Annotated in this window: 53 protein-coding genes, 4 tRNA genes and 2 pseudogenes (2 of these 59 cut by a window edge); 39 read left to right on the top strand and 20 right to left on the bottom strand. The window is 71.1% G+C overall.

The window, feature by feature from the left end:
- Positions 1 to 129, bottom strand: partial view of a flavodoxin family protein gene (locus AC3ET4_RS00610; protein WP_431944594.1) — the 5' end (the start) only. Its footprint begins 453 nt before the window's first position; 129 of the gene's 582 nt are visible here — the first part of the coding sequence; it begins with the start codon at positions 127 to 129; the stop codon falls past the left edge of the window.
- Between the two features lie 70 nt (positions 130 to 199).
- On the bottom strand, positions 200 to 649 hold the full coding sequence (locus tag AC3ET4_RS00605; RefSeq protein ID WP_431944592.1) for a VOC family protein: 450 nt from the start codon (positions 647 to 649) through the stop codon (positions 200 to 202).
- Positions 650 to 789: 140 nt separating this feature from the next.
- On the opposite strand from AC3ET4_RS00605, the gene AC3ET4_RS00600 reads away from it, so the two are divergent.
- A complete protein-coding gene (locus tag AC3ET4_RS00600; RefSeq protein ID WP_431944590.1) occupies positions 790 to 1,395 on the top strand; it encodes a CGNR zinc finger domain-containing protein in 606 nt (201 codons plus the stop codon).
- Positions 1,396 to 1,466: 71 nt separating this feature from the next.
- Here the strand turns inward: AC3ET4_RS00600 and rarD are convergent, their stop codons facing one another.
- A complete protein-coding gene (gene rarD / locus AC3ET4_RS00595) occupies positions 1,467 to 2,411 on the bottom strand; it encodes an EamA family transporter RarD (RefSeq protein ID WP_431944588.1) in 945 nt (314 codons plus the stop codon).
- Positions 2,412 to 2,717: 306 nt separating this feature from the next.
- Positions 2,718 to 3,575 (bottom strand): SDR family oxidoreductase, encoded by an 858-nt coding sequence (locus AC3ET4_RS00590; RefSeq protein WP_431944586.1) that lies wholly within the window; start codon positions 3,573 to 3,575, stop codon positions 2,718 to 2,720.
- Between the two features lie 104 nt (positions 3,576 to 3,679).
- On the opposite strand from AC3ET4_RS00590, the gene AC3ET4_RS00585 reads away from it, so the two are divergent.
- Positions 3,680 to 4,075 carry a winged helix-turn-helix transcriptional regulator gene (locus AC3ET4_RS00585; protein WP_431944584.1) on the top strand — a complete coding sequence of 132 codons (396 nt, stop codon included), beginning with the start codon at positions 3,680 to 3,682 and terminating at the stop codon, positions 4,073 to 4,075.
- Positions 4,076 to 4,119: 44 nt separating this feature from the next.
- Here AC3ET4_RS00585 and AC3ET4_RS00580 read toward each other — a convergent pair whose 3' ends face one another.
- The 5 genes from AC3ET4_RS00580 to AC3ET4_RS00560 all read right to left on the bottom strand — a co-directional run bounded on the left by AC3ET4_RS00580 (position 4,120) and on the right by AC3ET4_RS00560 (position 11,048).
- On the bottom strand, positions 4,120 to 5,205 hold the full coding sequence (locus tag AC3ET4_RS00580) for a 2-oxoacid:ferredoxin oxidoreductase subunit beta (RefSeq protein ID WP_431944582.1): 1,086 nt from the start codon (positions 5,203 to 5,205) through the stop codon (positions 4,120 to 4,122).
- Positions 5,198 to 7,123 (bottom strand): 2-oxoacid:acceptor oxidoreductase subunit alpha, encoded by a 1,926-nt coding sequence (locus tag AC3ET4_RS00575; RefSeq protein ID WP_431944580.1) that lies wholly within the window; start codon positions 7,121 to 7,123, stop codon positions 5,198 to 5,200. The genes AC3ET4_RS00580 and AC3ET4_RS00575 overlap by 8 nt, the downstream gene beginning before the upstream one ends.
- A gap of 240 nt (positions 7,124 to 7,363) precedes the next feature.
- Positions 7,364 to 8,023 carry a LuxR C-terminal-related transcriptional regulator gene (locus tag AC3ET4_RS00570; RefSeq protein WP_431944784.1) on the bottom strand — a complete coding sequence of 220 codons (660 nt, stop codon included), beginning with the start codon at positions 8,021 to 8,023 and terminating at the stop codon, positions 7,364 to 7,366.
- Positions 8,024 to 8,307: 284 nt separating this feature from the next.
- The gene (locus AC3ET4_RS00565) at positions 8,308 to 9,621 is read right to left on the bottom strand and encodes a sensor histidine kinase (RefSeq protein ID WP_431944782.1); all 1,314 of its coding nucleotides are present in this window, start codon (positions 9,619 to 9,621) and stop codon (positions 8,308 to 8,310) included.
- Between the two features lie 263 nt (positions 9,622 to 9,884).
- Positions 9,885 to 11,048 carry a sensor histidine kinase gene (locus tag AC3ET4_RS00560; RefSeq protein WP_431944578.1) on the bottom strand — a complete coding sequence of 388 codons (1,164 nt, stop codon included), beginning with the start codon at positions 11,046 to 11,048 and terminating at the stop codon, positions 9,885 to 9,887.
- A 202-nt stretch (positions 11,049 to 11,250) separates the two neighbouring features.
- Here AC3ET4_RS00560 and AC3ET4_RS00555 point away from each other — a divergent pair, with 202 nt between their 5' ends.
- The 12 genes from AC3ET4_RS00555 to AC3ET4_RS00500 all read left to right on the top strand — a co-directional run bounded on the left by AC3ET4_RS00555 (position 11,251) and on the right by AC3ET4_RS00500 (position 22,628).
- Positions 11,251 to 11,619 carry an NADH-quinone oxidoreductase subunit A gene (locus AC3ET4_RS00555; RefSeq protein WP_319158149.1) on the top strand — a complete coding sequence of 123 codons (369 nt, stop codon included), beginning with the start codon at positions 11,251 to 11,253 and terminating at the stop codon, positions 11,617 to 11,619.
- Positions 11,610 to 12,242, top strand: a complete 633-nt coding sequence (locus AC3ET4_RS00550; RefSeq protein WP_488175896.1) for an NADH-quinone oxidoreductase subunit B — start codon at positions 11,610 to 11,612, stop codon at positions 12,240 to 12,242. The genes AC3ET4_RS00555 and AC3ET4_RS00550 overlap by 10 nt, the downstream gene beginning before the upstream one ends.
- Entirely contained in the window at positions 12,239 to 13,435 is a 1,197-nt protein-coding gene (locus tag AC3ET4_RS00545; RefSeq protein WP_431944576.1) for an NADH-quinone oxidoreductase subunit C, read from the top strand. The genes AC3ET4_RS00550 and AC3ET4_RS00545 overlap by 4 nt, the downstream gene beginning before the upstream one ends.
- Positions 13,432 to 14,394 (top strand): NADH-quinone oxidoreductase subunit NuoH, encoded by a 963-nt coding sequence (gene nuoH / locus AC3ET4_RS00540; RefSeq protein WP_431944574.1) that lies wholly within the window; start codon positions 13,432 to 13,434, stop codon positions 14,392 to 14,394. Before AC3ET4_RS00545 ends, nuoH begins: the two co-directional genes overlap by 4 nt.
- Positions 14,394 to 15,020: a NuoI/complex I 23 kDa subunit family protein gene (locus AC3ET4_RS00535; RefSeq protein WP_431944572.1), complete on the top strand. Its 627-nt coding sequence runs from the start codon at positions 14,394 to 14,396 to the stop codon at positions 15,018 to 15,020. Before nuoH ends, AC3ET4_RS00535 begins: the two co-directional genes overlap by 1 nt.
- A complete protein-coding gene (locus AC3ET4_RS00530; protein WP_431944570.1) occupies positions 15,017 to 15,571 on the top strand; it encodes an NADH-quinone oxidoreductase subunit J family protein in 555 nt (184 codons plus the stop codon). The genes AC3ET4_RS00535 and AC3ET4_RS00530 overlap by 4 nt, the downstream gene beginning before the upstream one ends.
- On the top strand, positions 15,571 to 15,957 hold the full coding sequence (nuoK, locus tag AC3ET4_RS00525; protein WP_431944568.1) for an NADH-quinone oxidoreductase subunit NuoK: 387 nt from the start codon (positions 15,571 to 15,573) through the stop codon (positions 15,955 to 15,957). The genes AC3ET4_RS00530 and nuoK overlap by 1 nt, the downstream gene beginning before the upstream one ends.
- On the top strand, positions 15,954 to 17,957 hold the full coding sequence (locus AC3ET4_RS00520; RefSeq protein WP_431944566.1) for an NADH-quinone oxidoreductase subunit 5 family protein: 2,004 nt from the start codon (positions 15,954 to 15,956) through the stop codon (positions 17,955 to 17,957). Before nuoK ends, AC3ET4_RS00520 begins: the two co-directional genes overlap by 4 nt.
- Before the next feature lie 3 nt (positions 17,958 to 17,960).
- The gene (locus AC3ET4_RS00515; protein ID WP_431944564.1) at positions 17,961 to 19,526 is read left to right on the top strand and encodes a complex I subunit 4 family protein; all 1,566 of its coding nucleotides are present in this window, start codon (positions 17,961 to 17,963) and stop codon (positions 19,524 to 19,526) included.
- A complete protein-coding gene (locus AC3ET4_RS00510; protein WP_431944562.1) occupies positions 19,526 to 21,034 on the top strand; it encodes an NADH-quinone oxidoreductase subunit N in 1,509 nt (502 codons plus the stop codon). Before AC3ET4_RS00515 ends, AC3ET4_RS00510 begins: the two co-directional genes overlap by 1 nt.
- A 168-nt stretch (positions 21,035 to 21,202) precedes the next feature.
- Positions 21,203 to 22,063: a zinc metalloprotease HtpX gene (gene htpX, locus AC3ET4_RS00505; protein ID WP_431944560.1), complete on the top strand. Its 861-nt coding sequence runs from the start codon at positions 21,203 to 21,205 to the stop codon at positions 22,061 to 22,063.
- A gap of 163 nt (positions 22,064 to 22,226) precedes the next feature.
- Positions 22,227 to 22,628 (top strand): YccF domain-containing protein, encoded by a 402-nt coding sequence (locus AC3ET4_RS00500; protein WP_431944558.1) that lies wholly within the window; start codon positions 22,227 to 22,229, stop codon positions 22,626 to 22,628.
- A gap of 42 nt (positions 22,629 to 22,670) precedes the next feature.
- Here AC3ET4_RS00500 and AC3ET4_RS00495 read toward each other — a convergent pair whose 3' ends face one another.
- The 4 genes from AC3ET4_RS00495 to AC3ET4_RS00480 all read right to left on the bottom strand — a co-directional run bounded on the left by AC3ET4_RS00495 (position 22,671) and on the right by AC3ET4_RS00480 (position 26,625).
- Positions 22,671 to 24,053: an FAD-binding oxidoreductase gene (locus AC3ET4_RS00495; RefSeq protein WP_431944556.1), complete on the bottom strand. Its 1,383-nt coding sequence runs from the start codon at positions 24,051 to 24,053 to the stop codon at positions 22,671 to 22,673.
- A gap of 74 nt (positions 24,054 to 24,127) precedes the next feature.
- The gene (locus AC3ET4_RS00490) at positions 24,128 to 24,580 is read right to left on the bottom strand and encodes a flavodoxin family protein (RefSeq protein WP_431944554.1); all 453 of its coding nucleotides are present in this window, start codon (positions 24,578 to 24,580) and stop codon (positions 24,128 to 24,130) included.
- Positions 24,581 to 25,903, bottom strand: coding sequence for a radical SAM protein (locus tag AC3ET4_RS00485; RefSeq protein WP_431944552.1), 1,323 nt, complete (start codon positions 25,901 to 25,903; stop codon positions 24,581 to 24,583).
- Between the two features lie 233 nt (positions 25,904 to 26,136).
- Positions 26,137 to 26,625 carry a YajQ family cyclic di-GMP-binding protein gene (locus AC3ET4_RS00480; protein ID WP_431944550.1) on the bottom strand — a complete coding sequence of 163 codons (489 nt, stop codon included), beginning with the start codon at positions 26,623 to 26,625 and terminating at the stop codon, positions 26,137 to 26,139.
- 187 nt (positions 26,626 to 26,812) lie between these two features.
- On the opposite strand from AC3ET4_RS00480, the gene AC3ET4_RS00475 reads away from it, so the two are divergent.
- The 4 genes and pseudogenes from AC3ET4_RS00475 to AC3ET4_RS00460 form a co-directional block, all read left to right on the top strand.
- Positions 26,813 to 26,894: transfer RNA gene (locus tag AC3ET4_RS00475), tRNA-Tyr, on the top strand.
- A 258-nt stretch (positions 26,895 to 27,152) separates the two neighbouring features.
- Complete coding sequence (locus AC3ET4_RS00470; protein ID WP_431944548.1) at positions 27,153 to 27,584, top strand: DUF4259 domain-containing protein; 432 nt, start codon at positions 27,153 to 27,155, stop codon at positions 27,582 to 27,584.
- A 325-nt stretch (positions 27,585 to 27,909) separates the two neighbouring features.
- Positions 27,910 to 28,557: a hypothetical protein gene (locus AC3ET4_RS00465; RefSeq protein ID WP_431944547.1), complete on the top strand. Its 648-nt coding sequence runs from the start codon at positions 27,910 to 27,912 to the stop codon at positions 28,555 to 28,557.
- A gap of 99 nt (positions 28,558 to 28,656) precedes the next feature.
- Positions 28,657 to 28,776, top strand: a pseudogene (locus AC3ET4_RS00460) (RNA-guided endonuclease TnpB family protein); the annotation flags it as partial.
- A 345-nt stretch (positions 28,777 to 29,121) separates the two neighbouring features.
- Here the strand turns inward: AC3ET4_RS00460 and AC3ET4_RS00455 are convergent.
- Positions 29,122 to 29,805 carry a hypothetical protein gene (locus AC3ET4_RS00455; protein WP_431944545.1) on the bottom strand — a complete coding sequence of 228 codons (684 nt, stop codon included), beginning with the start codon at positions 29,803 to 29,805 and terminating at the stop codon, positions 29,122 to 29,124.
- Positions 29,806 to 30,594: 789 nt separating this feature from the next.
- Between AC3ET4_RS00455 and AC3ET4_RS00450 the strand changes: the two genes are divergently transcribed.
- Both AC3ET4_RS00450 and AC3ET4_RS00445 read left to right on the top strand, forming a co-directional pair.
- Positions 30,595 to 31,146, top strand: coding sequence for a DoxX family protein (locus AC3ET4_RS00450; protein ID WP_431944543.1), 552 nt, complete (start codon positions 30,595 to 30,597; stop codon positions 31,144 to 31,146).
- 134 nt (positions 31,147 to 31,280) lie between these two features.
- Positions 31,281 to 31,478: pseudogene (locus tag AC3ET4_RS00445) on the top strand (hypothetical protein); the annotation flags it as partial.
- 26 nt (positions 31,479 to 31,504) lie between these two features.
- Here AC3ET4_RS00445 and AC3ET4_RS00440 read toward each other — a convergent pair.
- From AC3ET4_RS00440 to AC3ET4_RS00430, 3 genes are all read right to left on the bottom strand, one after another.
- Positions 31,505 to 31,972 (bottom strand): nuclear transport factor 2 family protein, encoded by a 468-nt coding sequence (locus tag AC3ET4_RS00440; protein ID WP_431944541.1) that lies wholly within the window; start codon positions 31,970 to 31,972, stop codon positions 31,505 to 31,507.
- A gap of 145 nt (positions 31,973 to 32,117) precedes the next feature.
- The gene (locus AC3ET4_RS00435) at positions 32,118 to 32,780 is read right to left on the bottom strand and encodes an NAD(P)H-binding protein (protein WP_431944539.1); all 663 of its coding nucleotides are present in this window, start codon (positions 32,778 to 32,780) and stop codon (positions 32,118 to 32,120) included.
- A gap of 28 nt (positions 32,781 to 32,808) precedes the next feature.
- A complete protein-coding gene (locus tag AC3ET4_RS00430; RefSeq protein WP_431944537.1) occupies positions 32,809 to 34,053 on the bottom strand; it encodes an amidohydrolase family protein in 1,245 nt (414 codons plus the stop codon).
- Between the two features lie 212 nt (positions 34,054 to 34,265).
- On the opposite strand from AC3ET4_RS00430, the gene AC3ET4_RS00425 reads away from it, so the two are divergent.
- The 7 genes from AC3ET4_RS00425 to AC3ET4_RS00395 all read left to right on the top strand — a co-directional run bounded on the left by AC3ET4_RS00425 (position 34,266) and on the right by AC3ET4_RS00395 (position 37,900).
- Positions 34,266 to 34,338: transfer RNA gene (locus AC3ET4_RS00425), tRNA-Thr, on the top strand.
- Positions 34,339 to 34,384: 46 nt separating this feature from the next.
- A tRNA-Met gene (locus AC3ET4_RS00420) sits at positions 34,385 to 34,457 on the top strand.
- A 95-nt stretch (positions 34,458 to 34,552) separates the two neighbouring features.
- On the top strand, positions 34,553 to 34,717 hold the full coding sequence (gene rpmG / locus AC3ET4_RS00415; RefSeq protein WP_004571794.1) for a 50S ribosomal protein L33: 165 nt from the start codon (positions 34,553 to 34,555) through the stop codon (positions 34,715 to 34,717).
- A gap of 102 nt (positions 34,718 to 34,819) precedes the next feature.
- Complete coding sequence (locus tag AC3ET4_RS00410) at positions 34,820 to 35,272, top strand: FAS1-like dehydratase domain-containing protein (protein WP_431944532.1); 453 nt, start codon at positions 34,820 to 34,822, stop codon at positions 35,270 to 35,272.
- A gap of 4 nt (positions 35,273 to 35,276) precedes the next feature.
- The gene (locus tag AC3ET4_RS00405) at positions 35,277 to 35,711 is read left to right on the top strand and encodes a MaoC family dehydratase (protein ID WP_431944530.1); all 435 of its coding nucleotides are present in this window, start codon (positions 35,277 to 35,279) and stop codon (positions 35,709 to 35,711) included.
- 98 nt (positions 35,712 to 35,809) lie between these two features.
- Entirely contained in the window at positions 35,810 to 36,373 is a 564-nt protein-coding gene (locus tag AC3ET4_RS00400) for a TetR/AcrR family transcriptional regulator (RefSeq protein WP_431944528.1), read from the top strand.
- Between the two features lie 81 nt (positions 36,374 to 36,454).
- Entirely contained in the window at positions 36,455 to 37,900 is a 1,446-nt protein-coding gene (locus tag AC3ET4_RS00395) for a DHA2 family efflux MFS transporter permease subunit (RefSeq protein ID WP_431944526.1), read from the top strand.
- Between the two features lie 122 nt (positions 37,901 to 38,022).
- Here the strand turns inward: AC3ET4_RS00395 and AC3ET4_RS00390 are convergent, their stop codons facing one another.
- Positions 38,023 to 38,505 (bottom strand): winged helix-turn-helix transcriptional regulator, encoded by a 483-nt coding sequence (locus AC3ET4_RS00390; RefSeq protein WP_431944524.1) that lies wholly within the window; start codon positions 38,503 to 38,505, stop codon positions 38,023 to 38,025.
- 134 nt (positions 38,506 to 38,639) lie between these two features.
- Between AC3ET4_RS00390 and AC3ET4_RS00385 the strand changes: the two genes are divergently transcribed.
- Both AC3ET4_RS00385 and AC3ET4_RS00380 read left to right on the top strand, forming a co-directional pair.
- Complete coding sequence (locus AC3ET4_RS00385) at positions 38,640 to 39,809, top strand: thiolase family protein (RefSeq protein ID WP_431944522.1); 1,170 nt, start codon at positions 38,640 to 38,642, stop codon at positions 39,807 to 39,809.
- Between the two features lie 100 nt (positions 39,810 to 39,909).
- On the top strand, positions 39,910 to 40,965 hold the full coding sequence (locus tag AC3ET4_RS00380) for a UDP-N-acetylmuramate dehydrogenase (protein WP_431944520.1): 1,056 nt from the start codon (positions 39,910 to 39,912) through the stop codon (positions 40,963 to 40,965).
- Between the two features lie 246 nt (positions 40,966 to 41,211).
- Here AC3ET4_RS00380 and AC3ET4_RS00375 read toward each other — a convergent pair whose 3' ends face one another.
- Both AC3ET4_RS00375 and AC3ET4_RS00370 read right to left on the bottom strand, forming a co-directional pair.
- On the bottom strand, positions 41,212 to 42,225 hold the full coding sequence (locus tag AC3ET4_RS00375) for an adenosine deaminase (protein ID WP_431944518.1): 1,014 nt from the start codon (positions 42,223 to 42,225) through the stop codon (positions 41,212 to 41,214).
- A 135-nt stretch (positions 42,226 to 42,360) separates the two neighbouring features.
- Entirely contained in the window at positions 42,361 to 43,578 is a 1,218-nt protein-coding gene (locus AC3ET4_RS00370; RefSeq protein ID WP_431944516.1) for a pyridoxal phosphate-dependent aminotransferase, read from the bottom strand.
- A 213-nt stretch (positions 43,579 to 43,791) separates the two neighbouring features.
- Here AC3ET4_RS00370 and AC3ET4_RS00365 point away from each other — a divergent pair.
- The 10 genes from AC3ET4_RS00365 to AC3ET4_RS00320 all read left to right on the top strand — a co-directional run.
- A tRNA-Trp gene (locus AC3ET4_RS00365) sits at positions 43,792 to 43,864 on the top strand.
- A gap of 63 nt (positions 43,865 to 43,927) precedes the next feature.
- Complete coding sequence (secE, locus tag AC3ET4_RS00360; protein WP_431944514.1) at positions 43,928 to 44,227, top strand: preprotein translocase subunit SecE; 300 nt, start codon at positions 43,928 to 43,930, stop codon at positions 44,225 to 44,227.
- 69 nt (positions 44,228 to 44,296) lie between these two features.
- Positions 44,297 to 45,133 (top strand): transcription termination/antitermination protein NusG, encoded by an 837-nt coding sequence (nusG, locus tag AC3ET4_RS00355; protein WP_431944512.1) that lies wholly within the window; start codon positions 44,297 to 44,299, stop codon positions 45,131 to 45,133.
- Positions 45,134 to 45,899: 766 nt separating this feature from the next.
- On the top strand, positions 45,900 to 46,334 hold the full coding sequence (rplK, locus tag AC3ET4_RS00350; RefSeq protein WP_319135229.1) for a 50S ribosomal protein L11: 435 nt from the start codon (positions 45,900 to 45,902) through the stop codon (positions 46,332 to 46,334).
- A gap of 75 nt (positions 46,335 to 46,409) precedes the next feature.
- The gene (rplA, locus tag AC3ET4_RS00345; protein WP_431944510.1) at positions 46,410 to 47,135 is read left to right on the top strand and encodes a 50S ribosomal protein L1; all 726 of its coding nucleotides are present in this window, start codon (positions 46,410 to 46,412) and stop codon (positions 47,133 to 47,135) included.
- Positions 47,136 to 47,295: 160 nt separating this feature from the next.
- Entirely contained in the window at positions 47,296 to 48,237 is a 942-nt protein-coding gene (locus AC3ET4_RS00340; protein WP_431944508.1) for an SCO4651 family lipoprotein, read from the top strand.
- 306 nt (positions 48,238 to 48,543) lie between these two features.
- A complete protein-coding gene (gene rplJ / locus AC3ET4_RS00335; RefSeq protein ID WP_431944506.1) occupies positions 48,544 to 49,098 on the top strand; it encodes a 50S ribosomal protein L10 in 555 nt (184 codons plus the stop codon).
- Between the two features lie 105 nt (positions 49,099 to 49,203).
- Positions 49,204 to 49,593, top strand: coding sequence for a 50S ribosomal protein L7/L12 (gene rplL, locus AC3ET4_RS00330; protein WP_431944504.1), 390 nt, complete (start codon positions 49,204 to 49,206; stop codon positions 49,591 to 49,593).
- 565 nt (positions 49,594 to 50,158) lie between these two features.
- Positions 50,159 to 53,647: a DNA-directed RNA polymerase subunit beta gene (gene rpoB / locus AC3ET4_RS00325; protein WP_431944502.1), complete on the top strand. Its 3,489-nt coding sequence runs from the start codon at positions 50,159 to 50,161 to the stop codon at positions 53,645 to 53,647.
- Between the two features lie 97 nt (positions 53,648 to 53,744).
- Positions 53,745 to 55,685, top strand: partial view of a DNA-directed RNA polymerase subunit beta' gene (locus AC3ET4_RS00320; RefSeq protein WP_431944500.1) — the start only. 1,959 nt of this gene lie beyond the right edge of the window; 1,941 of the gene's 3,900 nt are visible here — the first part of the coding sequence; it begins with the start codon at positions 53,745 to 53,747; its stop codon lies off the right edge, out of view.

Raw genomic sequence — 55,685 nt, 5'->3', positions numbered from 1 at the left:
CGCGGGCGGAAGCTGCTCGGCCGCGCGCCGCGCCAGCGTCTCGGTGTTGCCATCGGCGCGGTTGCTTCCCACGAGGAACAGGAACGACCGCTCAGAGTCCGACACCCCGTCATCTCCTTGCGTATGCATTATTTGCGCATGCATGGAGATGTTTTCATCGGTCGCCTTTCGCCGTCAAGGCGAGTGCCGGAGCCGAGGATCATGCGACGTCGAACTCGTTTCCCTCCGGGTCGGCCATGGTGACCCATGTGCCGGAGGGCTCCGCTATCCGCCGCAGCACCTTCGCGCCCAGCCCCTCCAGCCGGGCCACTTCCGCCTCCAGCCGTCCGGTGCCCGGGTGGAGGTCGATGTGCAGCCGGTTCTTCGCCGTCTTGGCCTCGGGCACTCGCTGGAACAGGATGCGCCGCCCGAGGCCCGAGCCCTTCTCCTCGTCATACGGGTCATCGGGGTGGCGCACGCCGGCCAGGTCCCGCCAGGCCCTCCGGCCGGCGGCCTCGGTCAGGAGATCCTCCGTGACGGCGCCGAACCCCAGCAGCTTCTCGATCAGCACGCTGTGGTCCTCGAGCGTGTACTCCAGGGCTTCCGCCCAGAAGGCGGCTTGCCGGTGCGGATCCTCCGCGTCGATCACGAGTTTCCAGTGAACTGCCATGTCGTGCCCCCTCGTTCGCGTCCCCTGAGTGCGCCTTGGCGAGCGCGTTTGCGTTTCCTGCTCGCGATGGGCGTTCCGCGTTCCGCCGTTCGCGTCGCCTCCGGCGTCCGGCCCGGTCTGTAACTGGTTATATTGGTTACATGGCGGAACCCGCAATCGGTCTGGTCGTCCATTCATCCGAAGGAGTCACCTACCGCTTCGATCCCGGCGCGCTCGGCCTGGAGCTGCTGCCCACCGGCGGCCCGGGCGGCAACGCCCGCCGCGAGGCCCTCCGCGAGCCCGCCGACCTGGCCCGCTGGGCGGCGGCGTGCCGACTGCGCCCCGACCGCGACGGTCTCGCGGTCTCCCCTGAGGACGTGGCCACGGCCCGCTATCTGCGCGACGCGCTCTGGCGCATCGCCGTCGCCCGCGTCCACGGGGAACCGTTCCCCGCGCCGGACCTCGTCGTCCTCAACGAGGCGGCCGCCTGGCGCCCTCCCGCGCTGCGTCTGACCGTCGACGGGGGCCGCTCCTGGCGCACCCCGGTCACCGGCACCCAGGTCCTGGCGGCTGTCGCCCGGGACGCGGTGGAGCTCTTCTCCGGCCCGTACGGCGGCCGCGTCCGTGAGTGCTCCGCCCACGACTGCCGGCTGGTCTTCGTGGACACCTCGCGCCCCGGCCGGCGCCGCTGGTGCGCGATGGAGCACTGCGGCAACCGCCACAAGGTCCGCGCCCATCGCTCCCGCAGGGAGGCGCACGAGGCGTAGGCGCACGGGCGTGTAGGCGCACGAGGCGCCGAGCGGCCCGTAGGCCGGCGCCGGTGCGCCTACGCCACGGCTCAGCCGGTGACGGCCCCGCGCGGCGCCGCACCGTCGGGAACCACGGCGGCGTCGCGTACTGCGACCCGCCCGCGCCGGGCGGTGCGCAGCGCGTCCCAGGTCAGGAGTGCCAGGGCGAGCCAGACGAGGGCGAAGCCGGCCCAGCGCTCGGCCGGCATCTCCTCGTGGAACCAGAGCAGTCCGAGGCCGAACTGGAACACCGGCGCGAGGTACTGCAGCAACCCCAGCAGGCTCAGCGGGATGCGGATGGCCGCCGCGCCGAAGCAGATCAGCGGCACCGCGGTGACGACGCCGCAGGCGGCGAGCAGGGCGGCGTGACCGGCTCCGTGCGAGGTGAAGGTGGTCTGCCCGCGGGCGCCGAGGAAGAGCAGGTAGCCGAGCGCCGGCAGGAACTGGATCGCCGGCTCCGCCGCCAGCGACTCCAGGCCGCCCATGCCGACCTTCTTCTTGATGAAGCCGTACGTGGCGAAGGAGCAGGCCAGGGTCAGCGCGATCCAGGGCAGCCGCCCGTATCCCAGAGTCAGCACCAGGACGGCGGCGGCGCCGACGCCCACGGCCGCCCACTGGGCGGGCCGCAGCCGCTCGTGCAGGACGAGGACGCCGAGGGCGATCGTGACGAGCGGGTTGATGAAGTAGCCCAGCGAGGTCTCGACGACGTGGCCGCTGTTGACGCCCCAGATGTACAGGCCCCAGTTCACGGATATGACGGCCGCGGCCACGGCCAGCATCGCGAGCCGCCGGGGCTGCCGGAGCAGTCGGGGGACCCACGCCCAGCGGCGCATCGCCAGCAGCACGAGAGAGACGACGGCCAGCGACCAGACCATGCGGTGGGCGAGGATCTCGCCCGCGCCGGACGGTTCGAGCAGCGGCCAGTAGAGGGGGAAGAGCCCCCAGAGCCCGTAGGCGGCGAATCCGTACAGCAGGCCGGCACGCTGCTCGCTCACTCGTTCCTCCCGGGGCGCTGGCGACCGCTCGAAGGTAGCGCGCCGGGCCTGCTGCCGTCATCTGCGTATCGCATGACGGTCATGACACCTTTGCCGTGGGCACGCAGCGCACCTGGACGGCGCCGCGAGACGGTCCGAAGACGGTCCGGACGCGGGCCGGACGGGACGCGCGGGACGCAGGTGGGAACGGGCCCCGCGGGCGGAGGGCGTCCGCCCGCGGGGCCCCGCCGGGGGCGTCCGGGGATGTCCGAGGTCGCCTGAGGCCGCCTGAGGTGAGGTCTCCGAGGCCGTCCGGAGCGGCCTGGCTCAGCCCTTGAGCGCTGCCGCGATCGAGTCCGCGAGCGGGGTGGTGGGACGGCCGATCAGCCGGGCCAGGTCGCCGCTGCCGCCCTCGAGGAGGCCGCGGGACACGCCGGCCACGTCCACGTCGACGTAGATCGCGGCCACCGGCTCCGGCAGGCCGGCGCCGGTCAGGACTTCCAGGAAAGCGTCGGCGGACAGATCGGCGTAGGCCACCGGCCGACCGGACTGGCGGGCCAGTTCGGCGGCGTACTCGGCCATCGTCCAGGCATGGTCCCCGCTGAGCTCGTAGACGGCGTTCTCGTGGCCCTCGCCGGTCAGCACCGCCGCGGCGGCGTCCGCGTAGTCCCTGCGGGTGGCGGAGCCGATGCGGCCGCTGCCCGCGCTGCCCGCGACGCCGTGCTCCAGCTGGACGGGGATCTGCGCGGTGTAGTTCTCGGTGTACCAGCCGTTGCGCAGCAGCGTGTAGGTCAACCCGGAGTCCAGCAGGACCTGCTCGGTGGCCTGGTGCTCGGCGGCGAGCCGGAAGTCGGCGGCCGGCCCGCCGAGGACGCTGGTGTACGCGAGCCGTGCGACCCCCGCCTCCTTGGCGGCCTCGATCACGGCGCTGTGCTGCGCGACGCGCCGGCCGACCTCGCTGCCGGAGATCAGCAGGACGACGTCGCCCTCGCGGAAGGCATCCTTGAGCGTCTCGGGGGCGTTGTAGTCGGCCACCCGCAGCTCCACGCCCCGGGCGGCGAGGTCCGCGGCCTTGTCCGCGTCGCGCACGACGGCCACGACCTGCTCGGCCGGAGCGTCGGCCAGCAGCCGGTCCACGACGAGGCGGCCCAGCTGTCCGGTTGCTCCGGTGACGACGAAGCTCATGAGGGGTTCTCCCGTTCCTGTTGTCCCCGTTCGGTGGTGGCTGGACTAACTCTAGGACCAGTACTAACTTCCGGAAAGTACCCACTTGCAAGTAAGCTACTGGTATGGATGTAAGGGAAGAGCCGGTCGGCCTGATCCAGGCGCCCCCCGACGTGAACGCGCGCGACTGCCCCTCGCGGGTGATCCTCGAGCACGTCACCAGCCGCTGGGGCGTGCTGGTGCTGGCCGCCCTGATCGACGGCACCCTGCGCTTCAGCGAGCTGCGGCGCACGATCGGCGGGGTCAGCGAGAAGATGCTCGCCCAGACCCTGCAGACCCTGGAACGCGACGGGTTCGTGCACCGCGAGGCGCATCCGGTCATCCCGCCGCGTGTGGAGTACTCCCTGACCCCGCTCGGCAAGGAGGCCGCCGACCAGGTCTGGGCACTGGCCCGCTGGACCGAGGAGCGCACGGCGCAGGTGATGGCGGCCCGCCTGGCGTACGACGGGGCCCGGGCCTGATCGTCAGGCCCGGGCCCGAGGGGCGTGGGGTCAGCGCCGACGGCTCAGCCCACGACCGTCCATGTGTCGTTGCCCGCCAGCATGGCGGCGAGGTCGCCCTTGCCGTGCTGCTCGACGGCCTGCTCCAGTTGTGCGGACATCAGGTCGTCGTAGACCGGCCGCTCGACGCTGCGGAACACCCCGATGGGCGTGTGGTGCAGTGTGTCGGGGTCGGCGAGTCTGGACAGGGCGAAGGCCGTCGTGGGCGTCGCGGCGTGCGCGTCGTGCACCAGGACCTCGTCCTCGTTGGACGCGTCGACGTCGACGACCCTCAGGTCGCCGGTGGCCCGGTCGCGTACGACGCCCTTGGAGGCGTCCGCGCCGAAGCGGATCGGCTGCCCGTGCTCCAGCCGGATCACCGCGTTCTCGGCGGAGGCACGGTCCTTCAGCACCTCGAAGGCGCCGTCGTTGAAGATGTTGCAGTTCTGGTAGATCTCCACGAAGGCCGTGCCCGGATGCGCGGCTGCGGCCCGCAGCACGCTGGTGAGGTGCTTGCGGTCGGAGTCGACGGTGCGCGCCACGAAGGAGGCCTCCGCGCCCAGCGCCAGCGACACCGGGTTGAAGGGGGCGTCCAGCGAGCCCATCGGCGTCGACTTGGTGATCTTGCCCAGCTCGGAGGTCGGGCTGTACTGCCCCTTCGTCAGACCGTAGATCCGGTTGTTGAAGAGCAGGATCTTGAGGTTCACGTTGCGCCGCAGCGCGTGGATCAGGTGGTTGCCGCCGATGGACAGGGCGTCACCGTCGCCCGTGACGACCCACACCGACAGGTCGCGCCGCGAGGCGGCGAGCCCGGTCGCGATGGCCGGGGCCCGGCCGTGGATGGAGTGCATCCCGTAGGTGTTCATGTAGTACGGGAAGCGGGAGGAGCAGCCGATCCCCGAGACGAAGACGATGTTCTCGCGGGCCAGGCCGAGTTCGGGCATGAAGCCCTGCACCGCGGCGAGGATCGCGTAGTCGCCGCAGCCGGGGCACCAGCGCACTTCCTGGTCTGACTTGAAGTCCTTCATGGACTGTCCGGCTTCGGCCTTGGGGACCAGGGACAGCGCCGGCAGCCCGGGTGTGCGGTGTTCGACGGCAGGAGCCTCAGACATCTGCGCTCTCCTCCTGGATGGCGGCAGCGAGTTGCTCGGCCTTGAAGGGCAGGCCGGTGACCTGGGTGTGCGAGCGTGCGTCGACCAGGTACTTCGCCCGCAGCAGGTGAGCGAGCTGGCCGAGGTTCATCTCCGGGACCACTACCCTCTGGTAACGCCCCAGGACCTCCCCGAGATTCCCGGGGAAGGGGTTCAGATGGCGCAGATGGGCCTGGGCGACCGCGCCCCCCGCGCTCCTGATGCGCCGTACGGCCGCCGTGATGGGCCCGTACGTCGAGCCCCAGCCGATGACCAGCGTCCGTGCCCGGCCGTCGGGGTCGTCGACGACGACGTCGGGCACCTCGATGCCGTCGATCTTGGCCTGCCGGGTGCGCACCATCAGGTCGTGGTTGGCCGGGTCGTACGAGATGTGCCCGGTGCCGTCCTGCTTCTCGATGCCGCCGATCCGGTGCTCCAGCCCGGGGGTGCCCGGCACCGCCCAGGGACGCGCCAGGGTCTGCGGGTCACGCAGATAGGGCCAGAACTCCTCGGTGCCGTCCTCCGCCACATGGTTGGGCGTCGTGGCGAACTGCACCCGCAGGTCGGGCAGCTCCTCCAGCTCCGGGATCCGCCACGGCTCGGAGCCGTTCGCCAGGTAGCCGTCGGAGAGCAGCAGGACCGGGGTGCGGTAGGTCAGCGCGATGCGGGCCGCCTCCAGCGCCGCGTCGAAGCAGTCGCCGGGGGTGCGCGGCGCCACGATCGGCACCGGCGCCTCGCCGTTGCGTCCGTACATCGCCTGCAGCAGGTCGGCCTGCTCGGTCTTGGTCGGCAGACCCGTCGAGGGCCCGCCGCGCTGGATGTCGACGACCAGCAGCGGCAGCTCCAGGGACACGGCGAGGCCGATGGTCTCCGACTTCAGCGCGACACCCGGACCGGAGGTGGTGGTCACGGCCAGCGAGCCGCCGAAGGCCGCGCCGAGTGCTGCGCCGATGCCGGCGATCTCGTCCTCGGCCTGGAAGGTGCGCACACCGAAGTTCTTGTGCCGGCTCAGCTCGTGCAGGATGTCCGAGGCCGGGGTGATCGGGTACGAGCCCAGGAAGAGCGGCAGATCCGCCTGCCGGCTCGCGGTAACCAGGCCGTAGGACAGCGCCAGGTTCCCCGAGATGTTGCGGTAGGTGCCGGCCGGGAAGGCCGCCTCGGCCGGCGCCACCTCGTAACTGACCGCGAAGTCCTCGGTCGTCTCGCCGAAGTTCCAGCCCGCGCGGAAGGCCGCGACGTTCGCCTCGGCGAGCTCGGGCTTCTTCGCGAACTTCTTGCGGAGGAAGTCCTCGGTGCCCTCGGTGGGGCGGTGGTACATCCACGACAGCAGCCCGAGCGCGAACATGTTCTTGCTGCGCTCTGCCTCCTTGCGGGTCAGCGGGAAGTCCTTGAGCGCCTCGACCGTCAGGGTGGTCAGCGGCACCGGATGCACCGCGTAGGCGGACAGCGAGCCGTCCTCCAGCGGCGAGGCCGCATAGCCGACCTTGGCCATCGCGCGGGAGGTGAACTCGTCGGTGTTGACGATGACCTCCGCGCCGCGCGGCATGTCGCCGATGTTCGCCTTCAGCGCCGCCGGGTTCATCGCGACCAGGACGTTCGGGGCGTCACCCGGGGTGAGGATGTCGTGGTCGGCGAAGTGCAACTGGAAGCTGGAGACGCCCGGCAGGGTACCTGCCGGGGCCCGGATCTCGGCCGGGAAGTTCGGCAGGGTGGACAGATCGTTGCCGAACGACGCCGTTTCCGAGGTGAACCGGTCTCCCGTGAGCTGCATTCCGTCGCCGGAGTCCCCGGCGAAACGGATCACCACCCGATCGAGCTTCCTGGTCTCCTTGGCCGGTTTCCGCTGCTCTCCCAGAACAGGATGATCGGGGGTTGTCGGGCTGCTGACCTGGCTGGTCACTGAATCGGACCTCCTTCGAGGCGGCGGCTCACGACCGGGGCCGTGGCCTTGTGTCCCACGCGCCATCGTACGTGGGTAAGGGTGGCCTTCCCGGGTCTTCCCCCACCGTGAGCGGCGTGCTGGGTTCTTTTGTGCCCTGATGGGTCACGGCCACCGCCCCCGGAGCCCGAACCGTCCGCCTCCTGCCGTCCGCCTCCTGTGTCCTGGACGCCGGCGGCTGTATGACGGTACGTCAGACGCTCATGAGTTGAGGTACGTGAGCACGGCGAGGACGCGCCGGTGGTCGCCCTCGCTGGGGGCCAGGCCCAGCTTGAGGAAGATGTTGCTGACGTGCTTCTCCACCGCCCCGTCGCTCACCACCAGCTGCTTGGCGATCGCGGAGTTCGTCCGCCCCTCGGCCATGAGTCCCAGCACCTCCCGCTCCCGCGGGGTCAGGCCGGCCAGTACGTCCTGCTTGCGGCTGCGCCCCAGCAGCTGTGCCACCACCTCCGGGTCCAGGGCGGTGCCGCCGCCGGCCACCCGTACGACCGCGTCGACGAACTCACGGACATCGGCTACCCGGTCCTTGAGCAGATACCCGACCCCGCTGGAGCTGCCGGCCAGCAGTTCGGTGGCGTACCGCTCCTCCACGTACTGCGACAGCACCAGCACCCCCAGCCGCGGGTGGTCGCGGCGCAGCCGCACCGCGGCGCGCACGCCCTCGTCGGTGTGGGTCGGCGGCATCCGCACGTCGGCCACGACCACGTCGGGCACCGCTTCCTGGTCGGCGAGCTCGCCGATCACCTTCAGCAGGGCCTCGGCGTCGCCGACCCCGGCGACGACCTCGTGCCCGCGGTCGGTCAGCAGGCGGGTCAGTCCCTCCCTCAGCAGCACCGAGTCCTCGGCGATGACCACCCGCACCTTGTCCTCCACCGCTACCGGCTCCCCCGTCCGTCTCGACGCCGTCGTGTCCCTCCCCAGCATTCCAGCTTCCGGCGGCCGGCACACGGCCGCGCCGCCGGGGCTTGGTGCGGGGAGGGGCGGAGGGGGGCGCGGTCAGCGTCCTCTCGGTTCTCGATCTTCTTCTGCCACTTCCGGCTCTCCGGATTTTCCCAGGTCCGGCGCGTCCGGCGGGTTGGGCTCCGCAGGCCCGCGGCTGGCGGGTTCCTCCGGGCGTCGCGGTCCTCAGGCCCCTCCGCCCGGGGTCAGCTCCGCCAGGGCAGCTCGGCCGCGACGGCGGTCGGGCCGCCCGCGGGGGAGTCCACCGCGAGGACGCCGTCCACCGCTTCCAGCCGCTCGACGAGACCGGCCAGGCCCGAGCCCTGAGCCGGGGAGGCGCCGCCGCGCCCGTTGTCGACGACGTGGATCATCAGCCGGTCCCCGGAGCGCCACAGGTCCACCGTGGCGCGCGAGGCCCCGCTGTGCTTGCTGATGTTCTGCAGCAGCTCGGAGACGGTGAAGTAGGCGATGCCCTCGATCGCCGGCACGGGTCGGCCCGGCAGGTCCACGCTCACCCGCACCGGCACGGCGCAGCGCGCCGCGAGGGAGGAGAGCGCGGCGTCCAGGCCGCGGTCGGTGAGGACGGCGGGGTGGATGCCGCGGGCGAGGTCGCGCAGCTCCTGGAGGGCGAGCTTCACCTCGCCGTGCGCCTCCTCGACCATGGTGGCCGCCGTCTCGGGGTCCTCCTGGAGCTTCTCCTTGGCCAGGCCCAGGTCCATGGCGAGCGCGACGAGCCGGGCCTGGGCGCCGTCGTGCAGGTCGCGCTCGATGCGGCGCAGGTCGGCGGCGGCGGTGTCGACCACGGTGCCCCGGTCGGACTCCAGCTCCCAGACCCGGCTCGCCAGCCGGGACGGCCCCAGCAGCCCGGCGACCAGGCCGCGGTCCACGTACGCCATGCCCCGGATCACCCACGGTGCGGCCAGGCCCAGCAGCAGGCCCAGCGCGGAGGCCATGGCCATCTCGAACGGCGAGTCCAGCCACCAGCCGTCGCCGTCGGCGTTCCCGTACAGCTGGAGTCCGGGCTGGTCGGTGAAGGCCGGGAAGACCCACTGCCACAGCGGGTACGTCAGGAGCCCCCAGCCGTAGCTGACGAACGTCACGGTCACGGAGAAGGTGAACACCCCCCACGGGAAGTGCACGAAGAAGTACAGGACGTGCCGCCAGGAGGCGCCGCTGGTCAGCTGTCCGCCCAGCCACGACATCAGGCCCTGGCCGGGCCTGCGGCGCAGCGGCTCGGGCGAGGCCACGTCGATGCCCAGGCACCGGCGGGCCCGCTCGCGCTCCACCACGCCGAGCCCGCGGCACCCGGCCAGCATCGCGGCCAGGACGGGCAACCCGAGGAAGGTGACCAGCAGGCCCGCGCCGAGCGACAGCATCGTCACGGTGAAGACAAAGCCGATGACGCCCATCGGCAGGTTCAGCAGCAGGTAGAGCGACTCGCGCCAGGTGCGGGCCTCGATCGGCGCGCGCAGCGCCGTGGGCAACCGGTGCTCGCGCCGCTCCGGGAAACCGTGTGCCATGGTCACGTCCGTCCTCTTCGTCATCCCTCTGCCGTCTGTGATGCCCTCAGCCTCCTCCTGCGGAGCCCTCGCGCCCATGGTGCGGATCGGCGTCTGGGACCTGGGGAAAACCCCACCTGCCGGCCCGGCCCGGCGCGGCCCGCGGACGGCCGGCATCCCGCGGACGGCCGGCATCCCGCCAAGGGGAAGCGCGAGCGAGGCCGGGCGCACGGCGGAAGGCCGCCGCCCTCCGGGGGAGGGCGCACGGCCTTCGCGCGCACGGCTCAGGCGCGGTCCCGCCAGGGCAGTTCGGCCGTCACCGTCGTCGGCCCGCCGGCCGGGGAGTCGACCACCAGCAGGCCGTCCACCGAGTCCAGCCGCTCGGCCAGTCCGCCCAGACCGCTGCCGCGTTCGGCCGTCGCCCCACCGCGACCGTCGTCACGGACCTGGATCATCAGCCGGCCGTCCGAGCGCCACAGCTCGACGACGGCCCGGCGCGCCCCGCTGTGCTTGCTGATGTTCTGCAGCAGTTCGGAGACGGTGAAGTACGCGATGCCCTCGATAGCCGCCGCCGGCCGGCTCGCCAGGTCCACCTGGACCTGCACCGGCACCGTGCACCGGGCGGCCACCGAGGACAGCGCGGCGTCCAGGCCGCGGTCGGTGAGGACGGCGGGGTGGATGCCGCGGGCGAGGTCGCGCAGCTCCTGGAGGGCGAGTTTCACCTCGCCGTGGGCGTCGTGGACCATCCGCGCCGCCGCCTCGGGGTCCTCCTGGAGCTTCTCCTTGGCCAGGCCCAGGTCCATGGCGAGCGCCACGAGTCGGGCCTGGGCGCCGTCGTGCAGGTCGCGCTCGATGCGGCGCAGGTCGGCGGCGGCGGTGTCGACCACGGTGCCCCGGTCGGACTCCAGCTCGGCGATCCGCCGCTCCAGTTCGTCGGAGGGGGACAGCAGGCCCCGGACCATGGCGCGGTCGGCGCCTGCCAGCCCCCGGGCGATGAAGGGCAGCACCGGCCATGCCACGAAGAGCGAGGTGAGGATGACGGTGAAGGTCGCGATCCCCCACGGCAGCCGGATGAAGAAGTACAACGCGTGCCGCCATCCCACCGGGTCCTTCAGCGAGGTCCACAGCCACGGGAAGAAGCCCATCCGCCCGGGTCGCAGGGAGCGGGGCTCCTCGACGGCCACCTGGAGCAGGCCGCGCGCCCGCGTCCGCTCGACGCGGCCCAGCAGCCGGCACCCGGCCAGCCCCAGCGCCAGCAGCGGCAGGCCGACCACCGTCACCGACAGGCTGACGCCGAGGTAGAGCACCACGGTGACGTAGACGAAGCCCACAAGGTCCACGGGCAGGTTGGCCAGGAGGTACGCGATCTCCTTCCACGTCACGGCGTCGAAGGCGAAGCGCGCCGGCGGCAGCGGGGCGGCTTCCCCGCGCTGGGAGTCGATGGTCATGGCGCCAAGCCTGCCGGGGAGGGGGCGGCCGCCGCCATGGGGTGCGCCTGCCGGGGCAAGGTGGGGTTATCCGTACCACGGGGCAGGACGGGTGGCTCCGCCTCGGGGGGCAGGGCCTAGACTCCGTTCGTACAGATCGTCTAAAGATCCACCGGGATCGCTGGACAACGCGCTTACGACGAGAAACGAGGGGCGGACAGACGTGGACTACTTCCACGGCTACTCGGTCGTCGGGCTGGTCGCGGTGCTCGGGGTGCTCTTCGTGGCCGTGGCCTTCGGGGCCGGCCGGCTGCTGCGGCCCGTCGTGCCGACGCAGGAGAAGATGCTCACATACGAGTGCGGCGTCGACCCCGTCGGCGAGGGCTGGGCGCACACCCAGATCCGCTACTACGTCTACTCCTTCCTCTACGTCATCTTCGCGGTCGACGCGATCTTCCTCTTCCCCTGGGCGACGGTGTTCGCCGCCGAGGGGTACGGCGGCACGACGCTGGTCGAGATGTTCGTCTTCCTCGGCTTCCTCGCCGTCGGTCTGCTCTACGCCTGGAAGAAGGGCGTCCTGGAATGGACGTGACCGATGTGTCCCAAGTGACCGATATGACGGATGTGGGCACCCCCGAGTACCTGCCGGAGCCGCGCCGCCTCGGCACGCTGGCGCGCCTGGCGCCCGAGCCGATGAAGGTGGTCCTGAACTGGGGCCGCCGCTACAGCCTGTGGGTCTTCAACTTCGGGCTCGCCTGCTGCGCCATCGAGTTCATCGCCGCGTCCATGGCCCGGCACGACTTCATCCGGCTCGGCGTGATCCCCTTCGCCCCCGGCCCGCGCCAGGCCGACCTCATGGTCGTGTCGGGGACCGTCACCGACAAGATGGCCCCGGCGGTGAAGCGCCTGTACGAGCAGATGCCGGAGCCGAAGTACGTCATCTCCTTCGGAGCCTGCTCCAACTGCGGCGGCCCCTACTGGGACTCCTACTCCGTGACCAAGGGCGTCGACCAGATCATCCCCGTCGACGTCTATGTGCCCGGCTGCCCGCCGCGGCCCGAGGCGCTGCTGCAGGGCATCCTCAAGCTCCAGGAGAAGATCGCCCGCGAGTCGCTCGGTGAGCGCTACGGCGACGGGGGCGCGCGCCCGTCCACCGCGGCGTTGCGCAGCGGCCTCGTCCAGGCCCCGCCGGCGCCCGGGGAGGCCGCGCAGTGACCGCGCCCTTCGACCGGCTCACCGAGCCGGACGCGGTCGCCGAGGTCTTCGGGGCGGGGGCCACGGCGGAGGAGGCGTACGGCCTGCTCACCGTCGACGTCCCCGCCGCCTCCTGGACGGACGCCCTGCGGGCGGCCCGGGACACCCTGGGCTGCACCTTCTTCGACTGGCTCAGCGCTGTCGACGAAGGCGGCGCCGGCTTCCGCGTCTGCGCCCACGTCGTCGCCCCCGCGGTCGGTTCCGTGCGGCGCCTGCTGATCCGTACGACCGTCCCGCACGAGGCGCCGGAGCTGCCGACCGCCGTCGGCGTCTACGCGGGCGCCGCCTGGCACGAGCGCGAGACGCACGAGATGTTCGGCGTGGACTTCACCGGGCACCCGCATCTGGTGCCGTTGCTGCTGCCCGACGGCTTCGAAGGGCACCCGCTGCGCAAGGACTTCGTGCTGGCGGCGCGCGTGGCGAAGGCGTGGCCGGGCGCGAAGGAACCGGGGGAGCCCGAGCACGGCGGACCCAAGCGCCGCCAGATGCTGCCGCCGGGCGTGCCGGACCCGAACGAGTGGGGCCCGCTCAAGGGGCAGTTGCCGCCCGCGCCGGCCCGGCCCGCGCGCGGCCCGCGCGCCGCGGGTGCGGCGGGCGCTGCCGGTGCGGCGGGCGCCGGGAGCACCGGGGAGCGTCCCGCCCGGCGTAGCCGCAGTGTCACCGAGGGCTCCGCCAGCCAGGGCGCCGCCGCGGCCCCCGCCACCCCGCGCCGCACCCGCTCGGCGGGCGAGGGCGCCGGGGGCCCGACCGGACCCGCCGCCCAGGTGACGCCGCCCCGCAGGCGCAGCCCCGACGCCCCGTGGGACGTCCCCCGCGACACCGCCCCACCCGCGACCACGCCCGCCGCCACGGCCGCCGCGGAGACGACGCCTGCGGTGGAGTCCGCGAAGCCGGACGCAGGGCCGGACGCAAAGCGGGACGCGACAACGGATGCGGCGAAAACGGACGCACAACCGGACGCGGCGCCTGTCGCCGAGCCCGCGGCGCCCGCCCCGGCCCCGGGCGGTCGGCCCGGCGCCGCCGACGGCGACCGGCGTCCCGCAGGGGAGGCGGCAGCGGCCGGCGGCGCGCAGGACGAACCCGTGCGGCCCGCACCGACCGACGACGACGGCACCCCTGACCACGACGACGCAGAAGGAGGCAGCACACCGTGAGCGACGCCCTCGAAGTGATCCTCCGGCTGCTCGCCGTGCTCGTCGCCTTCCTCGTCCTGCCCCTGGTCGTCGGCCAGACCGAGCACAAGGTCATGGCCCACATGCAGGGCCGCCTCGGACCCATGTACGCCGGCGGCTTCCACGGCTGGGCCCAGCTCGTCGCCGACGGGGTGAAGTTCGCGCAGAAGGAGGACGTGGTCCCGGCAGACGCGGACCGGAAGATTTTCCAACTCGCTCCCGCCGTCGCGCTGCTGCCCTACCTGCTGGTCCTCGTCGCGATCCCGGTCGGCCCCGACGGGCTGGTCGGCCAGGACATCGACGCGGGCCTGTTCTTCGTGCTCGCCGTGATGGGCGTCGGCGTGCTCGGCTCGCTCATGGCCGGCTGGGCCTCCGCCAACAAGTTCTCCCTCCTCGGCGGTCTGCGCACCGCCGCGCAGCTGATGTCGTACGAGCTGCCGATGCTGCTCGCCGCCGCGTCCGTCGCCATGGCGGCCGGCACGCTCTCGCTGCCCGGCATCGTCGACGCGTACGCCTGGTGGTGGACGCCGTGGCAGCTCATCGGCGCCGTGGTGTTCTTCACCGCCGGCCTCGCCGAACTGCAGCGCCCGCCGTTCGACATGCCGGTGGCCGACTCGGAGATCATCTTCGGCGCCTACACCGAGTACACGGGCCTGCGGTTCGCCCTCTTCCTGCTGGCCGAGTACGCCGGCATCGTCGTGCTGTGCGGCCTGACCACCGTCCTGTTCCTCGGCGGCTGGCACGGCCCGTGGTCCGGCAGCCTCGGCTGGCTGTGGACCCTGCTCAAGACCGCGGCCCTGGCTTTCGTCGTCATCTGGCTCAGAGTCACGTACCCCCGGCTGCGCGAAGACCAGCTGCAGAGGTTCGCCTGGACCGTCCTCATCCCGCTCGCCCTCGCCCAGATCGCGCTCACCGGCGTGGTGAAGGTGGTGATCTCCTGATGGGCATCCCCGGTTCCGGCCTGGCCAAGGGGCTCGCCGTCACCCTGCGCACGATGACCCGGCGCTCGCACACCGCGCAGTATCCCGAGGTACAGCCCGAACTGCCGCCCCGGTCCCGCGGCGTGATCGCGCTGTTCGAGGAGAACTGCACGGTCTGCATGCTGTGCGCCCGAGAGTGCCCCGACTGGTGCATCTACATCGACTCCCACAAGGAGACGGTGCCCGCCGCCTCGCCCGGCGGCCGCGAGCGCAGCCGCAACGTGCTGGACCGCTTCGCGATCGACTTCTCGCTCTGCATGTACTGCGGCATCTGCATCGAGGTGTGCCCCTTCGACGCGCTGTTCTGGTCGCCGGAGTTCGAGTACGCGGAGACCGACATCCTCGACCTCACCCACGAGCGCGACAAGCTGCGCGAGTGGATGTGGACGGTGCCGGCCCCGCCGCCGCTCGACCTGGCGGCCGAGGAGCCCAAGGAGATCGGTGCCGCCCGCAAGGCCGCCGAGAAGGCCGCCGCCCAGGCCGCTGCCGCGGCCGCCGCCGCCCAGGCTGAGGACGCGGCCGGGGACAGGGACGATGCCCAGGATGCGGCCGGCGCCGAACGCGACCAGCCCGGGGGTGACGCGTGAACGCCGCCGCGCACCCCGGCTTCCTGTCCCCGACCGGCGTCGAGATCGCCTTCGTCCTCGTCGGCGTCGCGACGCTGGCCGCCGCCGTCGTCAGCGTCACCACACGGCAACTGGTGCACGCCGCCCTCTGGCTGGTCGTCGCGCTCGGCGGGGTCGCCGTCGAGTACCTCCTGCTCACCGCCGAGTTCATCGCCTGGGTGCAGGTGCTGATCTACGTCGGTTCCGTCGTCGTGCTCGTGCTGTTCGGGTTGATGCTCACCAAGGCGCCCATCGGCCGTTCGCCGGACGCCGATTCGGGCAACCGGATCGCGGCCCTGACCGTGGCGGCCGCCGCCGCGGGCACGCTGGTGTGGGTCGTGGTGGACGCCTTCCGGGCCACCTGGATCGATGTGGACGGCGCCGCCCAGGGCTCCACCAAGGTCACCGGCCAGATCCTCTTCCGGCACTGGGTGCTGCCGTTCGAGGCGCTGTCCGTGCTCCTGCTCGCCGCGCTCGTCGGTGCGATCGTCCTGTCCCGCAAGCAGTCCCGTCAGCAGCCGGGAGAGCGCTGATGCACCTCGCCTATCCCGCCGTCCTCGCCGCCCTCCTGTTCTCCGTCGGCCTGTACGGCGTCCTCGCCCGGCGCAACGCGATCCTCGTCCTGATGTCGGTCGAGCTGATGCTGAACGCGGTCAACCTCAATCTGGTCGCCTTCGACGTCTGGCTCCGCGACGCCCTCCACGCCGGGCAGGCGCTGACCCTCTTCGTGATCGTCATCGCCGCCGCCGAGATCGGTATCGGCCTGGCCATCGTCCTCCTGGTGTACCGGAACCGGGGCAGCTCGGACGTCGACCGCCTCACCGATCTCGCCGAACCGGACTCGCGCGACCCGCACGACCCGCACGGCGGAGGGGACGGGCCCTCCGCACCCGAAGAGAAGGCCGAGGCCGCAGCGTGACCCTGACGACCCTCGCCGTCCTCGTGCCCGTCCTGCCCTTCCTCGGATCCCTCGGCGGTCTCCTGCTGGGCCGCACCGCCCCCGGTTTCGTGCGGCCGCTGGCCGTGCTGCCCACCGCGACCGCGTTCGTGCTGGCCGTGGTCGTCGCCGTACGGCAGGGCAGCGGCCCGGCGACCGACGCCGCGACCCGGCTCACGCCGACCGGCTCGGTGCCTGTCGACCTCGCCCTGCACCTCGACGGCTTCGCGGTGCTCATCGCCGTCCTCGTCGGCCTGGTCGCCACCTGCGTGCAGCTGTACTCCACGGCCTACCTGCGGCACGACCTGCGCTACGCCTCCTACTCCGCCCTCGTCTCCCTCTTCACCGCCGCCATGTTCCTGGTCGTCTACACCGGCGACCTGATGGTGCTGCTGGTGGGCTGGGAGATCATGGGCATCTGCTCGTACTTCCTGGTCGGCCACTACTGGGAGACCGAGGTCGCCCGGGCCGCGTCCCTCAAGGCCTTCCTCGTCACCAAGCTCGGTGACGTCCCCTTCCTGATCGGCGTCTTCGCGCTCGCCGCGGACGCCGGGACCTTCCGCATCAACGGCATCCTCACGACCGCCACCCACGGCCAGCTCACGCACCCGACCGTCGTCGGCCTGCTGCTGCTCGCCGGGGTCGCCGGCAAGTCGGCGCAGTTCCCGCTGCACACCTGGCTGCCCGACGCGATGGCCGGCCCCACCCCGGTGTCCGCGCTGATCCACGCCGCCACGATGGTCGCGGCCGGCATCTACCTCGTCGCCCGACTGCTGCCGGTCTTCGAGGCGTCCACCGCGACGCTCGCGGTGCTCGGCGTGCTCGCCGTCGTCACCATGATCGGCTCCGCCCTGGCCGCGTTCGCCCAGGACGACATCAAACGCGTGCTCGCCTACTCGACCATCGGCCAGCTCGGCTACATGGCCGCCGCCCTCGCCGTCGGCGACCGCGGAGCGGCCGTGTTCCACCTCATCTCGCACGGCGCCTTCAAGGCGCTCCTCTTCCTCGCCGCCGGCGTCGTCATCCACGCCGCAGGCACCAACTCGCTGGCCGCGATGTCCCGCATGACCGGCCTCGGCAAGCGTGTCCCCGACGCCATGTGGACCATGGGCATCGCCCTGGCCGCGCTGGCCGCCATCCCGCCCTTCTCCGGTTTCTTCTCCAAGGAGTCGGTGCTGCGGGCAGCCGAGCACGCCGCCTCAGGCCACGCCGAGGGCGTTCCGGCGGCCGTCGGCTGGCTCGTCCTGGTCGCCGCGCTGATCACCGCCGTGCTCACCGCCGGCTATGCCACACGCCTGTTCCTCCTCGCCTTCCGCGGCCGCGGCGCCACCGCCCCCGAGGCCCACGGCAGGGAACCGGCCGTCATGACCGTCGTGCTGTGGGTGCTGGCCGTCCCGACCATCGCCTTCGGCGCCGTCGCCCTCGTGCCCTCACTCCTCGACCTCCCCGCCTGGCTCGACGGCGACGACCTCGCCCCGACCCTGGTCACCTCGATCCTCGGCGTGGGCCTCGCGGTCGTCGGCATCGTGTCCACATACGGGGCCTGGCAGGCCGCCGCGGCCCGCCGCGCCGCGCCCCTGGGCGCCGTCGTCACCGCCGAGGCCGCGGAGGAGGAGCCGGCGCTCACCGAGGCCGCGGCGCTGCAGACCCATGAACAGATCTACGGGGACGTCGCCGCCGCCCCGGACCCGGCCGACCCCGGACGCCTGCTGCTCGGCCCGCTCTTCGGGCCCGCCTCGCACGGCTTCCGCCTCGACGCCCTGTACACGGCGCTCTTCGTCCGCCCCGTGCTCGCCGCCTCCGGCCTCGTCCGCTTCCTCGACCGCGAGGTCGTCGAGACCTACGTCCGCGGCACGGGCGGAGTACCCCGACTGCTCGGCGCGCTCGTACGCCGCACCCAGACGGGCAACGTGCAGACCTATATCAGCGTGCTGCTGGCCGGCTCCGTGATCCTCGCCGTCCTCGTCGCCGTCGGAGCGTGAGCCGTGAACGACACCGTCCTCCCGTACGTCCTCGCGGCCGTCGTCGTCCTGCCGCTGCTCGGCGCCGCGGCGGCCCTGCTGCCGGCCCCGCCCGGCCTGCGGGGGAAGAACCCCGACCAGGCCGTGCTGCGCCACGGCGTCACCGTCACCGGACTCGTCCTTCTCCTGAGCATCGTCCTGGCCGCGGGCTTCGACCACGGCCACCCGGCGACGATGCAGGCGAACACCGACATCAGCTGGATCCCGGCGCTCGGCATCCGCATCCACCTCGGCATCGACGGCATCAGCCTCCCCCTCCTCGTCCTGACCGCGCTGCTGACCTTCCTCTGCGCGCTCTACAGCTACTTCAAGATGCCCGCGGGGCCGTCGCCGAAGGCGTTCGTGGCGCTGCTGCTCCTCCTGGAGACGGGCACGCTCGCCACCTTCGCCGTGCTCGACCTGCTGCTCTTCTTCCTCGCCTTCGAGACCGTCCTCATCCCGATGTACTTCCTCATCGCGCGCTGGGGCGGCGAGAACCGCGAGAAGTCCGCCCTCCGCTTCATCCTCTACACCCTGCTCGGCTCCGTGATCATGCTGCTCGGCCTGCTCCTCATCGGGCTGAAGGCGGGCACATTCGACATGGTGGCACTCGCCACTGACAACGGGTCGCCGCTCAGTCACTCCACGCAACTGATCGCCGTCCTCGCCATCGGCATCGGCCTCGCCGTCAAGGCCCCGATGTGGCCGCTGCACAGCTGGCTCCCCGACGCCCACACCGCCGCCCCCACGGTCGGCTCGGTGCTCCTGGCCGGCGTCCTGCTCAAGATGGGCACCTACGGCTTCGTGCGGATCCTCCTGCCGGCCGCCCCCGAGGGCATGCACACCTTCGCGCCCTACCTGGCCGCCTTCGCCGCCGTCGGCATCGTCTACGGCTCGCTGGCCTGCCTGGCACTGGCCCGCCGCGGCGCCGGCGGCGACCTCAAGCGCCTGATCGCGTACAGCTCCGTCGGCCACATGGGTTTCGTGCTGCTGGGCATCGCCACCCTGACCGCCACCGGGGTCAACGGCGCGCTCTTCGCCAACATCGCCCACGGCCTCATCACCGGCCTGCTCTTCTTCCTGGTCGGCGCCCTCAAGGACCGCTACGGCTCCACCGACCTGGACAACCTCGCCGGCCGGAGCGGAGCGGCGCTGTACGGCAAGGCTCCCCGCATGGGCGGCCTGCTCGCCTTCGCGGCCGTCGCCTCCCTCGGCCTGCCGGGCCTGGCCGGTTTCTGGGGCGAGATGCTGGCGATGTTCGGCTCCTTCAAGCCCGCGCCGGGCCTGGACCGCGGCGCCTACCTGGTCTTCACCGCGGTCGCCGCCTTCGGCACGCTGCTCACCGCCGCGTACCTGCTCGTCGTCGTGCGCCGCGTCTGCATGGGCGAACGCGACACCGCCTCGGCCGCGCCCGCCCTCGCCGACGTGCGGGGCTACGAGTTCGCGGCCTGGACCCCGCTGGTCGTCCTGACCGTCCTCGCCGGCCTGTGGCCCGCCGCCCTGCTCGGCCTCACCGACCCGGCCGTGCGCACCCTGCTCGGAGGCAGCTGATGAGCACCCTCGCCACCTCCGTCGTCCAGTCGGTCGACTGGGCCGCGATCGCCCCGCCCGGCATCGTGGCGGTGACCGCGATCGCCGTGCTGGTCGCCGACCTCTTCCTGCCCGAGGGCCGCAAGAAGCCCCTGGTGGGGATCGCCCTCGCCGGCCTCGTCCTGGCCGGGCTGAGCCTGCTGCCGCTGCTCGACGGGGACCGCACGACCTTCTGCCTCGTCGGCAGCCCCGCCGACTGCTCCTACGCCGTCGACCGCTTCACGCTCGTCGTGCAGTTGCTCGTCCTGGCCGGGGCCCTCGTCACGGCCCTGCTGTCGGTGCACACCCTGGAGGAGCTGCCGGCAGGCGAGTTCTGGTTCCTGCTGCTCTCCTCGGCCTCCGGCGCCGCGCTGCTGCCCGCCTCCCGCGACCTGGCGACGCTCGTGATCGCCCTGGAGGTCACCACGCTTCCGTCGTTCGCGCTGGTCGGGCTGCGCCGCGGCGACCGGCTGTCGAGCGAGGCGGCCCTGAAATTCTTCCTGTCCTCGGTCGCCGCGACCGCCGTCACCCTGCTGGGCGTCAGCTTCGTCTACGCGGCCACCGGCACCCTCCACCTGGAGGCCATGGCCAGGGGGTTGCAGGACGTCGACCCCCGTCTGAACACCCTCGCCGCGGCCGGGGCCGCCCTCACCGTCGTCGGTTTCGCCTTCAAACTCGCCGTCGCGCCCTTCCACTTCTGGGTGCCCGACACCTACACCGGCGCCCCGCTCCCGGTCGCCGGCTATCTGTCGGTCGTCGGCAAAGCCGCCGGGTTCGCCGGCCTCATCCTCGTCACGGTCGTCGCCTTCCGGCCCTACGCGCATGTGTGGGGCCCCGCCGTCGCCGTCCTCGCCGCCCTCACCATGACCGTCGGCAACGTCGCCGCCCTGGTGCAGCGCCCCGACCGCCCGCGCAGCGCGGTCCGCCTGCTGGCCTGGTCGTCCATCGGGCAGGCGGGCTACCTGCTCGTCCCGATCGCCGCCGCCGCGTACACCGACCCCGACCGCCAGGTCGGCACCACCCTCGCCTACGCCCTGATGTACGCGGCCGTGAACCTCGGCGCCTTCGCCGTCGCCGCGCTCGTCGGCCGCACAGCGCCCCAGAACCGGCTCACCGACTACCGGGGCCTGTACGGCCGCCACCCGCTCGCCGCGCCGGCCATGGCCTTCTTCCTGCTCTGCCTGGCCGGACTGCCGCCCGGCGTCATCGGCCTGTTCGCCAAGGTCGCGGTCTTCTCCTCGGCCGTCGACGCCGGCCTCGGCTGGCTGGCCGTGGTCATGGCCGTCAACGTCGTGATCGCGCTCGTGTACTACCTTCGGTGGACGTTCCTGCTCTTCGCGAAGCCGGGGACGGAGCCGGCCGCCGCCGGGCGCCCGGCGGTCGTGCCGCGCCCGCTCGGCGCCGCCATCGCCCTCACCGCCCTCGTCGGGGTCGCGCTGTCCGGCGCACCCCAGCTCGTCCTCCGCTTCGCCTCCGCCACGCTGCTCTGAGCACGCACCCTCCCACCCTGCTCCGAGCACCCTCCCACCCTGCTCCGAGCCCCTTGCCGGCAGGCGCACAAGGGAACTAACGCCCCTCCGGTGGCGTTGACCTCCACAGGAGGTTCTCCTTGGACGAGGAGAGAAAGTCCTCCTGATGCGCAATTTGGAGGGTGTACCGTGCACCGCCGGCACAACGGCCTGAAGACCGCCGCGCTCCTGGGCGGAATGTCGGCCCTCATCCTGGTCATCGGCAGCTTCTTCGGCCGTACGGGACTGGTCGTCGCACTCGTCGTGGCCCTCGGGACCAACGCCTACGCGTACTGGAACAGCGACAAGATCGCGCTCCGCGCCATGCGCGCCCGCCCGGTCAGCGAGTTCGAGGCGCCGGCGCTGTACCGCATGGTGCGCGAACTCTCCACCTCCGCCCGGCAGCCCATGCCGCGGCTCTACATCTCCCCGACCGAGGCCCCCAACGCCTTCGCGACCGGCCGCAACCCCCGCAACGCCGCCGTGTGCTGCACCGAGGGCATCCTGCGCCTCCTCGACGAGCGCGAACTGCGCGGCGTCATCGGCCACGAGCTGAGCCACGTCTACAACCGCGACATCCTCATCTCCTCCGTCGCCGCGGCCCTGGCCTCCGTGGTCATGTTCCTCGTCAACTTCGCCTGGCTGATCCCCGTCGGCCGCTCCGACGACGACGAGGGCCCGGGTCTGTTCGGCATGCTGCTGATGATGATCCTGGGCCCCGTCGCCGCCTCCCTCATCCAGCTCGCCGTCAGCCGCTCCCGCGAGTACGAGGCCGACGCCTCCGGCGCCCGCCTCACCGGCGACCCGCTCGCTCTCGCCTCCGCGCTGCACAAGCTGGAAGCGGGCACCAAGCGGGCCCCTCTGCCGCCCGAGCCGCGGCTGGAGACCACGAGCCACCTCATGATCGCCAACCCGTTCCGTCCCGGCGACGTGTCCAAGCTCTTCTCCACCCACCCCCCGATGGCCGAGCGCATCGCCCGCCTGCAGGAGATGGCCGGCCACCGCCGCTGACGCCTCCGTACGGCCCTGCCCGGCCGCAGGCGGGCACCCCCGGCCCGCCCACGGGTGCGGGAGCCCCACGGCCCCTGCTGGTGCCCATGGCGGCCCGCCTGACGGATCGGCGGCTTCCACCCCCTGACGGGCGTGGCCCCCGGGCGCATGGGAGGCTTGGGCAATGAAGGCGCTCAACCTCGTCCTGAATGTCGTGTGGCTGATCGTCTGGGGCCTGTGGATGGCGATCGGCTACGCCCTGCTGGGGCTGCTGATGTTCATCTTCATCATCACCATCCCCTGGGGGATCGCGTCCCTGAGGATCGCCAACTATGTGCTGTGGCCCTTCGGCCGCACCACGGTGGAACGTCGCGACGCGGGCGTCGGATCGCTGCTCGGGAACATCATCTGGGTGGTCTTCGCGGGGATCTGGCTCGCCATCGGCCATGTGATCGCGGGCATCGGCTTCTGCCTGACGATCATCGGCATCCCGTTCGGCATCGCCAACTTCAAGATGGTGCCGATCTCACTGGTGCCGCTCGGCCGGGAGATCGTCCCCGTCGACGCCCCGTACGCCACCCGCTGACGCCACCCCGGCCGCGCCGGAGCCCCACCGGAACCCACCGGCTCAACCGGGCTCGATGTTGTGGTTGAGCCGGAACGCGTTCTCCGGGTCGTACTCCCGCTTCACCCTGGCCAGCCGCCCCACGTTGTGCGCGCCGAAACCGGCGATCACCCGGCTCGCGCCCTCGTCGCCGATGAAGTTCAGATAGACCGCCCCGGAGGACCACGGCCGCAGGTCGGCACGCACGTCGTGCGCCCACCGCCGGGCCCGCTCGTCGTCCGCCGGGTCGGCCCACAGCCCGAAGGGGTGCACGACCCACGGCGCCCGGCGCCAGGGCAGCGGATAGTCGGCCGGACCGCGCGCCACGGCGCCGCCCACCGGGAACAGCACGTGCTGTGAGGGGGAGGGGACCACCATGTCCCGGGCGCGGGCGCAGAAGCGCGACACCGCCTCGTCCGGGAAGTCGCTCAGATACTCCGCCGACCAGTGGTTCCGGTAGCCCGGCGGGTCGTCGAACATGCACTGCAGCTCCGCGTACGGCACCTCCACGACCATGCGGCCCTGCGGGGCGAGCGCCAGCAGCCGCTCGAGCGCCTCGCGCGCGGCGTCACCGGTGCCGGCGTACGTGAACACCACGGCGCAGGCGAGCGACCCCACCAAATGCTCCGGCACGAACTCCTCCGGCGGCCCGGTCAGAAAGAGCAGACCCCCGCCCACCTCGTCCGGCGCCGAGGACAGCAGCGAGCGGTAGGCGCGCAGCACCTCAGGAGCGGCTTCCGGCGGCCACAGCAGCAGGGCCGCGGTGACCGCGGGCAGCGGGTGCAGCCGCAGCGTCAGCGAGGTGGCGACGCCGAAGTTGCCGCCGCCCCCGTGCAGCGCCCAGAACAGCTCCGGGTTCTCGTCCTCGGCGGCGCGCACCAAGGTGCCGTCCGCCGTCACCAGTTCGACCTCCACCAGGTTGTCGCAGGCCAGCCCGAACTTCCTCTCCAGCCACCCCGATCCGCCCCCGAGGGTGAAACCGCCCACCCCCGTGGTGGACACCCGTCCCCCGGTGGTGACCAGGTCGTACGGCTGTGTCGACCGGTCCAGGTGGCTCATCGTGGCGCCCCCGCCGACCCGCGCCGTGCGGGCCGCCGGATCGACGACCACCGCGTGCATGCGCCGCAGGTCGACGACGATGCCGCCGTCGGTCAGCGCCCTGCCGGAGACACCGTGTCCACCCCCGCGGACGGCGATCTCGAGCCCGCGCTCACGGCCGAAGCGGATCGCGGCGGCGACGTCCTCCACCGTCTCGCACAGGGCGATCAAGGACGGCCTGCGGTCGATCATGGCGTTGAACAGGGTGCGGCTCTCGTCGTACGACGGATCGCCCGGCGCGAGGACCTCGCCCGCGAAGCCGGATCGCAGGGCGTCCAGGGCCGCGTCGTCCAGGACATGCGGTGCCATCGTGCTGCCCCTCTCTCCCTCTCCACGGTAGGGCGGGGACAGGGGCCCGGCACGTCGGTACCGGGCCCGGACGCTCAGTCCGCCAGCGTGGCGGCCAGGGTCGCGCCCAGTTCCCAGCAGGAGTGCAGATCGGCCTTGGACGGCTCACCGGTGACCGCCACCTCCGTCGCCGCCTGCTCCCAGCCCAGGCCCGTGGTGATCGACCGGATGCCCCGAACCGTCCCGGTGACGTCGCCGCCCCCGTGCACGTAGTAGCCGAACGGGCGGCCGCGCGTGCTGTCCAGGCACGGGTAGTAGACCTGGTCGAAGAAGTGCTTGAGGGCCCCCGCCATGTAGCCGAGGTTCGCCGTCGTGCCCAGCAGGTAGCCGTCCGCCGCGAGCACGTCGGAGGCGGTCGCCGCGAGGGCGGCCCGCCGCACGACGTCCACGCCCTCGATCTCGTCGGTGGTCGCCCCCGCGACCACCGCCTCGAACATCGCCTGCACATTCGGCGACGGCGTGTGATGCACGATCAGCAGCGTGGGCACTCAGCTCACTCCGACGGGTGCCGACGCCGGCAGGCTGTCCATGAACGAGCTCACCGAGAACACCGCGTTGCCGGGACCGGCCGGCCCGTATCCGGGCGGCGAGCTCAGCCCGTACTCCTCCAGCGTCGCGCGGTACACGTCCAGCAGCCGGATGTGGTACTCCAGCGGCGCGCCCTCGGGGTTCGCCTTGCCCAGCGGGGTCGTCGGCTCCGGGCACCACGTCGTGAAGCGGGGGGTGATGCCACGCGACATGAAGAAGCGCAGGCCCTCCGCCGTCGAGTCGATCGCCTCCCCGACGCTGCCGAAGCCGAACGGCTCGGCCATCTCCACACCCGCCACGAAGTTGGGGATCACATTGCGGGGGCCGAAGATCTCCGCCGAGTCCAGGATGCGGCGGTGCCACTCGTCGCGGCCGACGTAGCGCTCCTTGCCGGGGCAGTAGAGCTCGAACAGACGGCGGTCCCACACCTCGTAGTTGGGGTGGTAGATCTGCACGCCGTAGTCCTTGAAGCGCTGCACATCCTCCTTCGGCAGCGCCTGCGCGACGACCTTGCCGATCCAGCGCCCGGGAAAACGCTCCTCGATGGCCTTCGCGTAGTGGCCGTAGAAGTCGGCCTCGTCGCGCCCGGCCACCTTGGAGGTGATCGCGCCGCCGGTGAGGGTGTACGCGGTGGAGGCCTTCGTCTCGTCGTACTTGTCGATGATCTCCAGCGCCTCCAGCACCTCCTCGACCGGCTTGACGCCCGTGTAGGGGCGCCCGGCCGCCTTGTGCTGCCGCCAGTTGTGGTTGATGTCGCAGTACTGGCACTCCTCCTTGGCGCCGAAGTACTGGCACACGCGGAAGACCGTCAGATAGATCAGGTAGCCCCACTGGATCGTCGGCGCGACCTCCATCACCGACTTCCCGTTCTCCAGGGTGTGCCGGTAGTACGCCGGCATCGGCGGCAGCCCGACGTCGGCGATGCGCACCCCGTCGAGGTACAGCCCGAGCACCCCGCGCCCGCCCGCCCGCACGCGGTACGGCGAGGCCGGGTTCACCCGCACCGACACCACCGTGCGGCGCAGATCGTAGGGCCCGCCGGTGAGCACGATCTCCTCCGGCGGCCGCTTCAGCGCGGCGGCGCCCAGCTCGGGGAGGGTGCGGTGGTCGAAGGAGAAGATGAAGTACGACTTCGGTTTGACGTCGCCGTCCTCGTTGCCGCTGAGCGCCGACTCGTCGAACGCGATGCCGCCGCGCAGCAGGTCCTCCTTGATGACCGCCTCGCGGGGGACGTGCGGGAAGCGGCTCATCAGGTCCTCGACCAAAGCGGTGCGGCTCTGCATGCCCGGTTCCTTCCTCGAGACGCTGCCCCGGGTCCGCCGTCGACGGACGGGGCGGTCCGGGGGAGACCTAACAGGAAGACACTACGCACCTGCGGGGGCCTGCCGGGGTGGCACCCTCCGAATGCGCCCTCCCGCGGACCCGCGGGCACGCCTGTGCGCCCGCAGGCCCGCGGGGGAGGGGGCATCAGGGTCCCGGTCGGCTGTTCCCGACCGGGACCGGCGTGGAGACGCGCTCAGCGGTAGTTGACGAACTGCAGCGCGAAGTCGAAGTCCTTGCCCTTGAGCAGCGTGATGACGGCCTGCAGGTCGTCCCGGCTCTTGGAGCTCACGCGCAGCTCCTCGCCCTGCACCTGAGCCTTGACGCCCTTGGGCCCCTCGTCCCGGATGATCTTGGCGACCTTCTTGGCGTTCTCCTGCGAGATGCCCTCCTCGACGAAGGCGAAGATCTTGTACTCCTTGCCGGACAGCTGGGGCTCGCCCGCGTCCAGCGACTTCAGCGAGATCCCCCGCTTGACCAGCTTGGTCTCGAAGACGTCCAGGATGGCCTTGACCCGCTCCTCGGAGTTGGCCTGCATCAGGATCTTGTCCCCGGACCACGAGATCGACGCGCCGACGTTCTTGAAGTCGTAGCGCTGCGAGATCTCCTTCGCGGCCTGGTTGAGGGCGTTGTCGACCTCCTGCCGCTCGACCTTCGAGACGATGTCGAAACTGGAGTCGGCCATCTTCTGTTGGCTCCTTGGCTCTGAGCTGTCAGGTCCGCGACCCGCCTGCGGGCCGCTCCGCAAGCCTAGCCACCGGACCCGCCCGAGGTGCTGATCAATAGGGTGGCGGAGCACCCCCGGGCATCGGGTATTGTTTACGACGTCGCCACGGGGACCGCACACAAGCGGCCCGCGGAGACACTTCCCAGGCGGTGTGCCCGAGTGGCCAATGGGAGCGGACTGTAAATCCGTCGGCTTAGCCTACCCAGGTTCGAATCCTGGCGCCGCCACAGTGGAAACACAGCCCCTGAGCTGCGGAAACGCAGCGCAGGGGCTGTTTTGTTTGCGCCAGCGGATGCGGGTCACTGTCTCGCTCCGTCCCGTTCTCGCACGGTCTCTACCAGCGGTTGTGGACGGGGCGTGGACGGGAATCCGGCGCCCGACCTGCGGCTGTGGGGCATCCGTGGGACGGCGGACCCTGGTCGCCGTCGACCGCGTTGTCAGTGGCCGGTGCGAGGCTCCCGGCGTAGCTGTGCGAGGAGATCATCATGGGTACCTGGGCCACCGGCTCTTTTGACAACGACACCGCGGCAGACTTCGCCGACGGTCTCGACGACGCCAAGCCCGAGGAACGCGAAGCCCTGATTCGCGGCGTGCTCACCCGGACCGTGGACGCCAGCGGCTACCTCACGGAAGCGGAGGAAGCCGTGGCCGCTGCGGCGCTGATTGCGGCGCAGTGTCCAGGCGGTGAACCGGTCGACACGTCCTACGGCCCTGAAACACCCATGCCGACCTTCCCCTCTGATCTCAGGTCCCTGGCGGACGAAGCCCTCGCCCGCATCGTCAGCGACGAATCCGGATTGGCGTCGAACTGGGTCGACCCACGAGACGGGAGGCAATGGCGTGCGACGCTCAACGGCCTTCGCGCCGTACTCGCCCCGCCACCACCGACCATCCCGCTCTTCGACATCGAGCCGTAGCGCAGGGCGGCGGGTTCCGTGGCACCCGTCGCCCTGCGCATGGGCGACTAGGGCAGGGGGCTCCTTCGCTCACGCAGGCGAGCTGAAATCCTTTCGTTCGCGGCTTCGTCCCCGCCCTTCAGGAACTTCGCGTACACCAAAAGAGCACGGCGACGCCGTGGCCCGCGCGCTCCGCCACCAGCCGCGGCTCTACGCCCGAGCTGAGCCAGGTGGAAACGGCTGCACGATCAAACGCACGCACGACCGACTACTCCCCCTCGACTGCAGGTACGCGGCCCTGAAGTGCCGTGACGCTGCACTCGCCCCTACGGCATGATCCTTGTCCATGGGACCACTCGACGGTGCGGACCTGCCGGGCTACCGGCAGGTCGCCGAGCACGCCTGGACCGATGACCACGGCGATGTGATCAGCCTTCACTTCTTCGACCTGCCTCCGGACATACCGGCGCCCCTGGAGGAGCCGGACCGGCTGCGGCAGGCACTCGCCCGCTTCACGGCCGACGCGGGCGGGGGCCTCATCGAGGCCGACGTCGTCCGGGTCGCCGGACTGCCGGCGCTGCGCCAGGTACTCAAAGTGCCGCTGCCGGACCGGCCGAGGGGCCAGGCGTTCCTGGGCACTTACACCCTGCCGCGCGCGGCCTGCAGCGCGGTGGTCAAGGTGCAGGCCTTTGCAGACGGCGTCACAGGGATGCGCGAGGCCATGGTGCTCGCCGAACTCGGGCCCGAACAGTACTTCCTGGAGCATCCCTACGCGCCCGGGCTGCGCGGCGGGCTCCCCTTTCACCGCGCTGACGCGGAGGAGTACGACGTGCGCTTCCCCGGCCACCCGCTCACCCGGGTGCGGACGGTGCTCGCCCACCTCGCCGGGACCCTGGGCGCCGAGCCCGGCTTCGCGGAGCTCCCGCCGTTCATCGGGCCTGCCGGCCGCGGATTCCTGGGACGGGTGAGCAAGCGCACACGCCGGGACCGGTGATCCACCGGCGGTGCCGGAGGCCGCCGCTACAGCAACTGCGCTCCAACGGCCCCGCACCGAGGCGGACTGGCGGGCTCGCGGACAGTCCCCGCAGCCATCCGCAGCGTATCCCCCAGGGACAAGAACTCCGCGCGCGTGATGCTGGTCCGGGCTGGTCTCAACCCGGCTGGTGTCGAGGGCGTAAGACCTCCGGGGGCGCTGCTCCCGGAGGCAGCCTGAGCCAGGAATCCCCCCCTTCAGGGAGGGGAGGTGTCAACTGGTTCCTCTCAGCACGAAGGGGCCGTGGTGTGGTGAGGCACCGGCGCCGCCTTATGCCCAGGCACGTGCGGCTGCCGCGCTGATGGGTCACGAGTGACTCGGCACGTTGCACCAGGCCCGACTGTCCGAGTAAGACGCTGCAGACGGCAGCCTTCACGACATGGCACGTCCTGGCAGCCCGTGCGCACCCGCCGCGTCCGCGGCGGATGCCGGCACCCATGGTGACGGACCCCCGCCGTCCGCGGTCGCGTGCTCTTCGTTCGTGAGAACCGGGCAGCGAGCGCCCGTGTGGCACCAGTCACGAGGTCAGCGCCAGGAGGTGTCGTGGGTGACGCGGCGTCCGCGGGAGTCGTACTGGTCGACGGCGGCGATGGTCTTGCCGTCGGGTATGGCGACGGCCCAGGCGTGGTAGTCGGTGCCGGGGACGGTGGCGGTGCGGGCCTTGAGGCGCGTGCCGTCGGTGAGGTTGACGATGCCGTAGGCGATGCCGGTCTCGGGGTTGGAGACCATGAGACGGGAGCCGGAGAGGCCCTTGTCCTGGAAGCTCCACAGCCCCATGCCGCCGTTGCCGGCGGGGTCGTGGGTGCCGTCGACGGGCTGGCAGTCCGACCAGGGGCCGCCCTGGTGGTCGAGGCGTACGCCGTCGATGTACATGCGCTGGCACAGCAGTGCGTCGGCGGGGACGGTGCTGCCGCTTGGGTAGGTGGGGAGTTCGTAGCCCTCCGGCAGCGTCGGGTGGAACTCCAACGCCACCGACCAGGGCTTGCCGTCCACCCGGCCCCTGTCGATCAGCTGGGTGACGACCCGGGGTGTCTGCTTCTTCGACGCGACGACGGCCTTCGCGGCCACCGCTGCGGGAGCGCCGGCCCGGTGTGCGGCAGGGGCCGGTGCCGACGGCGCCGCCGCGGCGGAGGCGCCGAACGACGCCACGCCGACGGCGAGCGTCGCGACAGCGGCCAGGCAGGCCTTGCGGGCAGAACTGAGAACCACGGAGCTTTCTCCTTCGGAGCTGCCACCCGGCACGGCGCCGGGCGGTCCTGACGGCCGGCGTGCTGGGCCCGCGCGTCGGCTGGCGGCGGCCACCGCGTGCGGAGGCCGCCGCTTGGACGTCCGCCCGTAGTAACTCCCGAATGCGCGTGGGAGGTTGCATGGCTGCGCAACGTCGTTCACGAGGTAGGGGGTCGGCCCTCGTGCGGCGACGCGCTCCCACCCCGTCACGCGCGGTGTGGCGAGCGGGCACGTGGGATGACGGGCATGCCGTGAAGGGGCCGACGGGTACGGCGTACGGGAGCCACCGCTCATCGCGGACCGCGGCGTCGTCGACCCGGAAGGTCCGTGCCCGGCGATCACCGCTGCCCCGTGTCGAACCCCGTCCGGCCGTGGGGGCCGGGAACGACGCCGTGGGACCCGCGCGAGGGCGGCGACGCGGACCGGTGCCGCCCTTCGCCCTTCGCCGGTCGCCGGTCGACAGGTGGGGCCGGGCCGCCCACCCTCGGTCCTCTCGGCGCCCCGCCAACCATGTCCGGTCGCCTCCGAGGGCTGGGCCCCGGCATCTGAGGCTCCGAGCGGGAAGACGCGGCCGCCCTCAATACTTTCGACATTTCTGGATGAGACGGAAGAAAAAGGGAAAATGGTTGAAAGCGGAACTCGGCCGTCGCGTCCCCCGAAGGAGGGACGCGGGACGCCGGCGAGATCCGCGGTGACCGCACCCACGCATCCGCTGACTCGCGGGGCCGGCCGGCGCCGTCCACCGGGGCATCGGAGCAGAAGAGGTTTCCCATGAATCACCTAGTCGAGCGACTGCGCGTTCCGCCGCAGACCCAGGACGTCGGCCCGCGGCGGCCGGGGGTCACGGCCGGCGACTGGGGCCTGCTGCTGATCCGGCTCACCTTCGGCCTCCTGATGGCGGGGCACGGACTCCAAAAGCTCACCGGATGGTTCGGCGGCCCGGGGCTCGCCGACACCGGCAGGGGCTTCGAGGCGCTGGGCTACTCGCCGGGCAAGGTCTATGCAGCCATCGCCGGCGCATCGGAGTTCCTGGGCGGCGTGGGGCTGGCGCTGGGGCTGTTCACCCCGCTCGCCGCGGCTGCCCTGATCGGCGTGATGATCAATGCCATGGCCACGGTGACCGGCACCCACGGACTGTGGGACCAGCAGGGCGGCATCGAGTACAACCTGGCCATCACGGTCGTCGCCCTCGGTGTCGCAGCCATCGGACCGGGGCGGCTGGCGCTGGACCGCTTCTTCCGCTGGGGGAGGGGCGGCTGGACCGACGCCGCCGTCGCGCTGGGGCTGGGCGGCCTGGGGGCCGCCATCGTCCTCAGCCTGTAGCCGCAGGCCCCCGCGCCGGCGGCGCACGCCTTCGCCCCCCGGGTTCGGGTCGGCGGCCAGCGTGGCCGCCCAGCCTCACTCACCCGTACGAGCGACACGTGAGGGGAGGCGCAGAAAATCGAACACATGATTGAATGACGGGCATGGCCAACACCGTGTTCCCGTCAGACCTGGTGCAGGCGCAACGCGAATGGCACCACACCTACGCGCAGCTCGCAGCGGAGCCGACCCATGCGGCGGTTCTCCGGCGGCGTCTGCTGTGGCTGTCCTGCCGGCTGTTCTGGCATCCGTACTGGCGCACCGGCCCGGGCCGCTCGCCGGCGGCCCGGGGGGAGCTGCGGGAGCTGGCGCGGGCCGCTCAGAACCCGAGGTCGGAAAGACCGGGGCGATCGTCGGGCCGCCGCCCCAGCGGCCAGTGGTACGCGCGCTCCGACTCCGCGATGGGGACGTCGTTGATGCTGGCCAGCCGTACGCGCATCAGGCCCTCGTCGTCGAACTCCCAGTTCTCGTTGCCGTAGGAGCGGTACCAGTTCCCGGAGTCGTCGTGGCACTCGTAGGCGAAGCGGACCGCGATGCGGTTGCCTTCGAAGGCCCAGAGTTCCTTGATGAGCCGGTAGTCCTGCTCCCTCGTCCACTTGCGGGTGAGGAACGCGACGATCTCCGCCCGCCCGTTGACGAACTCGCCGCGGTTCCTCCACCGGCTGTCCGGCGTGTAGGCGAGCGCCACCTTCTCAGGGTCGCGGGTGTTCCAGGCGTCCTCCGCGAGCCGGACCTTCTCGATCGCCGTCTCGCGGGTGAACGGGGGTGCCGGGGGCTTCATCGGCATGCTCTCTCCGTGGTGTCAGGGGGACGGCGCCGGGCGTCCCGATGCGGTCCAGTGCAGCCCAGAGCGGGGCTGATCGCACGTCGGCCCACCCCCTCTACCCGGCTGGCTCCTTCCGCATCCGCGGGGGAGCCCGGCGGCCCGCGCTTCAGTTGCCGGCGACGTCCTTGACCGCGACCGAGACCGGGGTGTGTCCTTCGACGAGCTCCAGGGTGAGCCCTGCCGTCGACGGGGTGTCGAGCAGCTCCGCGAGGACCGCCGCGACGTCGTCCCGCGTCACCGAACCGTGCCCGGTGGATGCGGCCAGTCGCACCCGGCCCGTACCGGAGTCGTCGGTCAGCCGGCCGGGGCGCACGATCGTCCACTCCAGGGCGGCACGACGGCGCACCTCCGCGTCGGCGGCGCCCTTGGCACGGAGATAGGCGGCGAAGACCTCGTCGCCGCCGGTGCGGCCGGCCGCGTCGGCGCCCATCGCGGAGATCATCAGATAGCGGCGCACCCCCGCGCGTTCCGCCGCGTCGGCCAGCAGCACGGCGGCGTCCCGGTCCACGGTCTCCTTGCGGGTGGCGCCACTGCCCGGCCCGGCGCCCGCCGCGAAGACGACCGCGTCGGCACCGGTCAGGGCCCGGGCCACGTCGTCCACCGACGCCGCCTCCAGGTCGAGCACGATCGGCTCGGCGCCCGCCTCGCGCAGGTCGGCGGCTTGTTCCGATGTGCGGATGAAGCCCGCCACCTCGTCCCCGCGCGCGGCGAGCAGCCGCTCCAGCCGCAGCGCGATCTGTCCATGTCCACCAGCGATCACAGTGCGCATGTCACCGACGCTACGCCCGGCGTGCCGTTCACGCCGGGTCGCGGCGGCTCCTCGACTGACGCGGCAGGTCGAGCGCCAGGGTGTCGGTGTACTCGCGTACCGCGCTGGTCCGCGAGACGACCCGTCCGCGGTGGATGACGATCCGGCTGTACGCGAGCGACAGCGCGCTCTCCAGCCGGTCGGCCCGCACCGCGAGCAGCTCGGCGGGGAAACCCGCCTCCACCCGCACTTCAGGCAGTCCCATGACGGCACGGGCATCGCGGCTCACGGCCTCGTACGCCTCCCCGGGGGCGCACTCGCCGTGCGAGGCGAGCAGGAAGGCCGCCTCGAGGGGATCGCCCCGGCCGACCGGGTTGGTCAGGTCGCGCAGCGCGCCGCTGCCCGCGGCGATCCGGGCGCCCGCCGCCCGCAGGGTCCGCACGGGCGCGGTGCCGCCCCTGCGCACCGACTCCAGCGCGCCGCAGGCGCCCTGGGGAAGTGCGGTCAGCGAGACCCCGGCGGCGGCGAGCTGCCCGGCGAGGCGGACGGTGGTGTCGTACGGGAGCCGGGCCAGGCCGCCGCAGGGGCCGAGGGTGACGCCGGGACGCAGCCCCCCCGCCATCGCGGCGAGCCGGGAGAGCCGGGCCGGATCGGCGGCGTCGGTGTGCAGGTCGACGGGGAGACCGAACTCCGCGGCGATGGCGAGCACCGTCTCCGCGTAGCCGGCCGGGTCGGGGTCCAGGTCGGGGCAGCCGCCCACCACGTCCGCGCCCATCTTGAGGGCGTCGCGGAGCGCGGCGAGGCCGTCCGCGCCGGCGGGTCCGGTGAGCACCCGCGGCACGGCCACCGTCTGCACGTCGACCAGGCCGCGCAGCGCGCGCCGGGCCTGCAGCGCCGCCTCCAGGGCGCGCAGCCCCTGGACGTCGCCGATGCGGATGTGGCTGCGCACCGCCGTGGCGCCGTGGCCGAGCTGGAGGAGGGCCCCCTCGGTGACCCTGCGCTGCACGTCCTCGGCGTCGTAGGAGGGCGGGCCCGCCGAGTCGGCGGTCAGGGCGGTGTCGAGGTGCGCATGGCATTCGGCGGGGGCGGGCAGCAGCAGATAGCCGGCGAGGTCGACCCGTGTGCCCTCGTGGAGGCTGCCGGAGGTGCCCACGGCCTCGATGCGGGCCCCGGCCAGGCGCACATCGACGGTGCGCCCGTCGGCGAGGCGGGCACCGCAGAGCAAGAGGGCGGGGGCTGGGGCGGCTTCGCCGAGCGGAGGGTCGGTGGGCTGCTGCGGCTGGCTGTCGGTCATCGCGCTCCTCGGCGCCGGAGGCAAGATCACGCGGTTCCGAGCCTAGGGCGCGCCGCCCGGTCCGTCCGGGAAGAGCGAATAGTCGTACCGGTGACGTCAAGTGACATGGGGGCCGTGCGGCTGGGACCCAGGAGGCGGCCGGTGGTCCGGCGACTGCCCGCAAGATACGGATTTCACCTTCGGCGGCGGAGCGTGTAATGTCTTCCTCGCTCGCCCCAATAGCTCAGTCGGCAGAGCGTCTCCATGGTAAGGAGAAGGTCTACGGTTCGATTCCGTATTGGGGCTCTGGTGATCGGATGACCCGCCTATCGGCGGGTGATCTCTTCATCGAAGCGGCGTAGCTCAGTCGGTAGAGCAAGCGGCTCATAATCGCTGTGTCACCGGTTCAAGTCCGGTCGCCGCTACCCTGCGTAGCCGATTGTGGGATCGGTCCTTCAATCGGCTACTCTTTCCGTGTTCAAAGTTCACATCTTATTGCCGTTCGTCAAGGAGCACTCACGTGGCCGCCACCGACGTCCGCCCGAAGATCACGCTGGCCTGCGTGGAGTGCAAGGAGCGGAACTACATCACCAAGAAGAACCGGCGCAACGACCCGGACCGTCTTGAGATGAAGAAGCACTGCCCGCGCTGCAACGCGCACACCGCGCACCGCGAGACGCGCTGACCCAGGCCGTTAGACCAACGAGGCCGCCCCACTCATCGGGGGCGGCCTCTTGGCGTTGGCGGATCCGCCGACGCGCAGCACAACAAGCTCCAGGAGGTGCCGATGGCGCTGGACCAGTCCTTCGTCGGGCGGACCTATCCGCCCACCGCCCCGTACGAGGTGGGACGGGAGAAGATCCGCGAGTTCGCCGAGGCCGTCGGTGACCCGAACCCCGTCTACACCGACCCCGAGGCGGCCAAGGCGCTGGGCCACCCCGATGTGATCGCGCCGCCGACCTTCCCGTTCGTGATCACGTACAAGGCGGCGGGGCAGGTCGTCCTCGATCCGGAGCTGGGGCTGGACTACAGCCGCGTGGTGCACGGCGACCAGAAGTTCAGCTACACCCGCCCCGTGCGGGCCGGTGACCGCCTGTCGGTGACGGTCGCCATCGAGGCCATCAAGTCGCTCGCGGGCAACGACGTCATCGACGTCCGCGGCGAGGTCCACGACGAGAGCGGCGAGCACGTGGTGACGGCGCTGATGAAACTGGTGGCGCGCGCGCCGGAGGGTGAGTGAACCGATGACGGCGAAGATCTCCTACGACGAGGTCGAGGTCGGCACCGAGCTGCCGGCGCAGTCGTTCCCCGTGGACCGCGCCACGCTCGTGCAGTACGCCGGCGCCTCCGGTGACTTCAACCCGATCCACTGGAACGAGAAGTTCGCCAAGGAGGTCGGCCTGCCGGACGTCATCGCGCACGGCATGTTCACCATGGCCTCGGCGGTCCGAGTGGTGACGGACTGGGCCGGTGACCCGGGTGCGGTCGTGGAGTACGGCGTCCGCTTCACCAAGCCGGTCGTGGTGCCGAACGACGACACGGGCGCGCTGATCGAGGTCAGCGCCAAGGTCGCGGCCAAGCTGGACGACGACGAGCGCACGGTCCGGGTGGACGTGACGGCCGTCAGCGCCGGGCAGAAGGTGCTGGGCATGTCTCGCGCGGTGGTCCGGCTCGCATAGCAGCTGCCGGGAGGTGAAGGCGGCGGGCGTGCCTGCCGCCTTTTCTCTTGGCCCGGTTCTCTTGGCCCGGCTTGTTATTGACTGATAACTTACTTCGTATGGCAGGTGACGGGATGCGGATGAGCGCGGAGGAGCGCCGCGAGGCGGCGGTCCGCGCGGCGATGACGGAGTTCGGCACGGGTGGCTACAACGGCACCTCCACCGGCGTCATCGCCAAGCGCATGGGTGTGTCGCAGCCGTATCTCTTCCGGCTCTTCCCGAACAAGAAGGCGCTGTTCCTGGCCGCCGCGGCGCGGTGCCTGGAGAAGATCCAGGCGCACTTCGAGGAGGCGGCCGCGGGGCTGGAGGGGGAGGAGGCGTTCCGGGCGATGTGCGGTTCCTACCAGGACCTCATCGGGGGTGGCGACGTCCTGCGGATGCAGCTGCAGATGTACGTGGCGGCCGTCGACGACGAGGAGATCCGCGAGGCCTGCCGGCGCGGCTGGCTGGACCTGTGGGACTTCGTCAGGGCGCGCACGGGGGTGGCCGAGCGCGAGACGGCGGAGTTCTTCGGCACGGGGATGCTCGTGAACGTACTGGTGGCGCTCGGCGTTCCGCAGGGCGAGCGCGGCTGGGCGGGGCTCGAGGCCCTCTACGCCGACCGCCTGCCGGAGAAGGGCTGACCGGTCGCGCCGCCGCCACGCTCCGGGCCCATCCATGTCCATGAAAGTTATTGATCGATTACTAATCATCTGGGGGAGTTCATGGCACAGCAATCGCAGGAGGCCAGGCGCGGCAGCGTCGTCTGGGCCCTCGTCATCACCAGCGCCGCCGGCTTCATGGCGGCGCTCGACAACCTGGTCGTCACCACGGCCCTGCCCTCCATCCGCGCCGACCTCGGCGGGGCCCTGGAGGACCTGGAGTGGACGGTGAGCGCCTACACGCTCACCTTCGCCGTCCTGCTGTTGTTCGGCGCGGCCCTGGGCGACCGCTTCGGCCGCCGGCGCATGTTCCTCGTCGGCCTCGGCGTCTTCTCGGCGGCCTCCGCCGCCGCGGCGCTCGCCCCCGGCATGGACGGGCTCATCGCCGCGCGCGCCGTCCAGGGCGTCGGCGCCGCGGTCCTGATGCCGCTCACCCTCACCCTGCTCTCGGCCACCGTCCCGCCCGAGCGGCGCGGCATGGTGTTCGGCATCTGGGGAGCCGTCAACGGCCTCGCGGTCGCCGCCGGGCCCCTCATCGGCGGCTCGCTGACCGAGCACATCTCCTGGCACTGGATCTTCTGGCTGAACGTCCCGATCGGCCTGCTGCTCCTGCCCCTCGCCAGGCTGCGGCTCGCCGAGAGCCGCGGCCTCGCCCCCCGGCTCGACGTGACCGGCACGGTGCTCGCCAGCGCGGGTCTGTTCGGCATCGTCTACGCCCTCGTCCGCGGCAATGCCGACGGCTGGACCAGCGGCCCGGTCCTCGGTGGGCTGATCGGCGGCGGTGTGCTGCTGGCCGTCTTCGTACGGCACGGCGTCCGCGCCCGCAATCCGATCCTGCCGATGCGGCTCTTCCGCAGCCGCGCCTTCGCCGCGATCAACACGGCCAGCCTGCTGATGTCCCTCGGTATGTTCGGCTCGATCTTCCTGCTCAGCCAGTTCTTCCAGAACGTCGCCGGCTACTCCCCGACACAGGCGGGGCTGCGCATGCTGCCCTGGACGGGCATGCCCATGATCGTCGCGCCCGTCGCGGGCTTCCTCTCCGACCGCCTCGGCGGTCGGCCGGTCGTGGCGGCCGGGCTCGCCCTGCAGGCGGTGGGCCTCGGCTGGTTCGCCCTGATCGTCGAGCCGGGAGTGTCGTACGCGGCGCAGGTGCCGGCGCTGATCGTGAGCGGTGTCGGGATGGCGATGTACTTCGCCCCGAGCGCCAACCTCGTCATGGGAAGTGTCCGGCCGGCGGAGCAGGGCATCGCCTCGGGCGCCAGCAACGCCCTGCGCGAGGTCGGCGGGGCCCTCGGCGTCGCGTCCCTCGCGGCGGTCTTCTCCGCGCAGGGGGGCTACGAGTCCGCGATGCGCTTCGTCGACGGCCTCACCCCAGCCCTCTGGGTGGGCGCGGTCGGCGTCGCGGCCGGCGCGCTCGCGGCCCTTGCCGTCCCGACCCGCCGCGCCGACGAGGCCGCCCCTGGGGCCACCGCGGCCCCGTCAAAGGCCCTCGCCGACGCGACCCCCTGACGGACCCCCCCTGTGAAGTCCGAGGCGGGTGCGCCGGCGAGGCGCGCCCGCCTCGGGTTGCCGGGCGACCGGGTCGAAGGAGGCGGGGCAGCACGGACCGCGTACGCCTGCCACCGCGTCGTTCAGCCGGACTCCGTCCGCCCCGCGGGCGTCCAACCCTCACCCCGGATGTCCAGCACCAGGTCCCGGTCGTGGAGTTCGTCCCCGCAGGTGCGGCAGAACTCGACGGCGTCCACCGGATGATCGTCCCGGTGCCGGAGCACGACCGGCGGCTCGTCCACCGCCCACTTGTCGCCCCACGCCAGCAGAGCCCGGATGACCGGTGCGAGATCGTGCCCCGCCTCGGTCAGGTGGTACTCGTACCGCGGCGGCCGCTCGCTGTAGGGGCGGCGTTCGACGATGCCGGCCTCCTCCAGGGCGCGCAGCCGCACGGTCAGGCGGTCCCGCGGCGCGCCCGTGTTGCGGGCGATGGCGTCGAACCGCCGGTTGCCGTAGAGGATCTCGCGGACCGCGAGCAGCGCCCATTTGTCGCCGACGAGGTGCAGGGCCGCGGCGGCGGAGCAGGGGCGCCCCGGCAGCGGGGGCACAGGTGCGGTCGGGCTCACCGGCCCAGTCTCACACAGCGGGTTGTGATCCCGAACCCGCTCGCCCTACCCTCGGGGCCGGGATATGGTTTGACTATCAAACTAACTCGTACTCGACCCCGCCCGGCACCGCACCCGCAGGAAGCGAGAACCCCATGCGCGACGCCGTCATCGTCGAAGCCGTCCGCACCCCCATCGGCAAGGGCAAGCCGGGCGGGGCGCTCGCCGGGACGCACCCGGTCGAACTGCTCGCCCACGCCCTCAAGGAACTCGTCGGCCGCAGCGGGATCGACCCGGCGCTCGTCGACGACGTCATCGGCGGCACCGTGGACCAGGTCGGCGAGCAGGCCATGAACACCACCCGCTGGGCCTGGCTCTCGGCGGGCTTCCCGGACTCCGTCCCGGCCACCACGGTGGACCGGCAGTGCGGCTCCTCCCAGCAGGCCGTGCACTTCGCGGCGCAGGGTGTCATCGCCGGTGCGTACGACATCGTCGTGGCCTGCGGCGTGGAGTCGATGAGCCGGGTGCCCATGTGGTCCAACGTGCCGCCCGGCGCGGACCCGTTCGGCCCCGGCATCGCGGCCCGCTTCCCAGGCGGAGTGGTACCGCAGGGCATCAGCGCCGAACTGATCGCCGCCAAGTGGTCGCTGGGCCGCGAGGCGATGGACGCCTTCGCCGCCCGGTCGCACCAGAAGGCCGCCGCCGCGTGGTCGGCCGGCGCCTTCGACGCGGAAGTCGCGCCGCTCGCCGGGCTCAGCACGGACGAGTCCGTCCGGCCCACGACCACGCCCGAGATCCTCGCCGGGCTGCGCCCCGCCTTCGCCGACCCCGGCTACGCCGAGCGCTTCCCGCAGATCGACTGGTCGATCACGGCCGGAAACAGCAGCCCGATCAACGACGGAGCCTCCGCCGTGCTGATCACCAGCAGCGAGACCGCCGAGCGCCTGGGGCTGCGCCCCCTCGTCCGGCTGCACAGCTTCGCGGTCACCGGCTCCGACCCCGTGCTCATGCTGACCGGCGTCATCCCGGCGACCGAGCGCGTGCTGCGCCGCGCCGGTCTGGACGTGGCGGACATCGACCTGTTCGAGGTCAACGAGGCCTTCGCCGGCGTCGTCCTCGCCTGGCTCCAGGAGACCGGCGCCGACCCCGCCAAGGTCAATGTCAACGGCGGCGCCATCGCGCTGGGCCACCCGCTCGGCGCCAGCGGCACCCGCCTGATGACGACCCTGGTCCACGCCATGCGGGCCCGGGGCGCGCGCTACGCGCTGCAGACCATGTGCGAGGCGGGCGGCCTCGCCAACGCGACGGTCCTCGAGGCGCTCTGATCCGTACGGGCGGGGGCATCCCCGGCGGCCCTGCCCGCCCGTGCACCGGACTCCCGCCGCCCGTGCACCCAACTTCCCGCCCGCCCTTACCCTGAATGCCGTGCACGTACTCAACGACGCCCCGCTCGCGCCCCTGACCACCTTCCGCCTCGGCGGTCCCGCCACCCGCCTGGTGACGGCGACCACGGACGCCGAGGTCGTCGAGGCCGTACGGGAGGCGGACGCGACGGGGACGCCGCTGCTGGTCATCGGCGGCGGCAGCAACCTGGTGATCGCGGACGAGGGGTTCGCGGGGACCGCGCTGCACATCGGGACGCGCGGCGTTGAGCTGAACGGCGCCGAGATGGAACTCGCGGCGGGCGAGGTCTGGACGGACGCCGTCGCCCGCACCGTGGAGGCGGGCCTGGCGGGCGTCGAGTGCCTGGCGGGCATTCCCGGCTCCGCCGGGGCCACGCCCATCCAGAACGTGGGCGCGTACGGCCAGGAGGTCGCCGGCACGATCACCGAGGTGGTCGCCTACGACCGGACCACCGGTAAGACGGTCGTCCTGGACAACGCCGCGTGCGCCTTCTCCTACCGGCACAGCCTCTTCAAGGCGGACCCCGCCCGCTTCGTCGTGCTGCGGGTGCGCTTCGCCCTGGAGGACGCCGACGGCATGTCCGCCCCGGTGAAGTACGCCGAGGTGGCCCGCGCCCTCGGCGTCGGCGCGGGCGACCGGGTGCCCCTGGCCACCGCCCGCGAGACGGTGCTGAAGCTGCGGGCGGGCAAGGGCATGGTGCTCGACCCGGAGGATCACGACACCTGGTCGGCGGGCTCGTTCTTCACCAACCCCGTCCTCACGGAAGCCGGCTACGCGGACTTCCTGAACCGTGTCCACGACCGGCTCGGCCCGGACAGCACGCCCCCCGCCTACCCCGCAGGCGACGGGCACATCAAGACCTCCGCCGCCTGGCTGATCGACAAGGCGGGCTTCGCCAAGGGCTACGGCAGCGGCCCCGCACGCATCTCCACCAAGCACACCCTGGCGCTCACCAACCGGGGCGGGGCGACGACCGCCGACCTGGTCGCGCTGGCCCGCGAGGTCGTCGAGGGCGTCCGCGCGGCCTTCGGGATCACCCTGGTCAACGAGCCGGTGACGGTCGGCGTGAGCCTCTGAGCCCGCCGGGACGCGCCCGATCACGCCGCCTCACGCCCGTCACGCCCGGTCGCACCTGCCAGGGCGCGTGTACGGCCCGACCGCCCACCCGACGAGCTGCGAGGCCGGGTGGTCCGGGGCCATGCCCCAGGGCGCGGCGGGGTGACCCGTCCTCCGTCGGCACGGCAACCCCAGGCGCCGCCGCATCCCGCCCAGCCGTCCGCCGGAGCGCGTCGCGACGCCGACCCCCGTACCGCCCGGGCGGGATCAGCCGGCGAGCCAGTCGTCGATCCCCGCGAGGAGCTTGGCCCGTACGCCCTCCGGCGCCGCGGAACCGCGCACCGACTGGCGGGCCAGTTCGGCCAGCTCCTCGTCGCTGAAGCCGTGCGCCTCCCGGGCCAGTTCGTACTGCGCGGCGAGCCGCGAGCCGAACAGCAGCGGGTCGTCGGCGCCCAGCGCCATGGGCACGCCCGCGTCGAACAGGGTGCGCAGCGGCACCTGCTCGGGCCGGTCGTAGACGCCGAGGGCGACGTTGGACGAAGGGCACACCTCGCAGGTGACGCCGCGCTCGGCGAGACGGGCCATCAGCCTCGGATCCTCGGCCGCCCGCACACCGTGTCCGACCCGGCTGGCGTGCAGGTCGTCCAGGCAGTCGCGGACGCTGCCCGCGCCCGCCAGCTCGCCGCCGTGCGGCGCCGCCAGCAGCCCGCCCTCCCGGGCGATGGCGAAGGCCCGGTCGAAGTCCCGCGCCAGGCCGCGCCGCTCGTCGTTGGAGAGCCCGAAGCCGATCACGCCGTGATCCGCATAGCGCACCGCCAGACGGGCCAGCGTACGGGCGTCCAGCGGGTGCTTGGTGCGGTTGGCGGCCACCAGGACGGCCATGCCCACACCCGTGTCCCGGGAGGCGCTCTCCACCGCGTCGAGGATGATCTCCAGCGCGGGGATCAGCCCGCCCAGACGCGGGGCGTACGACGTGGGGTCGACCTGTATCTCCAGCCACCCCGACCCGTCCCGGGCGTCCTCCTCGGCGGCCTCGCGCACCAGGCGCCGGATGTCGTCGGGGGAGCGGAGCACGGAGCGCGCGATGTCGTACAGGCGCTGGAAGCGGAACCAGCCGCGCTCGTCGGTCGCGCGCAGTCTGGGCGGCTCGCCCGAGGTCAGCGCCTCGGGCAGGTGCACCCCGTACTTGTCGGCGAGTTCCAGCAGGGTCGCGGGCCGCATCGAACCGGTGAAGTGCAGGTGGAGGTGCGCCTTGGGGAGGAGGGATACATCGCGTGCCATCCACAGATCCTGCCGCACCGGCGCGGGTCCCGGTACCGCTTTCGGCGGCTTTCCCCGAACGAGGGCTTGCCCGCACACACACGCGGGCCCCCTGACCGGCCGGTCCGGGGGCCCGCGTGCACGCGGCGCCGGGGCTCAGGCCTTGGCCTCGCCCAGCAGCTTCTGCATCCGGGAGACGCCCTCGACGAGGTCCTCGTCGCCGAGCGCGTACGACAGCCGCAGGTAGCCCGGGGTGCCGAAGGCCTCGCCCGGGACGACGGCGACCTCCGCCTCCTCCAGGATCAGCTCGGCAAGCTCCACGGAGCTCTGCGGCCGCTTGCCGCGGATCTCCTTGCCGAGCAGGGTCTTGACCGACGGGTACACGTAGAACGCGCCCTCCGGCTCCGGGCAGACGACACCGGGGATCTCGTTGAGCATCCGCACGATGGTCTGGCGGCGGCGGTCGAAGGCCTTGCGCATCTCGGCCACGGCCACCAGGTCGCCCGACACGGCGGCCAGGGCGGCGACCTGCGCGACGTTGCTCACGTTCGAGGTGGCGTGCGACTGGAGGTTGGTGGCGGCCTTGACGACGTCCTTGGGGCCGATGATCCATCCCACGCGCCAGCCGGTCATGGCGTAGGTCTTGGCCACGCCGTTGACGACGATGCACTTGTCGCGCAGCTCGGGCAGGAGCGCCGGCAGCGAGACCGAGGCGGCGCCTCCGTAGACCAGGTGCTCGTAGATCTCGTCGGTCAGCACCCACAGGCCGTGCTCGACGGCCCAGCGGCCGATCGCCTCGGTCTCGGCCTCGGTGTAGACGGCGCCGGTCGGGTTGGACGGCGACACGAAGAGGACGACCTTGGTCCTCTCCGTGCGGGCGGCCTCCAGCTGCTCGACGGAGACCCGGTAGCCGGTGGTCTCGTCGGCGACCACCGGCACCGGGACGCCGCCGGCCAGCCGGACCGACTCCGGGTAGGTCGTCCAGTACGGCGCGGGGACGATGACCTCGTCACCCGGGTCGAGGACCGCGGCGAAGGCCTCGTAGATGGCCTGCTTGCCGCCGTTGGTGACCAGGATCTGGGAGGCGTCGACCTCGTAGCCGGAGTCGCGCAGCGTCTTGGCGGCGATCGCGGCCTTCAGCTCGGGCAGGCCGCCGGCCGGGGTGTAGCGGTGGAACTTCGGATTGCGGCACGCCTCCACCGCCGCCTCGACGATGTAGTCGGGGGTCGGGAAGTCGGGCTCGCCGGCTCCGAAGCCGATGACCGGTCGCCCGGCGGCCTTGAGGGCTTTGGCCTTCGCGTCCACGGCGAGCGTCGCGGACTCGGAGATCGACCCGATGCGGGCCGACACGCGTCGTTCAGTTGCAGCGGTCATGTCTGCATCGTCGCAGACCCGGCGGTACCGGAGCACACGAGTTCACGTTCCGGTCGTAACCGTGCGCAATCGCTGCGAACCGTACGCGGACACGCAACGCATTCGACGCCCGGCCCGCGAGCACGTACACTCATCCGTCGATGGCCCCCGCGAGCTGATCTTGGCTGCGCACGTCGTGCAGCCGCCTGGATGCGGTACGTTGGGGACACTCAAAGGGTCGTAGCTCAATTGGTAGAGCACTGGTCTCCAAAACCAGCGGTTGGGGGTTCGAGTCCCTCCGGCCCTGCTACAAGCAGGCAGACGCTTTGAGGAATTGTTCGGCAAACGACCCGGATTCAGGTGAGGACGAGTGACGGAAGCCCTGGGCTCCACCGCGACGCCTGAGAGTGGCCGTCCCGACAGCGATTCCGCGGACGCCACCTCCAAGAAGCCCCGCCGCGGCGGCAAGCGCGGCAAGAAGGGGCCCCTCGCGCGCCTCGCGCTCTTCTACCGCCAGATCGTGGCGGAACTCCGCAAGGTCGTCTGGCCCACGCGTAGCGAGCTCATCACCTACACCAGCGTGGTGATTGTCTTCGTTGTGGTCATCATCGCGCTCGTTACCGTGATTGACTGGGGATTCAACAAGGGCGTCTCGTACGTCTTCGGGTGATTCCTCCCGCGGAGGGTGCCCGTGGCGCCCGACCGCCTGTTCCACATCGTGAAGGAAGAAGCAGCGACCGTGTCTGACCCGAACCTGTACGACGCCGACGAGACCGTCGAGGGCGACGACACCGCGCTCGACATCGTCGAGGCAGCCGACGGCGAGATCGACCAGGCGGAGGCTGCAGACGAGGCCGCCGGCGAGCCCGCCGAGTCGGCTGCCGTCCAGGTCGTCGACGAGGACGAGGCGGACGAGGCGGACGAGACCACAGGCGAGGAAGCGGCGGAGGAGCAGGCTCCGGTGGACCCGGTCGCCGCGTTCCGCGAGGAGCTGCGCACCCTCCCCGGTGAGTGGTATGTCATCCACACCTACGCCGGCTACGAGAACCGCGTGAAGTCCAACCTGGAGCAGCGCGCCGTCTCGCTGAACGTCGAGGACTACATCTACCAGGCCGAAGTGCCCCAGGAAGAGGTCGTCCAGATCAAGAACGGCGACCGCCGCACCGTCCGCCAGAACAAGCTGCCCGGCTATGTGCTGGTGCGTATGGACCTGACGAACGAGTCCTGGGGCGTCGTCCGCAACACTCCTGGCGTCACCGGCTTCGTCGGCAACGCCTACGACCCGTACCCGCTGACGCTGGACGAGGTCACCAAGATGCTGGCTCCGGAGGTCGAGGAGCAGGCAACGGCCGCCGAGGGCGGCGAGGGCGGTGCCGCGCCGAAGCGCAAGGTCGAGGTCCAGGTGCTGGACTTCGAGGTCGGCGACTCGGTCACCGTCACCGACGGCCCGTTCGCGACGCTGCAGGCCACGATCAACGAGATCAACCCGGACTCGAAGAAGGTCAAGGGCCTCGTGGAGATCTTCGGCCGCGAGACGCCGGTCGAGCTCAGCTTCGACCAGATCCAGAAGAACTAGTCAAACGATCATCCGAAAGGGCCCCTGACCAGCGGTTTCCCGTTGGGCAGGGGCTCCTTCGCGTGCTGAGGGCCGTCACCGGGCCGTCGGGCGTCTCCGGGCCTCGCGGGGGTTGCCGTCCCGAGACCCAGGGGGTGTCGTTCCTGCTGCTGCACGCGCACGAGTGGCCGCAGCTCCCGCGGGGTGAGCCGGGCGTGGATGGCGGTCCTGGCCTCGCGTGCCGAGTGGCTGCCCTGTGGTTGGCCTTGATAGTGCTCGGCATACATGCCTTGCTGCTCGGGCGTATGCCGGGCCAGTGGCTCCAACGCCGCGTTCGGCAACCGAGGCTTTGGGGAGCGGGTGCTCTGCTCGTGGCGTTCGCCGGGCTCGGATACGCATCGCTCATCGTTGTCGGCCTGGGCCTCTGGCGCTGGGGCACGTCCTGAAATCCCATCCGTGATCGCCCCGTCACCCTGACTCGGGCCGCCTCTCGGGGCCGTCCAGGGCAGCTCGAACCCCGCCCCGTGGTTTCCCGCAGGGGGCTCTCGCGCGTACAGCGCCGGGCGGGGCCCGCCCCAGTGGCGGCGGGAAGCCCGCGGCCGCCGCACTCGCCGGCCCCGCGAGCGCCCGGCGGAGCGTGCGCCGGGGCCCTGCCGACGGCCAAACGTCACCGGTGTAAAGCTTGTCTGACCTGCCCGGTTTCAGGCCTCGGCCCGGTACCCGCTATCGTGGTGCGGTATGCCTGTTAGCAGGCAGGAAAACTCTCACTAGGACCCGGAGAGAGCACATGCCTCCCAAGAAGAAGAAGGTCACGGGGCTTATCAAGCTCCAGATCAACGCTGGTGCGGCCAACCCGGCCCCGCCGGTGGGCCCGGCGCTGGGTCAGCACGGCGTCAACATCATGGAGTTCTGCAAGGCCTACAACGCGGCCACCGAGTCGCAGCGTGGCTGGGTGATCCCGGTGGAGATCACGGTCTACGAGGACCGTTCCTTCACCTTCATCACCAAGACCCCGCCGGCCTCCCGCATGATCCTCAAGGCCGCGGGCGTGGAGAAGGGCTCCGGCGAGCCGCACAAGACCAAGGTCGCGAAGCTTACGCGTGACCAGGTCCGCGAGATCGCCACGACCAAGCTGCCCGACCTGAACGCCAACGACCTGGACGCCGCCGAGAAGATCATCGCCGGCACCGCGCGTTCCATGGGCATCACGGTCGAGGGCTGACCACTCCACCAGCAGTTCCGTGGCAGGGCCTGCTCGGCCCGCACCACGACTCCTCAAGACACACAGGAGCAGTAAGTGAGCAAGCGCAGCAAGTCCCTCCGCGCTGCGGACGCCAAGATCGACCGGGAGCGCCTGTACGCCCCCCTCGAGGCCGTCCGTCTCGCCAAGGACACCTCCACCAGCAAGTTCGACGGAACCGTCGAGGTTGCCTTCCGTCTGGGCGTCGACCCGCGCAAGGCCGACCAGATGGTCCGTGGCACCGTGAACCTTCCGCACGGCACCGGTAAGACCGCCCGGGTCCTGGTCTTCGCGACCGGTGACCGTGCCGAGGCCGCGCGTGCCGCGGGCGCCGACATCGTCGGCGCCGACGAGCTGATCGACGAGGTCGCGAAGGGCCGTCTGGACTTCGACGCCGTCGTCGCCACCCCGGACCTCATGGGCAAGGTCGGCCGCCTCGGCCGCGTCCTCGGCCCCCGTGGTCTGATGCCGAACCCGAAGACCGGCACCGTCACCCCCGACGTGGCGAAGGCTGTCACGGACATCAAGGGCGGCAAGATCGAGTTCCGCGTCGACAAGCACTCGAACCTGCACTTCATCATCGGCAAGACCTCGTTCGGTGAGCAGCAGCTGGTCGAGAACTACGGCGCCGCCCTGGACGAGATCCTGCGTCTGAAGCCGTCCGCCGCCAAGGGTCGCTACATCAAGAAGGCCGCCATCAGCACCACGATGGGCCCCGGCATCCCGGTCGACCCGAACCGCACCCGCAACCTCCTCGTCGAGGAGGACCCGGCCTCCGTCTGACCGGGTCGGGCCCTACGGGCCCGCGTGCTGTGAACCGGCCCCGCGCCTCTCCCGAGGCGCGGGGCCGGTTTTTTCTACGACGGTGTCAGTGCGGTGCGTTAACGTCACAAGCGGTCGGATCACGAGACCGCAGACGACGAACAGCATGGGGTGGGGATTGATGAGCGTGTCCGCAGCGAGGCGTGTGGGCGTCGGTCTGGCGGCTGTGGCCGTCCTGGTCGGCCTCGCGGGCTGCGATGGTGACGGCGACGGCGACAGCGGCGTCAAGAAGCGCAAGAAGGCCGACGCGCCCCACTCCGCGGTCCAGTCCCAGGACAAGATCACCGAGATCATCCAGGCCGCCTTCAGGAAGACCTCGGAGGCCAAGTCCGCCAAGGTCCGCATGACGGTCAGCACGCCGCCCGGCGTCCAGGGCGGCGGCACCATGGAGGTGACCGGCGTACAGGGCTGGGATCCGGCGGTCATGGACCTCACCGTGAAGGGCTCCGCCCTCGCGGCCGTCGGTGGCCCGGACGCCCCGTCCGAGATGCGCATGATCATGATCCACGACGCCATGTACGTGGACGTGGGGGCGGCGCAGGCCGCGCAGCTGGAAGGCAAGCGCTGGATGAAGCTGGACTTCGAGGCCGCGGCCGAGGCGAGCGGCAATGAGGCACTGCAGAAGCAGGTGAGCGGCAGCCTGGGGAACCTGAACCAGGACCCGTCCGAGCAGCTCGCCCTGCTGCTCCAGTCGCCGCATCTGAAGCACGTCGGGGCGGAGAAGGTCGACGGCGCCGCGGCGGACCACTACAAGGGCACGCTGACGTTCGAGGAGATGGTGCAGGCCAACCAGTCCGCCGACCTGCTCTCCGCCGAGCAGCGCGAGGCCCTGATCGCCGACGTGAAGAAGGCGGGCATCAAGGGGTACGACACCGAGATCTGGGTCAACGAGGACCGCTACCCGGTGAAGATGGTCTTGGGGATGAAGATGTCCCAGGGCACGGTGCGGATGACGGCCCGCTACTCCGACTACGGGACCGCCGCCGGCGTCGAGGCCCCGCCGGCGAAGGACACCGTCGATCTCTTCGCGATGCTGAAGGACATCAACACCGCAGCCGGCTGACGCCGGGCGAGGCCGGGGCAGGGCAGCGCCGTCTGACCTGCCCCGACACCGGATTTGCCTGGCGCGGACACGTTCGCGTACTCTTCCGGGGAAGCCAAAGACCGCTGGTTGTTGGCGTGCCCGCAAGGGTGCGGCAGCCGAAGGATCCGCTGATGCGGACGGCCCGCGCAGGTGACAGTGGATGAGCTCCCGGAATCGCTCTCGTGGTTCTGGTCGAGTGACGCCCCGTGCGCCTGCGCCGGGGCGTTTGTTGTGCCCGGCCCCTTCCCGTGCGGTCCGAATCACCCGGAAGGAGGCCGAGGCTCTATGGCGAGGCCCGACAAGGCCGGTTCGGTCGCAGAGCTGACGGACAAGTTCCGCAGCTCCAACGCCGCCGTGCTGACCGAGTACCGCGGTCTCACCGTGGCGCAGCTCAAGACGCTGCGCCGTTCGCTCGGTGAGAACGCCACGTACGCCGTGGTGAAGAACACGCTGACCAAGATCGCGGCCAACGAGGCCGGGATCACCCAGCTCGACGACCTGTTCGCGGGTCCGACGGCTGTCGCCTTCGTCACCGGTGACCCGGTGGAGTCGGCGAAGGGTCTCCGTGACTTCGCCAAGGAGAACCCGAACCTCATCATCAAGGGCGGTGTGCTTGACGGCAAGCCGCTGTCCGCCGATGAGATCAAGAAGCTCGCGGACCTCGAGTCCCGCGAGGTGCTGCTCGCCAAGCTGGCGGGTGCCATGAAGGCCAAGCAGGGTCAGGCCGCTGCTGTCTTCCAGGCCCTGCCCTCGAAGCTCGTCCGCACCGTGGAAGCGCTGCGCGAGAAGGTCGAGCAGGGCGGTGCCGGTACGCCGGCTCCCGCCGAGGACGCGGAGTAACCACTCCCGTGCTCCAGCGGGCCCGTCTGCGTAGCAATGCCGCAAGGCACACGCCCGCCGCAATGTACATCCGGCACCTGCCGAATTAGTGGAAGGACCGCCATCATGGCGAAGCTCAGCCAGGACGACCTGCTCGCGCAGTTCGAGGAGATGACCCTCATCGAGCTCTCCGAGTTCGTGAAGGCCTTCGAGGAGAAGTTCGACGTCACCGCCGCCGCCCCGGTCGCCGCTGTCGTCGCCGGTGGTGCCGCTGGTGGCGCCGCCGCCGAGGCCGTCGAGGAGAAGGACGAGTTCGACGTCATCCTCACCGGCGCCGGCGACAAGAAGATCCAGGTCATCAAGGTCGTGCGCGAGCTGACCTCCCTGGGTCTGAAGGAGGCCAAGGACCTCGTCGACGGCACCCCGAAGCCGGTCCTCGAGAAGGTCAACAAGGAGGCCGCGGACAAGGCCGCCGAGTCCCTCAAGGCCGCGGGCGCGTCCGTCGAGGTCAAGTGATCTCTGCCCCTTTCGAGGGGCTGATCAGCCGCGGGGCGGCCACCCTTTCGGGTGGCCGCCCTCGGTCGTTTGCGTGGTGCGTCACCCGCTCCGGCGACCGGCCCGGGTAAGGTGATGATCACCGTTCCGGGGCCGTCGACTTCCTCGAGCTGTGACGATCTCCGCGGGGCGGGGGCCTTGACGAACCGCACGCAGCGCGCGATTCTCAGGACGCGTCGTCACATCAACCATGGACCGAGGCATGGAACGAGGACGATGCGGGAATGCCTAGCCTGGCAAGCGCGAACGAGGGCATGACGGCTCACAACAAGGGGATCCCACGGACCCCTCCGGAGGACGAGATTGGTGCAGCGCCGGTCTCCGAAACTCTGCACTGGACATCAGTGTGCCGAGTGGCTACACTGACCCTTTGCGCTGCCTGTTAGCTGCTGCCTGGCCCGTCACCAGGGGCAAGCCCAAGCCTGAGCACACATGAGGAACCGTCCTGATCAGGGCATCCTTGTCTGCGCCCGGGGGCGGAACCGGTACGCGCGTAGTGAGTCCGAGCCCTCGGAAGGACCCCCTCTTGGCCGCCTCGCGCAACGCCTCGACTGCCAATACGAACAACGGCGCAAGCACCGCCCCGCTGCGCATCTCTTTCGCGAAGATCAAGGAGCCCCTCGAGGTCCCGAACCTCCTCGCGCTGCAGACCGAGAGCTTTGACTGGCTTCTCGGCAACGCCGCCTGGAAGGCTCGCGTCGAGGCGGCCCTGGACAGTGGTCAGGACGTCCCCACCAAGTCCGGTCTGGAGGAGATCTTCGAGGAGATCTCCCCGATCGAGGACTTCTCCGGGTCGATGTCGCTGACCTTCCGCGACCACCGTTTCGAGCCTCCGAAGAACTCGATCGACGAGTGCAAGGAGCGCGACTTCACGTACGCGGCCCCGCTCTTCGTCACGGCCGAGTTCACCAACAACGAGACCGGCGAGATCAAGTCCCAGACGGTCTTCATGGGCGACTTCCCGCTCATGACCAACAAGGGCACCTTCGTCATCAACGGCACCGAGCGTGTCGTGGTGTCCCAGCTGGTGCGTTCGCCGGGTGTCTACTTCGACAGCCAGATCGACAAGACGTCCGACAAGGACATCTACTCCGCCAAGGTCATCCCCTCCCGCGGTGCCTGGCTGGAGATGGAGATCGACAAGCGCGACATGGTCGGTGTCCGCATCGACCGCAAGCGCAAGCAGTCCGTCACCGTCCTCCTGAAGGCGCTCGGCTGGACCACCGAGCAGATCCTCGAGGAGTTCGGCGAGTACGAGTCGATGCGCGCCACCCTGGAGAAGGACCACACCCAGGGCCAGGACGACGCGCTGCTCGACATCTACCGCAAGCTGCGTCCGGGCGAGCCCCCGACCCGTGAGGCCGCGCAGACGCTGCTGGAGAACCTCTACTTCAACCCCAAGCGCTACGACCTGGCCAAGGTCGGCCGCTACAAGATCAACAAGAAGCTGGGCGCCGACGCGCCGCTCGACGCCGGTGTGCTGACCGTCGAGGACGTCATCGCGACGATCAAGTACCTGGTCAAGCTGCACGCCGGCGAGACCGAGACCACCGGCGACAACGGTTCGTCCGTGGTCGTCGAGGTCGACGACATCGACCACTTCGGCAACCGCCGTCTGCGCAACGTCGGCGAGCTCATCCAGAACCAGGTCCGCACGGGTCTGGCCCGTATGGAGCGCGTCGTCCGCGAGCGGATGACCACCCAGGACGTCGAGGCGATCACGCCGCAGACCCTGATCAACATCCGGCCGGTCGTCGCCTCCATCAAGGAGTTCTTCGGCACCAGCCAGCTGTCCCAGTTCATGGACCAGACGAACCCGCTGTCGGGCCTGACCCACAAGCGCCGTCTGTCCGCGCTGGGCCCCGGTGGTCTGTCCCGTGAGCGGGCCGGCTTCGAGGTCCGTGACGTGCACCCGTCCCACTACGGACGCATGTGCCCGATCGAGACCCCCGAAGGCCCGAACATCGGTCTGATCGGCTCGCTGGCCTCCTACGGCCGGGTCAACGCGTTCGGCTTCGTGGAGACCCCGTACCGCAAGGTCGACGAGAACGGTGTCGTCACCGACGAGGTCAACTTCCTCACGGCAGACGAGGAGGACCGCTTCGTCATCGCCCAGGCGAACGCCCCGCTGACCGAGGACAACCGCTTCGCGGAGTCGCGCGTCCTGGTCCGCCGCCGCGGCGGCGAGATCGACTACGTCCCCGGCGAGGACGTGGACTACATGGACGTCTCGCCGCGCCAGATGGTGTCGGTCGCGACCGCCATGATCCCCTTCCTCGAGCACGACGACGCCAACCGCGCGCTCATGGGATCGAACATGATGCGCCAGGCCGTGCCGCTGCTCAAGGCGCAGGCCCCGCTGGTCGGCACCGGCATGGAGTACCGCTGCGCGGTCGACGCCGGTGACGTCATCAAGGCCGACAAGGACGGTGTGGTCCAGGAGGTCTCCGCGGACTACATCACCGTCGCCAACGACGACGGCACCTACAACACCTACCGGGTCGCCAAGTTCTCCCGCTCGAACCAGGGCACGTCCTTCAACCAGAAGGTCGTCGTGGACGAGGGCGCCCGCGTGATCGCCGGCCAGGTGCTCGCCGACGGCCCGTCCACCGAGCGCGGTGAGATGGCGCTGGGCAAGAACCTGCTGGTCGCGTTCATGCCGTGGGAGGGCCACAACTACGAGGACGCGATCATCCTCAGCCAGCGCCTGGTGCAGGACGACGTCCTCTCCTCGATCCACATCGAGGAGCACGAGGTCGACGCCCGTGACACCAAGCTCGGCCCTGAGGAGATCACCCGGGACATCCCGAACGTCTCCGAGGAGGTCCTGGCGGACCTCGACGAGCGCGGCATCATCCGCATCGGTGCCGAGGTCGTCGCCGGCGACATCCTGGTCGGCAAGGTCACCCCGAAGGGCGAGACCGAGCTGACCCCGGAGGAGCGCCTGCTGCGCGCGATCTTCGGTGAGAAGGCCCGTGAGGTCCGCGACACCTCGCTGAAGGTGCCGCACGGTGAGACCGGCAAGGTCATCGGCGTGCGCGTCTTCGACCGCGAGGAGGGCGACGAGCTGCCGCCGGGCGTGAACCAGCTGGTCCGCGTCTACGTGGCGCAGAAGCGCAAGATCACCGATGGTGACAAGCTCGCCGGCCGCCACGGCAACAAGGGCGTCATCTCCAAGATCCTGCCGATCGAGGACATGCCGTTCCTGGAGGACGGCACCCCGGTCGACATCATCCTCAACCCGCTGGGTGTCCCGTCCCGAATGAACCCGGGACAGGTCCTGGAGATCCACCTCGGCTGGCTCGCCGCCCAGGGCTGGGACGTCTCCGGACTCGGCGACGAGTGGGCGCGCCGCCTCACGGCGATCGGCGCCGACCGCGTCGAGCCCGGCACCAACGTCGCCACCCCGGTGTTCGACGGCGCCCGCGAGGACGAGATCGCCGGTCTCTTCGAGGCCACGATCCCGAACCGCGACGGCCAGCGCATGGTGCTGCCCTCCGGCAAGGCCCGGCTGTTCGACGGCCGCTCCGGCGAGCCGTTCCCGGACCCGATCTCGGTCGGCTACATGTACATCCTCAAGCTGCACCACCTGGTGGACGACAAGCTGCACGCCCGCTCCACCGGTCCGTACTCGATGATCACCCAGCAGCCGCTGGGTGGTAAGGCGCAGTTCGGTGGTCAGCGCTTCGGTGAGATGGAGGTGTGGGCCCTTGAGGCGTACGGCGCGGCCTACGCGCTGCAGGAACTCCTCACCATCAAGTCCGACGACGTCCTCGGCCGCGTGAAGGTCTACGAGGCCATCGTCAAGGGCGAGAACATCCCCGAGCCGGGCATTCCCGAGTCCTTCAAGGTGCTCATCAAGGAAATGCAGTCGCTCTGCCTCAACGTGGAGGTGCTGTCCTCGGACGGCATGTCCATCGAGATGCGCGACACGGACGAGGACGTCTTCCGCGCGGCGGAGGAGCTCGGAATCGACCTGTCCCGGCGCGAGCCGAGCAGCGTCGAAGAGGTCTGACGGGCCGGCCGGGGAGCTGCGCTGAGCAGCTCCCCGCCTCCCCCGGACCGTTCAGACATGTTTGACTTTCGACCCCGAAAGAGGGATTGACGACAAAGTGCTCGACGTCAACTTCTTCGACGAGCTGCGGATCGGCCTTGCGACCGCGGACGACATCCGGCAGTGGTCCCACGGCGAGGTCAAGAAGCCTGAGACCATCAACTACCGCACCCTGAAGCCCGAGAAGGACGGACTCTTCTGCGAGAAGATCTTCGGCCCCACCCGGGACTGGGAGTGCTACTGCGGCAAGTACAAGCGTGTCCGCTTCAAGGGCATCATCTGCGAGCGCTGCGGCGTCGAGGTCACTCGCGCCAAGGTGCGTCGTGAGCGGATGGGCCACATCGAGCTTGCCGCTCCCGTGACTCACATCTGGTACTTCAAGGGCGTTCCGTCGCGGCTGGGCTACCTGCTCGACCTCGCCCCGAAGGACCTCGAGAAGGTCATCTACTTCGCCGCCTACATGATCACGTGGGTGGACGACGAGCGCCGTACGCGCGACCTGTCCTCGCTGGAGGCCCAGGTGTCCGTCGAGCGCCAGCAGATCGAGCAGCGCCGTGACGCGGACATCGAGTCCCGGCAGAAGAAGCTCGAGGCCGACCTCGGCGAGCTGGAGGCCGAGGGCGCCAAGTCCGACGTGCGCCGCAAGGTGCGCGAGGGCGCCGAGCGTGAGATGAAGCAGCTGCGCGACCGTGCCCAGCGCGAGCTGGACCGGCTCGACGAGGTCTGGTCCCGCTTCAAGAACCTCAAGGTCCAGGACCTGGAGGGTGACGAGCTGCTCTACCGCGAGCTGCGGGAGCGCTTCGGCACCTACTTCCAGGGTTCGATGGGTGCCGCGGCGCTGCAGAAGCGCCTGGAGTCCTTCGACCTGGACGAGGAGGCCGCCAAGCTCCGCGAGATCATCCGCACCGGCAAGGGCCAGAAGAAGACCCGCGCGCTCAAGCGCCTCAAGGTCGTCTCCGCCTTCCTGCAGACCACCAACAAGCCGCAGGGCATGGTGCTGGACTGCGTCCCGGTGATCCCGCCGGACCTGCGTCCGATGGTGCAGCTGGACGGTGGCCGCTTCGCGACCTCCGACCTGAACGACCTGTACCGCCGGGTCATCAACCGCAACAACCGCCTCAAGCGCCTCCTCGACCTCGGTGCCCCCGAGATCATCGTGAACAACGAGAAGCGCATGCTCCAGGAGGCCGTGGACGCGCTCTTCGACAACGGCCGCCGCGGCCGCCCGGTCACGGGTCCCGGCAACCGTCCGCTGAAGTCGCTGTCCGACATGCTCAAGGGCAAGCAGGGCCGGTTCCGTCAGAACCTGCTCGGCAAGCGCGTCGACTACTCGGCCCGTTCGGTCATCGTCGTCGGCCCGCAGCTCAAGCTGCACCAGTGCGGTCTGCCCAAGGCCATGGCGCTGGAGCTCTTCAAGCCGTTCGTGATGAAGCGCCTGGTGGACCTGAACCACGCGCAGAACATCAAGTCGGCCAAGCGCATGGTCGAGCGCGGCCGCACGGTCGTGTACGACGTGCTCGAAGAGGTCATCGCCGAGCACCCGGTGCTGCTGAACCGTGCGCCGACCCTGCACCGCCTCGGCATCCAGGCCTTCGAGCCGCAGCTGGTCGAGGGCAAGGCCATCCAGATCCACCCGCTCGTCTGCACCGCGTTCAACGCGGACTTCGACGGCGACCAGATGGCCGTGCACCTGCCGCTGTCCGCGGAGGCGCAGGCCGAGGCCCGCATCCTGATGCTGTCCTCGAACAACATCCTCAAGCCCGCCGACGGCCGTCCGGTGACGATGCCGACGCAGGACATGGTCCTGGGTCTGTTCTTCCTCACCACGGACGCGGAGGAGCGCGAGGTCAAGGGCGAGGGGCGGTCCTTCGGCTCGGTCGCCGAGGCGATCATGGCCTTCGACGCGCGGGAGCTCTCGCTGCAGTCGAGGATCGACATCCGCTTCCCGATCGGCACCGTCCCGCCGCGCGGCTGGACCCCGCCGGCGTCGGTGGAGGGC

The organism is Actinacidiphila sp. bgisy167, assembly GCF_057707665.1.
Note: the sequence above shows the minus strand (reverse complement) of the source record. Positions and strands in the feature narration are given on the sequence as shown.

Bases quoted from the DNA above. Each gene is read 5' to 3' on its own strand.
- AC3ET4_RS00605 (WP_431944592.1), bottom strand. From the start codon at position 649: ATGGCAGTTCACTGGAAACTCGTGATCGACGCGGAGGATCCGCACCGG.
- AC3ET4_RS00600 (WP_431944590.1), top strand. From the start codon at position 790: ATGGCGGAACCCGCAATCGGTCTGGTCGTCCATTCATCCGAAGGAGTC.
- AC3ET4_RS00590 (WP_431944586.1), bottom strand. From the start codon at position 3,575: ATGAGCTTCGTCGTCACCGGAGCAACCGGACAGCTGGGCCGCCTCGTC.
- AC3ET4_RS00585 (WP_431944584.1), top strand. From the start codon at position 3,680: ATGGATGTAAGGGAAGAGCCGGTCGGCCTGATCCAGGCGCCCCCCGAC.
- AC3ET4_RS00580 (WP_431944582.1), bottom strand. From the start codon at position 5,205: ATGTCTGAGGCTCCTGCCGTCGAACACCGCACACCCGGGCTGCCGGCG.
- AC3ET4_RS00565 (WP_431944782.1), bottom strand. From the start codon at position 9,621: ATGGCACACGGTTTCCCGGAGCGGCGCGAGCACCGGTTGCCCACGGCG.
- AC3ET4_RS00560 (WP_431944578.1), bottom strand. From the start codon at position 11,048: ATGACCATCGACTCCCAGCGCGGGGAAGCCGCCCCGCTGCCGCCGGCG.
- AC3ET4_RS00550 (WP_488175896.1), top strand. From the start codon at position 11,610: ATGGACGTGACCGATGTGTCCCAAGTGACCGATATGACGGATGTGGGC.
- AC3ET4_RS00535 (WP_431944572.1), top strand. From the start codon at position 14,394: ATGGGCATCCCCGGTTCCGGCCTGGCCAAGGGGCTCGCCGTCACCCTG.
- nuoK (WP_431944568.1), top strand. From the start codon at position 15,571: ATGCACCTCGCCTATCCCGCCGTCCTCGCCGCCCTCCTGTTCTCCGTC.
- AC3ET4_RS00510 (WP_431944562.1), top strand. From the start codon at position 19,526: ATGAGCACCCTCGCCACCTCCGTCGTCCAGTCGGTCGACTGGGCCGCG.
- AC3ET4_RS00500 (WP_431944558.1), top strand. From the start codon at position 22,227: ATGAAGGCGCTCAACCTCGTCCTGAATGTCGTGTGGCTGATCGTCTGG.
- AC3ET4_RS00495 (WP_431944556.1), bottom strand. From the start codon at position 24,053: ATGGCACCGCATGTCCTGGACGACGCGGCCCTGGACGCCCTGCGATCC.
- AC3ET4_RS00485 (WP_431944552.1), bottom strand. From the start codon at position 25,903: ATGCAGAGCCGCACCGCTTTGGTCGAGGACCTGATGAGCCGCTTCCCG.
- AC3ET4_RS00480 (WP_431944550.1), bottom strand. From the start codon at position 26,625: ATGGCCGACTCCAGTTTCGACATCGTCTCGAAGGTCGAGCGGCAGGAG.
- AC3ET4_RS00470 (WP_431944548.1), top strand. From the start codon at position 27,153: ATGGGTACCTGGGCCACCGGCTCTTTTGACAACGACACCGCGGCAGAC.
- AC3ET4_RS00465 (WP_431944547.1), top strand. From the start codon at position 27,910: ATGGGACCACTCGACGGTGCGGACCTGCCGGGCTACCGGCAGGTCGCC.
- AC3ET4_RS00450 (WP_431944543.1), top strand. From the start codon at position 30,595: ATGAATCACCTAGTCGAGCGACTGCGCGTTCCGCCGCAGACCCAGGAC.
- AC3ET4_RS00440 (WP_431944541.1), bottom strand. From the start codon at position 31,972: ATGCCGATGAAGCCCCCGGCACCCCCGTTCACCCGCGAGACGGCGATC.
- AC3ET4_RS00435 (WP_431944539.1), bottom strand. From the start codon at position 32,780: ATGCGCACTGTGATCGCTGGTGGACATGGACAGATCGCGCTGCGGCTG.
- AC3ET4_RS00430 (WP_431944537.1), bottom strand. From the start codon at position 34,053: ATGACCGACAGCCAGCCGCAGCAGCCCACCGACCCTCCGCTCGGCGAA.
- AC3ET4_RS00410 (WP_431944532.1), top strand. From the start codon at position 34,820: ATGGCGCTGGACCAGTCCTTCGTCGGGCGGACCTATCCGCCCACCGCC.
- AC3ET4_RS00405 (WP_431944530.1), top strand. From the start codon at position 35,277: ATGACGGCGAAGATCTCCTACGACGAGGTCGAGGTCGGCACCGAGCTG.
- AC3ET4_RS00400 (WP_431944528.1), top strand. From the start codon at position 35,810: ATGGCAGGTGACGGGATGCGGATGAGCGCGGAGGAGCGCCGCGAGGCG.
- AC3ET4_RS00395 (WP_431944526.1), top strand. From the start codon at position 36,455: ATGGCACAGCAATCGCAGGAGGCCAGGCGCGGCAGCGTCGTCTGGGCC.
- AC3ET4_RS00385 (WP_431944522.1), top strand. From the start codon at position 38,640: ATGCGCGACGCCGTCATCGTCGAAGCCGTCCGCACCCCCATCGGCAAG.
- AC3ET4_RS00375 (WP_431944518.1), bottom strand. From the start codon at position 42,225: ATGGCACGCGATGTATCCCTCCTCCCCAAGGCGCACCTCCACCTGCAC.
- AC3ET4_RS00370 (WP_431944516.1), bottom strand. From the start codon at position 43,578: ATGACCGCTGCAACTGAACGACGCGTGTCGGCCCGCATCGGGTCGATC.
- rplK (WP_319135229.1), top strand. From the start codon at position 45,900: ATGCCTCCCAAGAAGAAGAAGGTCACGGGGCTTATCAAGCTCCAGATC.
- AC3ET4_RS00340 (WP_431944508.1), top strand. From the start codon at position 47,296: ATGAGCGTGTCCGCAGCGAGGCGTGTGGGCGTCGGTCTGGCGGCTGTG.
- rplJ (WP_431944506.1), top strand. From the start codon at position 48,544: ATGGCGAGGCCCGACAAGGCCGGTTCGGTCGCAGAGCTGACGGACAAG.
- rplL (WP_431944504.1), top strand. From the start codon at position 49,204: ATGGCGAAGCTCAGCCAGGACGACCTGCTCGCGCAGTTCGAGGAGATG.